Source organism: Mycobacterium shunyiense, from assembly GCF_058270075.1.
Window position 1 is genome coordinate 1 of record NZ_JBZDPU010000008.1, and the last position, 56,406, is coordinate 56,406.

Consider the following 56,406-nt stretch of genomic DNA (forward strand, 5'->3'; position numbering starts at 1 on the left):
ACTCGAATCCCGCATGTCGTGTCTGTGTCGGCGCGAGGACTGCCCGGCCGCACAGCAGCGGGCGGCCGCGGATGCGGCGGTGGTGCATGTGCTGGCCGACCAATCCACCGTGAACGGCACTTGTGATGATCCGGGGTATCTGGTCGGCCACGGCATCGTGCCCGCCGAGTCCGTGCGTGACCTGGCCGCCACCGCCAAGGTCAAACCGGTGCGTATGCCCACCGGGAATGCGGCCGAAGCAGCTGAGTCCGCTGCGGCTGAGCCGCGGTACCGCCCGTCGGTGGCGTTGTCGGAGTTCATCCGGTGGCGCGATCTGACGTGCCGGTTCCCCGGTTGTGATGCCCCGGCCGAACGCTGCGACATTGACCACACCGCGCCCTGGCCCGCCGGGCCGACGCATCCGTCGAACACCAAACTATTTTGCCGGGCACACCATTTGGTGAAAACGTTCTGCCCCGGCTGGTCTGACCGCCAACGACCCGACGGGACCATCGAGTTCACCACCCCCACCGGACACACCCATGTGACCGAACCTCACGGTGCCGGTCTGTTCCCGACTCTGGCTCAACCGACCGGGGACCTCAACCTCGCCGACCCTGAACCGCAAGCCCCGCACCCCGATCGCGGTGCGAAGATGCCCAAACGCTCACGGACCCGCGAACAAGACCAACGTGACCGCATCGCCGAAGAACGACGCCTGCGCGCCGAACTCAACAACGACCTCGCCTACGAACGCGACTACCAAGCCTGGCTCGCCGAAGAAAACGGACCACCACCACCCTTCTGAGCAGGGGCGATCAAGCTTCGGCGCGTTCCTTCAGCCGCTGCAGGGTGAGCTGGATGTGCTCGGCGTTTGCGCCGTCGCGGTCGGGCACCCCGGTGGCCAGCCCAGCGACCTTCTTGAACCAGCCAGCACGGCGGTCCCAGGTGGACTCGGTCACCGTGCAACCGCCCTCGGCGGCAGTGATGTCGTAGCGCCAGTGCGCCACCGGGAACACCAGGGACTTCACGTCGAAGGCGAACGTCTTGCCGGGCTCGGCGTCGGTGACGGTGCACGTCGTGCTCCAGGCCTTCGAGCCATTGCGGTTGTGACCCTTGAAAACTGACCCGGGGGTGGCCGAACTGCCCTTCTGCCACTTCATCGCATGAGCCTCCTCGGCGAGCGAGGCCAGCGTGGGCAGATCGGTGATGAGTGCGTACACGGCTGCGGGATCGGCAGCGATCGACACAGTGGCTTTCACAGGCGCGGTCATGGGCCGATCGTAGACCCGGGCTACCGGTCGATCATCCGCATCTGGGCCTCGGTGTGATGGTCGCCGGCGGGCGCGGCGAGATTGTCGAGCCGGGACAACTGGTCGGGAGTCAGCGTGACCGCATCCGCCGCGATGTTCTCCTCCAGTCGTTCGACCCGCCTGGTTCCCGGAATCGGCACGATGTCGGGGCCACGCGACAGCAGCCAGGCCAGCGCGACCTGCCCTGGCGTCGCTCCCGAGGCCTCGGCGATGGTCCGCACCTCGTCGGCGAGCCGCAGATTCACCGCGAAGTTCTCGCCGGTGAACCGGGGGTTGTCGCGGCGGGTGTCGTCGTCGGCGAGGTCGTCGACGGATCGGATCTGGCCGGTGAGGAAGCCGCGTCCGAGAGGTGAGTAGGCGACGAAGCCAATACCTTTCTCGCGCAAGATATCCAGGATTCCGTCCTCGGGGTCTCGGGTGAACAACGAGTACTCCGATTGCAGTGCGGTGATCGGGTGGACGGCGTGGGCACGCCGGATGGTCTCGACCCCTACCTCGGACAACCCGATATGGAGAACCTTGCCCTCGGCGATGAGGTCGGCCAGCACGCCGATGGTTTCCTCGATCGGCGTGGAACGGTCCAGGCGGTGCTGGTAGTAGAGGTCGATGTGGTCGGTGCCCAGGCGCTGGAGCGACCCCTCCACCGCGGTGCGGATGTTGGCCGGGCTGCTGTCCGCCCCGTCGCGGCCGGTGTGGGAGATCATCCCGAATTTGGTGGCGAGCACGACCTTGTCGCGTCGACCCTTCAGTGCCTGCCCGACCAACACTTCGTTGGCGTAAGGGCCGTACACCTCGGCAGTGTCGATGAGGGTGACGCCGAGGTCGATGGCCCGGTGGATGGTGCGGATCGACTCGGCGTCGTCGCGACCGGCGCTGCCATAGGCGAAGGACATGCCCATCGTGCCCAGACCGATCCGCGCCACTTCGAGGTCACCCAACCGTGCGGTCTGCAAAGTACCCATCGCTCCAGTCTGCCCGGGAATCGGTGGCCGCGCCGTGGTGTTGTGCCGCATATGACCGAGCGCCAGGTGCTGCAGCCGAGCGCAGCCCACCCCATCACCATCACCCCGACCGGACGTCGGGTCACCGTCACCGTCGGCGGCGCGATCATCGCGCAGACCGATGCGGCCCTGACCCTGCAGGAGTCGACTTATCCAGCCGTGCAATATATTCCGCGCGCCGATGTCGTGTGGGAAACGCTGACTCGTAGCGCCGCCACCACCTACTGTCCCTACAAGGGTGAGGCGAACTATTACCACGTCGGCGACGTCGAGGACGCGGTCTGGACCTACGAGCAGCCGTACGCGGCCGTCGCTGAAATAGCCGATCACCTGGCCTTCTACCCGCAGAAGGCCGACATCGCCCTGGCCTAGTCTGGAGCGGTGCCCTCAATCAGCGTCACGTTCGAAGGCCCGGCCAGTCCGGGGCTGACGCTTGCTCCCTGGCGCCGCGGCGGGTACGACCCGACCAACCGGATCAGTGTCGACGGCGCGATCTGGCGCGTAAGCGCGATGAAAACCGGTCCGGTGACCGCACGGATCACCAAGTCAGCCGTCGACACCGTGGACTGCGAGGCGTGGGGCCCGGGTGTCGCGGAGTTCCTGGACGGTTTTCCGGCGCTGGTGGGTGCCGACGACCACGCCGGTGACTTCGATCCCGTCGAGCCGACCATCGCCGAGGCGCATCGGCGCGTGCCGCACCTGCGTCTCGGGCGCAGCGGCCGGGTATTGGAGGCGTTGGTGCCCGCGATCATCGAGCAGCGGGTCTCGGGCATGGATGCGTGGCGAGCCTGGCGGCGGTTGGTGACGAAGTACGGCGCCCCGGCGCCCGGTCCGGCGCCTGACGGGATGCGGGTGCCACCTACCGCCGACGTGTGGCGACGTATCCCGTCGTGGGAATTCCATCGGGCCAACGTGGACCCGGGCCGGGCGCGCACCATCGTCGGCTGTGCACAGCGCGCCGATGCCATCGAGAGGCTCACCGCCGAGCGGGCGGTGACGGCGTTGCGCTCGTTGCCCGGTGTCGGTGAGTGGACGGCGGCAGAAACCGTGCAACGCGCCTTCGGCGACGCCGATGCGCTGTCGGTAGGCGACTATCACCTGGCGACGATGGTGGGACGCACCCTGCTCGGCCGGCCGATCGACGATGCGGAGATGGTCGAACTGCTCGAACCTCTGCGCCCACACCGGCAGCGGGCCGTCCGTTTGTTGGAAGCCAGTGGGCTGGCCCACAATCCGCGTTTCGGAGCGCGTCAGGCCATTCCGAACCTACGCGCGCTGTAGCCGGGGTGATTGCGCGCCGCCGTTGTCGGGTACCCCGGGGCGGAACCGATCGTGAACCGAAAGGAGCCGCAATGACCTCGTTCACCATTCCCGGTCTGACCGACAAGCAGGGCAACGAAGTGGCCCAGCTCTTGCAGAAGCAGCTCAGCACGTACAACGACCTGCATCTGACGCTCAAGCATGTCCACTGGAACGTCGTCGGCCCGAACTTCATCGGCGTCCACGAGATGATCGACCCACAGGTGGCGCTGGTGCGCGCCTACGCCGACGAGGTCGCCGAACGGATTGCTGCGCTGGGCAAATCGCCGAAGGGTACCCCGGGGGCCATCATCTCTGACCGCACCTGGGACGACTACTCCGTCGGACGTGACAACGTGCAAGCGCACCTCGCGGCGCTCGACCTCGTCTACAACGGGGTGATCGAGGACACCCGCAAGGCGATCGACAAGTTGGAGAAACTCGATCTTGTCTCCCAGGACGTTCTCATCGACCATGCCGCCGAACTCGAGAAGTTCCAGTGGTTCGTCCGGGCTCACCTGGAGAGCGCCGGGGGCACGCTGGCCCATGAGGGCGCACCTACCGAGCGCGGTGCCGCCGGCAAGGCGCGGCGTAAGAGTGCATAGGCTGCGCGCTTGACCTCAACAGTTGTTGAGGTGCCAGGCTCGGTGTCATGCCTACCTGGATCTGCACGGGATGCGGTGTGGAACACCCGGATTCCGCCATCGAACCGGCCGACAGCTGTGTGTTGACCTCGGAGGTCGTCTCGATCGAGGAGCGTGGAGACCTACCGCCGCATGGCACCTGGACGACGCTGGAGGAACTGGCGGCGCAACCGCACCACACCGAACACGTCGATCACGGTCGCGGAGTGCACAGCTTGCGGCGGGCGCCCAAGTTCGCCATCGGGCACCGGTCGTTTGTGGTGCAGGCGGCGGACGGGAACCTGCTGTGGGATGCGCCGGGCTACCTGGACGACGAGATCATCGGCCTCGTTCACGGCCTCGGTGGTGTCGACGCCGTCGCTGCCAGCCATCCCCACATGTTCGGGGCGCAACTCAGTTGGAGCAGGGCCTTCGGCGGCGTGCCCGTGTACGTGAATGCCCTTGACGCAGAGTGGCTTCCGGCTCCCGATCCGCTGATAACGCAGTGGACCGAGGAGCTGGAACCGCTGCCCGGAGTGCGATTGATCCACGTCGGCGGTCACATGCGGGGCAGTTCGGTGGCGCTGACGGCTGACGGCACGCTGTTGGTCGGGGACACCATCTCCGGCGGACTGGCCAGCAACTGGGTGTCGTTTCAGCGCAACTTTCCCAAGCACGTCCCGCTGTCGGCCGCGGTGGTGCGCCGGATCGTGGATCGGCTAGACGGGTACGACTATGACCGGCTCTACACCCTTGGCGGCGACGAGATAGACAGCGCCGCCAAGGAGGTAGTGCACCGGTCAGCTGATACTCATATCCGTTGGGTCAGTGGGGAATTCGACCATCTGACCTGATCTAGCGGGTGCGCTCCTGGTCCAGGGTGTCCTCGCGGACCGGGCGCTCGGCCAGCGCCTCCGGGGAACCGAACAGGAACGAGTAGGCCAGACCGGCGATGGCCGCACCGACCAGTGGGGCCAGCCAGAACGCCCACAGCTGCGCGGGCGCGCCGTTGCCGTTGAAGAACGCGACCGCCGTGGAGCGGGCCGGGTTGACCGAGGTGTTGGAGATCGGGATCGAGATCAGGTGGATCAGCGTCAGGGTGAGGCCGATCGACAGACCGGCGAAGCCTTTCGGTGCGCGGTCATCGGTGGAACCGAGGATGACCAGCAGGAACACCGCGGTCAGGATCACCTCGGCCAGGAGCACCGCGGCCAGTGAGTATCCGCCGGGGGAGTGTTCGCCATAACCGTTGGCGGCCATGTTCCCGGTGGCAGACCAACCGTCTTTGCCGCTGGCGATCACATAGATCACCACGCCGGCCACCAGACCGCCCACCACCTGCGAAATCCAGTACGGCAAAACGGCCACCCACTCGACGCGGCGGGCCAGTGCGGCACCCAGCGTGACGGCCGGGTTGAAGTGCCCGCCGGAGATGGTGCCGAAGGCGTAGACGCCGGTCAGCACCGTCAGGCCGAACGCGAGGGCCACCCCGAGGAACCCGATCCCCACGGAGAAGCCGTCGGAGAGAAACTTCGCGGCGAAAACCGCGCTACCGCAACCGCCCAGGACCAGCCAGAACGTCCCGATGAATTCGGCTGCCAATCGATGTGACATGCTCGGCGTACTCATGGCGAACTCCTCCGTAGATGTGGTTCATCCGGAGGGTTTCACGCCAGTAGCTGATGGCAGAGTCGTTGTTGCCGAATTGATCGCACAGTGAAATTTACGTTGCCGTGGAAATCAGCGGTATGCGGTCAACCGGGCCACCAGCGCCACCGCGCCGTCATCGCCGATGGCCTGCGCGTCAACCGCTCCTGAGCTGCGTCCGACCCGCAACGTGCGCGCCTCGTAACGTGATTCGTCACCGCCACGGAACTGGCGCAGGTAATTGACCCGCAGCGAAGCCGTCCGCCAAGGCTCGCCGGCGTCGGCACCGAGGGCCGCGGAGCCGACGAGTTCCAGCGCCGCTGCCGATACTCCACCATGCACGATGCCGATGCTGTTGTTGATGACGGGGTCGGGCAACTGCCGCAGTACCGCGGTGCTCCCACCGGTCTCGGCGACCTGGACCGACATGCGGTCCTCCAGTGCCGCAGGTGGCGCGCCCTCGGTTGAGTCGGTGGGCCATTCGAGGATGTGCCCTGGCGCATGGATGTGGAAGGACCGCACCGTCGCGGTCCCGATCAATTGGTCTCCGTGAGTGAGCTCCGACAGGCTCAGCGAACCTGTGCCCTTCGGGCCGAACGGCCGGGCGGTCGCCACCACGGGCACATCCGGCGTGGCAGTGACCAGGTCTATGGCATTCGGGGTGAGCTCGATGGCCAGCTCGCTGGACACGGTCCACTCGTCTTCGTTGCGGCGAAGGTGGTTGATCAGCCCGCCGATGTGATCGACCAGCATCGCCAGCGGAGCGATGGTCGGCACCCGCGTCAGGGGATTGAGTAGTCCGCCGACGGGGATGGAGGCCACGCAGCGATCCGGGCGCTCTTCAAGGGTTTGTACGCCCATGCGGCCCAACGGGGTATTCAGCGGATAGTGCATCGCCGTCAACAGTTACGCCCACCACGGTAGCCATATACCCCCTAGGGGTATACAGTAGCGACATGACCACGACCGAACACGCGATGCACGAAGACGAACACGCCGGTCATGCGGGACATGCCGGCCACGGCGACCACGTCGCCCAGTTCCGCCGGCTGTTCTGGGTCATGGCGGTTCTGGCAGTGCCGACGGTGGCTCTCTCGCCGATGTTCGCGATGCTCCTCGGCTATTCGATCCCGGATATCCCCGGAGCACGCTGGATCTCCCCGGTGCTCGGCACCGTCATGTACGTCTGGGGTGGTCGGCCCTTCCTGACCGGTGCCGTCAGCGAGATACGTTCGCGCGCACCGGGAATGATGCTGCTGATCGGATTGGCGATCACTGTCGCGTTCATCGCGTCGTGGGGCGCGAGTCTCGGCGTACTGCACCACCAACTGGACTTCTGGTGGGAACTGGCGCTGCTGATCGTGATCATGCTGCTGGGCCACTGGATCGAGATGCGCTCCCTGGCGCAAACCACTTCCGCTCTGGACTCGCTGGCTGCGCTGCTGCCCGACGAGGCCGAGCGGGTCGAGGGTGACGGCGAGGCCGAGCAGGTGGTGACTGTTCCCCCAACGGATCTGCGGGTCGGTGATCTGGTGATCGTCCGGCCGGGTGGCAGCGTCCCCGTCGACGGCCGGATCACCGACGGTGCAGCCGATATGGACGAGTCGATGGTCACCGGTGAGTCGCGGACGGTGCGCCGGAGCGTGGGAGACGACGTCGTCGCGGGCACTGTCGCCACCGACTCCGGATTACGCATCCGGGTGACGGCCGTGGGCGACGACACCGCCCTGGCCGGCATCCAACGGCTGGTCGGCGAGGCGATGAACTCGTCGTCGCGAGCTCAGCGACTGGCCGACCGGGCCGCGGGCTGGCTGTTCTGGTTCGCCCTGGGATCGGCAGTGCTGACGGCGCTGGCCTGGACCCTGTTCGGCGAACCTGATCAGGCCGTGGTCCGCACCATCACGGTGCTGGTGATCGCGTGCCCGCACGCCCTGGGCCTGGCCATCCCGCTGGTGGTGTCCATCGCGACCGAGCGGGCCGCCCGCGGTGGTGTGCTGATCAAGGATCGACTGGCGCTGGAGACCATGCGCACCGTCGGGGCGGTCCTGTTCGACAAGACCGGCACGCTGACCAAGGGTGAGCCGGCCGTCACCGCCATGGCGGCCACCGAGCGTCCGGACAACGAAGTGCTGGCGCTGGCAGCGGCCGCCGAGGCCGACTCCGAACACCCGCTGGCCCGTGCCATCGTCGACGCGGCTCGTCGCCGCAACGTCGACATTCCGCCGGCCAGCGACTTCAGTTCGTCACCCGCGGTCGGTGTCAGTGCCATGGTCGGTGGGCATCGGGTGCAGGTCGGCGGCCCCGCATTGCTCGACCAGGCCGGGCGCTCCGCGCTGCCGGATGCCTCCGGGTGGGACGGCGCCACCGTGCTGCACGTGCTGGTCGACGGGGAAGTGGCCGGCGCGCTGGCGCTGGCCGACGAGGTGCGCCCGGAATCCCGGCAGGCCGTCGACGCGCTGCACGACCTCGGGATCGAAGTGGTGATGATCACCGGTGACGCAGCGCCCGTCGCTTCGGCGGTGGCGACAGAACTGGGTATCGACCGGGTCTTCGCCGGCGTGCGGCCCGAAGACAAGGCGGCCAAAGTCGCCGAACTGCAGGGTGAAGGTCTGACCGTCGCGATGGTCGGTGACGGCGTGAACGACGCGCCGGCGCTGGCCCAGGCCGACGTCGGCATCGCGATCGGCGCGGGAACCGACGTCGCCATCGCATCGGCAGGCGTCATCCTCGCCAGCTCGGATCCCCGGTCGGTGCTCTCGGTAATCGAGCTTTCCCGGCAGTCGTACCGGAAGATGAAGCAAAACCTTTGGTGGGCAGCGGGTTACAACCTGATCTCGGTGCCGTTGGCTGCGGGAGTGGCCGCTCCACTGGGCTTTGTAATGCCGATGTCGGTCGGAGCGATACTGATGTCAGCGTCGACGGTTGTCGTGGCACTCAATGCGCAGTCGCTACGTCGTCTCGACCTACGGCCCGAGGCCGGCGTGCGCAGCGTTGCGCGGGCCTCGGGACGTTGATCATGCAATTCTAAGAATCTGACTAAGCTTTCCTGCAAATATTGATTGTTGATATAACGGCACTATAACGGCACAATGTGATGTGTATGGCAAACTAAATTGACGCAAGGGGCTACTGCCGGGCCCGGCGGGGGCTGAGATGCCCTCGATGGGGTTGGCATGAAATCCTAAGGGCTGCACTGGAATTCGCTGGTTTATCGATCAGTCGGCGAGCGTGTTCCAAAGCCGCCAAGCAAGTATAGTTAGGCTTGGCTAAGTTGGCATCTGCCACGGTAGTTGCCTTATCGTTTTCTCCACTTATGGCGTGTGGGACATAGCCGTCGTCCAGTGCTGCACGGAGGCGCCCACGCCGAGCCGGCTTCTTCGTAGAAGCGTGTTGAAGGGCAAGGTGGGAATGGCGCCCAGCAAGGTCGGGCTGTACAACCCCGCATATGAACACGATGCGTGTGGTGTGGCAATGGTGGCAGACATCCATGGTCGCCGCAGCCGGGACATCGTGGACAAGGCGATCACAGCACTGGTGAATCTGGAGCACCGCGGTGCCCAGGGCGCAGAACCGAACACCGGCGATGGCGCAGGCATCCTGCTGCAGGTCCCCGATGCGTTCCTGCGTGAGGTAGTCGATTTCGAACTCCCCGAGGCCGGAAGCTACGCCACCGGCATCGCCTTCCTGCCGCAGTCGTCGCGTGACGCGTCGACGGCAGCCGAGGCCGTGGAGAAGATCGTCGAGGCCGAGGGCCTGAAGGTGCTCGGCTGGCGCCAGGTGCCGACCGACGACTCATCGCTGGGCGCACTGGCGCGCGACGCCATGCCGACGTTCCGGCAGCTGTTCATCGGCGGCGCCACCGGCATGGACCTGGAGCGCAAGGCCTACGTCGTGCGCAAGCGCGCCGAACACGAGTTGGGCACCAAGGGCCCGGGCCAGGACGGCCCCGGCCGCGAGACGGTGTACTTCCCGAGCCTGTCCGGGCAGACCTTCGTCTACAAGGGCATGCTGACCACGCCGCAGCTCAAGGCGTTCTACCTGGACCTGCAGGACGAGCGGATGACCAGCGCGCTGGGTATCGTGCACTCCCGCTTCTCCACCAACACGTTCCCGTCGTGGCCGCTGGCCCACCCGTTCCGGCGGATCGCCCACAACGGCGAGATCAACACCGTCACCGGCAACGAGAACTGGATGCGCGCCCGTGAGGCGCTGATCCGCACCGACGTGTTCGGCACCGACGGACTCGACAAGATCGTCCCCGTCTGTACCCCCGGCGCATCGGACACCGCCCGTTTCGACGAGGTGCTCGAGCTGCTGCACCTCGGTGGCCGCAGCCTGCCGCACGCCGTGCTGATGATGATCCCCGAGGCGTGGGAACGCCACGAGTCGATGGATCCCGCGCGCCGTGCCTTCTACGAGTTCCACGATTCGCTGATGGAGCCCTGGGACGGACCCGCCTCGGTCTGCTTCACCGACGGCACCGTCATCGGCGCCGTGCTCGACCGCAACGGCCTGCGCCCCTCGCGCATCTGGGTGACCGACGACGGCCTCGTCGTGATGGCGTCGGAGGCCGGCGTCCTTCCGCTCGACCCGTCCACCGTCGTCAAGAAGCTGCGCCTGCAGCCCGGCCGGATGTTCCTGGTGGACACCGCCCAGGGCCGCATCGTCTCCGACGAGGAGATCAAGGCTCAGCTGGCCAGCGAGCAGCCCTACCAGGAGTGGATCGAGGCGGGCCTGTTCCCGCTCGACGAGCTGCCGCCGGGTGACTACGTCCGGATGCCGCACCACCGCGTGGTGCTGCGCCAGCAGATCTTCGGATACACCTACGAGGAGCTGAACCTGCTGGTCGCGCCCATGGCGCGCACCGGTGCCGAAGCCCTCGGTTCGATGGGCACCGATACGCCGGTCGCCATCCTCTCGGCCCGGCCGCGGATGCTGTTCGACTACTTCCAGCAGCTGTTCGCCCAGGTCACCAACCCGCCGCTGGACGCCATCCGCGAAGAGGTGGTCACCAGCCTGCAGGGCGTGATCGGGCCCGAGGGCGACCTGCTCAACCCAGGTCCGGAATCGTGCCGGCAGATCGTGCTCTCGCAGCCGATCCTGCGCAACGCCGATCTGTCCAAGCTGATCTGCGTCGACCCCGACCACGAGGTCCGGGGCCACAAGCACGGCATGCGCGCCGCGGTGATCCGCTGCCTCTACCCGGTCAACCGGGGCGGCCAGGGCCTCAAAGAGGCGCTGGACAACGTCCGCGCCAAGGTGTCGGAGGCCATCCGCGAGGGTGCCCGAATCATCGTGCTGTCCGACCGCGAATCCAACGAGACCATGGCGCCGATCCCGTCGCTGCTGTCCGTCGCGGCGGTGCATCACCACCTGGTTCGCGAGCGCACCCGCACCAAGGTCGGCCTGGTGGTCGAGGCCGGTGACGCCCGCGAGGTGCACCACATGGCCATGCTGTGCGGCTTCGGCGCCGCCGCCGTCAACCCGTACATGGCCTTCGAGTCGATCGAGGACATGGTCGACCGCGGTGTGATCGCCGGAATCACCAGTGATCAAGCCAAGGCCAACTACGTCAAGGCCGCAGGCAAGGGCGTGCTGAAGGTGATGTCCAAGATGGGCATCTCCACCTTGGCCTCCTACACCGGTGCCCAGCTGTTCCAGGCCATCGGCATCTCCCAGGACGTGCTCGACCAGTACTTCGTCGGGCTGAGCTGTCCAGTGGGCGGCATCGACCTCGACGACATCGCCGCCGACGTCGCCACCCGCCACTCACTGGCCTACCTCGACCGTCCCGACGAGCGCGCCCACCGCGAGCTCGAGGTCGGCGGCGAGTACCAGTGGCGCCGCGAGGGCGAGTACCACCTGTTCAACCCGGACACGGTGTTCAAGCTGCAGCACTCGACCCGCACCGGTCAGTACTCGATCTTCAAGGAGTACACCGCCCTGGTCGACGACCAGAGCGAGCGGATGGCCTCGCTGCGCGGTCTGCTGAAGTTCCGTGACGGTGTCCGCCAGCCGATCTCCATCGACGAGGTCGAGCCGGCCTCCGAGATCGTCAAGCGCTTCTCCACCGGTGCCATGAGCTACGGCTCGATCTCGGCCGAGGCACACGAGACGCTGGCCATCGCGATGAACCGCCTTGGCGGACGTTCGAACTCGGGTGAAGGCGGCGAGAGCGTGCACCGCTTCGAGCCGGAGGAGAACGGCGACTGGCGCCGCAGCGCCATCAAGCAGGTGGCCTCCGGCCGGTTCGGTGTCACCAGCCATTACCTGACCAACTGCTCTGACATCCAGATCAAGATGGCCCAGGGCGCGAAGCCTGGTGAGGGCGGCCAGCTTCCGGGGCACAAGGTGTACCCGTGGGTGGCCGAGGTGCGGCACTCGACCCCAGGTGTCGGCCTGATCTCGCCGCCGCCGCACCACGACATCTACTCGATCGAGGATCTGGCACAGCTGATCCACGACCTCAAGAACGCCAACCCGGCCGCGCGTGTGCACGTGAAGCTGGTGTCCGAGAACGGCGTCGGAACGGTCGCCGCGGGTGTCTCCAAGGCACACGCCGACGTGGTGCTGATCTCCGGCCACGACGGCGGTACCGGAGCCACCCCGCTCACCTCGATGAAGCACGCCGGCGCCCCGTGGGAGCTGGGCCTGGCCGAGACGCAGCAGACCCTGCTGCTCAACGGCCTGCGCGACCGCATCGTGGTCCAGGTCGACGGTCAGCTCAAGACCGGCCGTGACGTCGTCGTCGCCGCGCTGCTTGGCGCCGAGGAATTCGGCTTCGCCACCGCGCCACTGGTGGTGTCGGGCTGCATCATGATGCGCGTCTGCCACCTCGACACCTGCCCGGTGGGTGTGGCCACGCAGAACCCGGTGCTGCGTGAGCGGTTCAACGGCAAGCCCGAGTTCGTCGAGAACTTCTTTATGTTCATCGCCGAAGAAGTCCGTGAACTCATGGCGCAGTTGGGCTTCCGGACCGTCAACGAGATGGTCGGCCAGGTCGGTGCACTGGACACCACCAAGGCCGCCGAGCACTGGAAGGCCCACAAGCTGGACCTGACGCCGGTGCTCTACGAACCCGAGTCGGCGTTCATGAACCAGGACCTGTACTGCAGCTCGCGGCAGGACCACGGTCTGGACAAGGCACTCGATCAGCAGCTGATCACCCAGAGCCGCGAGGCCCTGGATTCCGCTTCGCCCGTCCGTTTTTCGACAAAGATCACCAACGTCAACCGCACCGTGGGCACCATGCTCGGCCACGAGGTCACCAAGGCCTATGGCGGGCAAGGGCTTCCGGACGGCACGATCGACATCACGTTCGACGGCTCCGCGGGCAACAGCTTCGGCGCGTTCGTCCCGAAGGGCATGACGCTGAGGGTCTACGGCGACGCCAACGACTATGTCGGCAAGGGTCTGTCGGGTGGCCGGATCGTGGTCCGCCCCGCCGACGAGGCACCGGCCGACTTCGCCGCCGAGGACAACATCATCGCCGGCAACGTGGCACTGTTCGGCGCCACCAGCGGCGAGGCGTTCCTGCGCGGCCAGGTCGGCGAGCGGTTCGCGGTCCGTAACTCCGGCGCCCACGCGGTCGTCGAGGGCGTGGGCGACCACGGTTGCGAGTACATGACCGGCGGCAAGGTCGTCATCCTCGGACCCACCGGCCGCAACTTCGCGGCGGGCATGTCCGGCGGTGTCGCCTACGTCTACGACCCGGCTGGCGTGCTGGGCGAGAACCTGAACACCGAGATGGTGGAGCTGGAGGCCATGGAGGCCTCGGACGCCGAATGGTTGAAGGGCATCCTCACCGCCCACGTCGACGCAACCGATTCGGCTGTGGGACAACGGGTCCTGTCTGATTGGGTTAACGAGTTGAAGCACTTTGTGAAGGTCATGCCGCGCGACTACAAGCGTGTGTTGGCCGCAATCGCCGCCGCCGAACAGGCCGGCGAGAATGTCAACGAGGCGATCATGGCGGCCGCCAATGGCTGATCCGCGCGGTTTCCTCAAGCACACCTCGAAGGAACTCCCGACCCGCAGGCCGGTTCCGCTGCGCCTGAAGGACTGGAAAGAGGTTTACGAGGACTTCTCCCACGACAAGCTGCGGGACCAGGCATCACGATGCATGGACTGCGGTATCCCTTTCTGCCACAACGGCTGCCCGCTGGGGAACCTGATCCCCGAGTGGAACGACCTGGTCTACAAGGACCGGTGGCGCGACGGGATCGAGCGGCTGCACGCCACCAACAACTTCCCGGAGTTCACCGGACGGCTGTGCCCCGCCCCGTGTGAGGCGTCCTGTGTCCTTGGCATCAACCAGGATCCGGTGACCATCAAGCAGGTCGAGGTCGAGCTCATCGACAACGCCTTCGACCAGGGCTGGGTTGTCCCCAAGATGCCCGACGTGCAGACCGGCAAGAAGGTCGCCGTCGTCGGGTCCGGACCCGCCGGACTGGCCGCCGCCCAGCAGCTCACGCGCGCCGGTCACACCGTCACGGTGTTCGAGCGCGCCGACCGCATCGGCGGCCTGCTGCGCTACGGCATCCCCGAGTTCAAGATGGAAAAGCGCCACATCGACCGCCGTCTGGAGCAGATGGCGGCCGAAGGCACCCAGTTCCGGCCCGGCGTCAACGTCGGCGTCGACATCACCGTGGCGCAGCTGCGGCTGAACTACGACGCAGTCGTGTTGGCCGGGGGTGCCACCGCATGGCGTGACCTGCCGATCCCGGGCCGCGAGCTCGACGGCATCCACCAGGCCATGGAATTCCTGCCATGGGCCAACCGATTTGCCTCGGGCGACTTGGATGTTTCAGTCCTCGACGAGAACGGCCAGCCGCCGATCACCGCCAAGGACAAGCACGTCATCATCATCGGCGGTGGCGACACCGGAGCGGACTGCCTGGGCACCTCGCACCGGCAGGGTGCGGCCAGCATCCACCAGTTCGAGATCATGCCGCGCCCGCCGGAGACCCGCGCGGACTCGACCCCGTGGCCGACCTACCCGCTGATGTTCCGGGTTTCCTCGGCTCACGAAGAGGGCGGCGAGCGCGTGTTCTCGGTCAACACCGAGGAATTCACCGGCGCCGACGGTCGTGTCACCGGCCTGCGTGCGCACGAGGTCAAGATGAATGCCGGCAAGTTCGAGAAGGTCGAAGGGACCGACTTCGAGCTCAAGGCCGACCTGGTGCTGCTCGCCATGGGCTTCGTCGGACCGGAGAAGGAAGGCCTGCTGAGCAAGCTCGGTGTCGAGCTGACCGACCGTGGCAACGTCTCCCGCGACGAGAACTTCCAGAGTTCGGTGCCCGGCGTCTTCGTCGCCGGTGACATGGGCCGTGGACAGTCGCTGATCGTGTGGGCGATTGCCGAGGGCCGGGCCGCCGCCGCTGGTGTCGACCGCTACCTCATGGGCAAGACCGCTCTGCCGGTGGTGATCAAGCCGACGGCAGCGCCGCAGCGCTAGGTTTCCGCGTTTCGACTCGCCAACCGGGGGGTGGAGAGGTGAGGCTGCGACGTCGCGTCGTCGTAGGTGCAGTAGTTGTGGCTGTCCTGGCGGTGGTGGTGCACAACCACCTGGTGCCGTTCGGGACCCATTTCTTCGGGTTGACCGAGAACAACTTCGACCTCGACACCTACCGCGCCGGCGTGCACGCTTCCTGGGACGGCAGGAGCCTCTACCAGGAACCGGCGCTGCGTGGCGCCTGGTTCGTCTACCCGCCGTTCGCGACCTTCGTCCTGGCACCGTTCGCCTGGCTCGGTTTCGACGTCGCCAAGTACGTTCTGCTGGCGCTCTCGATCTGCTTGTTGGCGCTCATCGCGTGGCGGATCCTGCGACTGGCCGGAATCCGCGCCGATCTGCGGCTCGGCGTGATGAGCGCAGCGCTCGCGGTGATCGCCGTGGATGTCGAACCGGTGCAGGCCACGCTGTGGTGGGGACAGATCAATGTCCTGCTCATGGCGATAGTGGTGCTCGACCTGCTGCGACCGGATCAGTCCCGATGGCGGGGGATCGGGCTGGGTGTCGCCGCCGGCATCAAGCTCACCCCGTTGGTGTTCCTCCCGTACCTGTTGCTCACCCGGCAGTGGCGGGCCTCGGCCACGGCCGCGATCACCTTTGTCGCGACGGCGGGGCTCACCTGGCCACTGCTGCCGAAAGACAGCGCCTGGTTCTGGACTCACCTCGGCGACACCGCCCACATCAGCTCGATCGATCACCTGGCCAACCAGTCGATCAACGGATTTCTGGCCCGGTACTTCGCGCCGAACCCGCGGCCGGAGTGGCTGTGGATCGTGGTGAGCCTGCTGGTACTCGCGGCGTGCATGGCCATCGCGGCGTGGGCGCACCGACGAGGCGAACAAGCACTGGCCGTCGTGCTGGTGGGCTTGACCGGTTGCGCGGTGTCGCCGTTCAGTTGGGCGGCGCACTGGGTGTGGTTCGCCCCCGCGATCTTCTGGCTCGTCGCGAAGGCGTGTACGACGCAGGGCCGGTGGGCCCGTGGCTGGGCGTACCGGGCTGCCGGGCTGCTCGCCTTGACCTTCATGTGGACGCTGCACCGGCCAGGCCGCAGTCACACCACCATGTACTTCAGCGGGGTGTACTGGAATTTCCTGGACCTGCGGCGCTTCTGGACCGGCCAGCTCGCCAGCGGGTGGTATCCACTGGTGTTCGGATGCTTCGTGATCGCGGCGGTCAGTTGGTTGCGGCTGAGCACGCCGCCGGAGCCGGACGATCCCGACGAGATCGCCATGACCTCAGACGACCTCGACGACTACCCGCCGGAGTTCCTCGACGAGGAGTTGGCGCGGGCCCAGTAAGGCAAATTTGAGAGATTTCTTAATTAACTGTCGTGACCTGCATCACAGCACGTAGATGGCTTGACCAGCGACGAAATGTGATCCACATCTCGAAAAGGAGCCGTTCGGTCGCCTCAATCGCCCCATTAGTCTCATTAGAAACATCTGATGTTTTTGCGGCGTGCCTCGCCCAGTTTGCCGGACGGCGGGTATTTAATGACGTGGTGAGAGTGCTGCGGTAACGTAGAACTACGGGTACAGCAACCAGTAATTCGCAGGAGTGTTCACCGTGTACATCAACCCGATCAGTCGGTCACGGATGGGTCGTATTGCCTGGTCATTGTTCCGTCATCCGATGAAGAGCCGTGAGTTCCCGGCCAAGAACGAGCGCCTGGCCACGGCGGACGAGCTACTTCGCTTCGGTTTCTGACGGGTATCCGTCACAGCGCACGACGCCCTCGAATCGACGCAAAAGCGCCGGTCCGAGGGCGTAGCTGTTTGTGTCAGACGGTGAGCTGACCTGAGTCCCTGGCTGCCTCGGCCAACGGTTCCAGCACGGCCGGATCGTAGGGCGGCGGCAGATAGATGATCGCCAGATCCAGGCCCTCGGCGCCCAGCGCCGCCGCCTCGTCGACGACCTTCGCGACATCGTGGTCCGGACCCAGCCGCACGTGCGCCGACAGGGTGATCTCCTTGGGGTCGCGGCCGAGATCGGCGCAATGCGCGGCCAGCACATCGCGCTTGCGGGCGAACTCCTCGGGTGGACCGCCTACGAAATTCCAGTGATCGGCGTACTTCGCGGTGATGCGCAGCGTGCGCTTCTCGCCACTGCCGCCGATGCAGAACGGCGGATGCGGCTGCTGCGGGCCCTTGGGCTCGTTGCGGGCATCCTTGAGTTGGTAGAACTTGCCGTCGAACGTCGTCGTGTCCTGTGTCAGCAGTCCTTTCAGGACCTCGCAGGCCTCCTCGAACCGGTCGAAGCGTTCCTTGATCGAGCCCAATTCGATTCCGTAGGCACCCGATTCCTCTTCGTTCCAGCCGGCGCCGATGCCGAGCTCGAGGCGGCCGTTGGAGACGATGTCGAGTGCCGAGGCCATATTCGCCAACACGGCGGGATGGCGGTAGTGGATACCGGTGACGAGCACTCCGACGCGCAACCGCTCGGTGGCCTGGGCGAGCGCGGTCAGCGTCGTCCAGCCCTCGAGGCAGGGGCCCGACGAGTCGGAGAAGATCGGATAGAAGTGGTCGAACGTCCAGCCGGATTCGAAGACGTCGATCGTGTCGGCCGCTTTCCAGATGGCAAGCATGTCGGCCCAGGTCGTGTTCTGCGGGGATGTTTTGAAGGCGAAGCGCACGCCTTCAGAAACTAGTCCCGTCGCAGCATTCATTCCGGACGAACCGGTCAATGCTGATTCCGTATCTTCGGTGCCATTTGGACGCCGCAATCGGTAGTCTCAGGCAGGGAAATATGCGGAATCACGCGATCAGACCATCTGGGAGTAGACATGAGCGAGTACGCAGTCACCGATCCGGCGACCGCAAAGGTGGTCGCCACCTACCCGACCTCGACCGACGCCGAGGTCCAGGCCGCCATCGAAGCTGCCGCCAAGACCGGCCGCACCTGGGCACGTACCACCACGGTGGCCGAGCGGGCCGCGCTCATCGGTAAGGTCGCCGCCCTGCACGAGCAGCGTCGCGAGCAACTCGCCGACGTCATCGTCCGAGAGATGGGCAAGCCGCGCGACCAGGCCCTGGGCGAGGTCGACTTCAGCGCCGCCATCTACCAGTACTACGCCGACAACGCCGAGAAGTTCCTCGCCGACGAGGAGATTCCCCTGCTTGAGGGCGAGGGCAACGCGGTGGTCAAGCGAGGTCCCGTCGGTGTGCTGCTCGGGATCATGCCGTGGAACTACCCCTACTACCAGGTCGCCCGCTTCGCCGGCCCAAACCTGATCGTGGGCAACACAATTCTGCTCAAGCACGCTCCGCAGTGCCCCGAATCCGCCGAACTGCTGCAGCTGATCTTCCTGGAGGCCGGGCTCCCGCAAGGCGCCTACGTCGACATCCGTGCCACCAACGACCAGGTTGCCGAGATCATCGCCGACCCCCGGGTGGCCGCGGTGTCACTGACGGGTTCCGAACGGGCCGGTGCGGCAGTGGCCGAGATCGCCGGCCGCAATCTCAAGAAGTGCGTGCTGGAACTCGGCGGGTCCGACCCGTTCATCCTGCTGTCCACCGACGATCTCGACGCGACGGTGGAAGCCGCCGTCGAGGGGCGGATGGAGAACACGGGGCAGGCCTGCAACGCCGCCAAGCGGTTCATCGTCGCCGAGGACATCTACGACGACTTCCTGACCAAGTTCACCGACAAGCTGCTGGCGGCCGCCGACGGGATCGCCCCGCTGTCCTCGGAACTGGCCGCCGAAAGGCTCGAACAGCAGGTCAAGGACGCCGTCGCGCAGGGTGCCGAGCTCAAGTCGGCAGGTGAGCGCCGCGGTGCGTTCTATCCGCCTGCCGTTCTCACCGGAGTGACCGAGGACAACGACGCCTACCGCCAGGAGCTGTTCGGCCCGGTGGCCGTGGTGTACAAGGCCGGTTCGGAAGACGAGGCCGTCGAGATCGCCAACGACACCCCGTTCGGATTGGGTTCCTACGTCTTCACCACCGATGCCGATCAGGCCGCCCGCGTGGCCGACCGGATCGATGCGGGCATGGTGTTCGTCAACGCGGTCGGTGCCGAAGGGGCCGAGTTGCCGTTCGGCGGCATCAAGCGGTCCGGTTTCGGGCGCGAGCTCGGCAGGTTCGGCATGGACGAGTTCGTCAACAAGAAGCTGATCCGTACGGTCACCTGACGCTGACGTGCGTTCGCGCATGCGCGATCGCATCGTCCAGCGAATCGAGCAGGTGGTTCTCGTGCCGTAGTGACTCGAACACGCCGACGTTGGCCAACAACTCGGCGTGTTCGGGTCGAACACCCTTGATGATCACCGTGATCCCGCGTGACTCCAGTTCGGTGGCGATCTCCGCGAGGGTGTGTGCGCCGGTGGCGTCGAGCATGCCGAGTTGCGACATCCGGATGATGACGACGGAAGTGTGTGGATGTTCGGCGTCCACGATCGCGCTCGAAATACGTTCGGCGGCACCGAAGAACATCGCACCGTCGAGCCTCAGTAGCGCGATCTCGTCGTCGCCGGGTAGCTGCGGACCGGGAAGTTCCTCTCGAACCACGCTGCTGCGCCGCGCCACGGAACGCAACGCGAAGAATGCGGCGACGACAATGCCGATCTCGACCGCCTCGATCAGGTCGAAGCACACGGTCACCACCGCGGTCAGAACGAAAGTCAGCGCATCGGAACGGGTGGAGCGCAGGATCTTTCGGACCGTGCCCGCCGAGATCATCCGGAACGACGTCACCATCAGCACTCCGGCCAGCGCGGCGAGTGGAATGGTCGAGACCGGTCCGGTCGCCAGATAGACCACACCGAGCAGCACCAGTGAGTGCACGATCGCCGCGACGCGTGTTCGGGCGCCGGCCCGGACGTTGACCGCGGTGCGCGCGATCGCGCCCGTTGCGGGCATGCCGCCGAAAACACCCGAAGCCACTGACGCCAAACCCTGCCCGACCAACTCGCGGTCGGGGTCGTACGGTCCGGTCGGTGACATCGTGGCCGCAACCCGCGCGGAGAGCAGCGATTCGATGGCCGACAGCGCGGCAATGGCCAGTGCCGCGCCGAGCAGGGTGCGCAAGGCGCCCAGATCGGCGTGGGGGAACACCGGGGCGGGCAGATGCGACGGCAACTCACCGATCGCGGCCACCGGGATGTGGAGGATGCTGACCAGCACGGTGACCACGATGACCGCTGTCAGGGATTCCGGAATGGCGCGGTGCAGGCGGGGGAGCGCGACCATCAGGAGCGCGACAACCCCAACCACCCCAAGGGTTTTCGCTGCGGCTGTCCACTCTGCCTGGGCGATCACCGTGATCGCGGCGGGCAGCGTGCGCTCGCCGGCGGGTGCCTGTTGGGCGAATGCGGCGGGGACCTGCTGCAGGAAGATGATCATCGCGATGCCCAGGGTGAACCCCTCGATCACCGGCCACGGGATGAACGTCACCGCCCGGCCCAGGCCGGTGACGCCTGCGGCCAGCACCACCAGCCCCGCCACCACTGTCACCAGTGCGATGCTGCCGAGTCCGTGTTGCGCGACGATCGGCGCGAGGACCACCGCCATCGCTCCTGTCGGGCCGGACACCTGCACGTGCGAACCGCCGAACACCGCCGCGACCAGGCCCGCCACCACTGCCGTGACCAACCCTGCGGCGGCTCCCACCCCCGAGCTGATCCCGAAAGCCAACGCCAACGGCAGTGCCACCACGCCGACGGTCACCCCGGCGAGGATGTCGCGGCGCCACGAGCGCGGCAGTTCGGTGTAGTCGCCGCGGTTGGGCAGTAGCCGAGACATGGTGGGACCTGACGAATTGATGGATTGAAGAATATCTCAATCCACTGTAGGGCTGCCCGTCATAGGGCGCAAATGCACGTCCCGATGCGGGCACACTGGAGGTATGAACGGCGTCCTGTACTTCGACGGCAACTGTGGCATGTGTACCCGCAGCGTGAACGCTCTGACGAGCCGGCAGCGCACCGGCGATCTGCGGACCGCGCCATTTCAGGCCGCCGGCACCGCTGACCGGCTCGGGGTGCCGGCCGATCAGATGCTCGAAGCGGCATGGTGGCAGGACTCCTCGGGCGAGGTGTACCGCGGCGCCGAAGCGATCAACGCCGCCGTCTCGGCCGGGTTCGGCACCAGGATTCCGTTGCGCGTGTACCGGGTGCCGGGGGTACGTCAACTGCAGAACGCGGTCTACCGCTGGGTCGCGACGCATCGCTACCGGTTCCCGGGCACCACGCCGCACTGCGCGGCGCGGCCGGGGGACTGCTGAGCAGTGCCCATGGACCCGGTGACCGCACTACGTCAGATCGCGTACTACAAGGATCGCGCCCGGGAGGACCCGCGGCGGGTGATGGCCTACCGCAATGCCGCCGACATCGTCGAGGCGCTGTCCGATGCGCAACGGGAACGCCTCGGCGCGACGAACGGTTGGCAGTCGTTGCCAGGGGTGGGGCCCAAGACGGCGAAGGTGATCGCCCAGGCCTGGGCCGGCCGGGAGCCCGACACCCTCGCCGAATTACGTGAGGCGGCTGTCGATCTCGGGGGTGCAGAGGTGCGGGCCGCACTCCGGGGAGACTTGCACGTGCACTCCAACTGGTCGGACGGATCCGCTCCGATCGAGGAGATGATGCTGGCCGCGCGCGACCTCGGACACGAGTACTGCGCGCTGACCGACCACTCGCCACGGCTCAAGATCGCCAACGGGCTGTCCCCGGACCGGCTGCGTGAGCAGCTCGACGTCATCGAGGACCTACGCGAGGCTGTGGCCCCGATGCGGATCCTGACCGGGATCGAAGTCGACATCCTCGAAGACGGATCGCTGGACCAGGAACCCGAACTGCTGGAACGCCTGGACGTGGTGGTGGCAAGCGTGCACTCGAAGCTGGCGATGGACTCGGAAGCCATGACCCGGCGAATGGTCAAGGCCGTCTCGAATCCGCACACAGATGTGCTGGGGCACTGCACCGGACGCCTGGTCACCGGCGGCCGCGGCATGCGGCCCGAGTCGAAATTCGATGCCGAGAAAGTCTTTACGGCCTGCCTCGAACACGGCACGGCCGTCGAGATCAATTCCCGTCCGGAGCGGCGCGACCCGCCGACCCGGCTGCTGACGATGGCGCTGGAGATCGGCTGCGTGTTCAGTATCGACACCGATGCACACGCACCCGGCCAGCTGGATTTTCTCGGCTACGGGGCCCAGCGCGCCCTGGACGCCGAGGTACCGATCGAGCGCATCGTCAACACCTGGCCCGCCGACGAACTGCTGGAGTGGGCCTCAGGCGGCTGAGGTGAACGGATTGTGTTCGGCGATCAGCTTTTCCATCCTGGCCTCATCGAGCCGGACCCGGATGGTGGTGGCTTCCTGTTGATCGCGGATCACCTTGGCCAGGGTGAACGAGCTCGTCACGAGGAATAGGACCGTCATCGCCAGGAACAGGCGCTGCCACAGGTCCAGGGGCAGGAACAGGACCCCGCCGAGCAGACCGAGAAAGCTGGCCCCGAAAGCGATGGCGGCCTGGAGGAAGAATGCGGCGGTGACCCTGGAGGAGTCGTTGAAAGCGTTCATGTCTCGCAGCTTGTCGTAGTCCGGGGTGCGGCGGATGGGGGACATTACTCAGATTTCATGCTCAGTTCCGTTGCCACGGCCGCAGCACATCGGCGGACGATCCTCGGTCCAATACCGCACTGCGGGTGACCGGCCGAATTCGACAGGCTCGTAAACTCACGCGATGCACGCGGAACTCGGCATCGACACCGTCATCACCCTGCTCGCCGCCGGCCTGATCTTCCTGCTGGCCCTGGTGCTCGGGGTGTGGAAGTACCGGCAGATGGCCACCAGCGAGAATCACCTGGCCCACCCGTACGTCGACATCGCCCACCGGGCCGCGCTGCTGTACTCCTTCGCGACGCTGCTGGTCGCGGTCTTCGTCGAACTCAGCGCCTGGCCCACGTGGGTGAACCTCGCCGCAGCCATGGTGCTCGTGCTGTTCTTCGTCGTCGCCATCGCCGCCTACATCGAGCACGGTGCCAAGCGCGACACCACCAACCAGTTCGAGAAGCCCACCACATCACTGCACGCCGGGATGATCGCCCTCATCGTCGGCGAGATCGGTGGGTTCGCCGTGCTGCTCGCGGGATTCATTGCCGGACAGTTCTTTTAGCACGCGCAACTCTTCTAGTAGGGCAGCGTCGGCATCTCCAGGCCCGGATCACGTCCGACCAGCACACCGCGGGTCAGCATCGCGTTACCGAACCGCTGCCGCACCTCATCGATGGCGCCGTCGATCGCGACCGGATCGGGTTCCGAGTCGAAAGGCAGCTCCAACTGCTGGCTGCCCTGGTGGTCGATGTTGGATACCGCGAACCCGATCAGTGTGAGCCCGCGCTCGGCGATCACGGGAGCTGCGGCCGTCACCAGTGCGCGGGCCGCGGCCAGGACCGCGTCAGTTGATGCGGTAGCCCGGGGCAGGGTGTGCGACCGGGTGGCCCGGCCGAAATCATCGAAGCGCAAACGTAATACGACGGTGCGTCCGGTCCGGCCGGCCCCGCGCATCCTGCGGGTGATGCGGTCGACGAGGTTGACCACCACGACATCCACCTCCGCGGCCGACATCGTATTGCCGCGCCGGCCGAGCGCACGTTGGGCGCCGACCGAACTGCGCCGGACCCCTGTCGTCACCCGGCGTCGGTCGATGTTGCGCGACAACGCATACAGCTGTCGCGCCATCGCACCGCCGACCATGGGCCGCAGAGCAGACTCGGGCAGCTCGGCCACATCGGCGACGGTCTCGATCCCGTGGGCATGGAGCTTCTCGGCCGTCTTGGCGCCCACACCCCACAGCCGGCGCACCGGCAACGGATGCAGGAACGCCAGTTCGCGATCGGGCGGGACCAACAGCAGCCCATCCGGTTTGGCCACTTGGCTGGCCACCTTGGCCAGGAATTTGGTGCGTGCGATGCCGACAGTGATGGGCAGGCCCACCTGCTCGCTGATCTGCTCGCGCAGCCGTCGGGCGATCTCCACCGGAGTGCCGGACACCCGCCCCAACCCGGACACGTCGAGAAACGCCTCGTCCACCGACAGTGGCTCGACCACCGGCGTGGTGTCGTGAAAGACCTCGAACACGTGCCCGCTGGCCTCCGAATACGCCGACATCCGCGGCGGCACGACGATGGCTTGCGGGCACAGCGTCCGGGCCTGACCACCGCTCATCGCCGTGCGGACCCCGAACGCCTTGGCCTCGTAACTGGCCGCCAGCACCACGCCGCCGCCGACGATCACCGGGCGGCCCCGCAGCGCCGGATCGTCGCGCTGCTCGACCGATGCGTAGAACGAGTCGAGATCAGCGTGCAGGATCGCCGCCGCCTGCGGAGCAGGCAATCGGGATCGAACGGCATCGGACACGAACATATGTTCGCATAGCCGGCGGACGCGTCAGAGGGCCTCGCCGTAGATGCTGGCCAGCCAGATGTGGGCAAGGGTGTCGACCACCTTGTCGTAGGCGACCGCGGGTTGTTCGGCGCCCAGAGCCGCCATGATGGTGCGCTCGTTCATCAAGTTGAGCGAGGTCGCCAGGTCCATCGCGGGAATGGTCTCCGGGGCGGCGCCGCGCTCACGCTCAGCGGTGATCAGGGCGGCGGTGAGGTTGATCCACTTCTGCATGAGCCCGGACCAGAACACCCGGAACTCCGGGCTGCTGTTGAGTGCCTCGGTACCGGCGCGTGCGGTGGCCGGATGCGACCCGAACGAGCTGACGAAGATCTCGATCCCGTGCCGGATCGCCCGCTTGGGGTCGGTGGGCATGTCCTCAAGTGCGCTGTCGAAACCGGTGTCCGCCCGCTTGATCAGCGGGTCGATCAGCGACAGCAGGACCGCTTCCTTCGATGAGAAGTAGAAGTAGAACGTCGGCCGGGAGATCCCGGCACCTTTGGCCAGGTCATCGACCGATATGTCGGCGAACTTCTTGGTCTCCAGCAGCTGCCGGGCGGTCTCGAGGATGGCCGCCTCACGGTCGTCGCCCGATGGTCGGGCGGCGCGTCGACCGCGGGGGGCGCGCGTCGTACCGGAGGTGGTCACAGCCAGCAGCCTAACACCGCGTTGAATTTATCAACAGACTGTTGACCGACTCAACACCATGTTGATACCGTCGGTCCCATGAACGAACACTTCGATGTTGTGATCGTCGGCGCCGGCATCTCCGGCATCAGCACGGCCTGGCATCTGCAGGACCGTTGCCCCACCAAGAGCTACGTGATGCTCGAGCGCCGGGAGAACATCGGCGGCACCTGGGACCTGTTCAAGTACCCGGGCATCCGCTCCGACTCGGACATGTTCACCCTCGGGTTCCGGTTCAAGCCGTGGGAGTCGGCCAAATCGATCGCCGACGGCCAGTCGATCTGGAACTACATCAACGAGGCTGCCGACGAGAACGGCATCCGGAAGCACATCCGCACCGGCCACAAGGTGGTGTCGGCGGACTGGTCCGACGCCGAGAACAAGTGGACCGTGACCGTCGAGCACGATGGGGAGGAGAAGCAGATCACCTGCTCGTTCCTGTCGGTGTGCAGCGGCTATTACAACTACGACGAGGGTTACTCACCGGAGTTCCCCGGCTCCTCGAACTTCAAGGGCCAGATCATCCACCCCCAACACTGGCCGGAGGATCTGGATTACGCCGGCAAGAAGATGGTCGTGATCGGCTCGGGTGCCACCGCGATCACGTTGATCCCGTCGTTGGTCAACGGCGGCGTCGGGCACGTCACCATGCTGCAGCGCTCGCCCACGTACGTCGGATCGTTGCCTCTGGTCGATCCGTTCGCCGTGAAGGCCAACAAGTACCTGCCGAAGAATCTCGCGCATTTCGCGAACCGCTGGAAGGCCGTCGGGTACAGCACCGGCCAGTACCAGATCGCGCGCCGCTTCCCGTCGATCTTCAAGCAGTTCCTGCGCAAGATGGGCACCCGCCGGCTGCCCCAAAACTTCGATTACGACAAGCACTTCAGCCCGCGTTACAACCCGTGGGATGAGCGAGTCTGCCTGGCGCCCAACGGCGATCTGTTCAAGGCCATCCGGTCGGGCAAGGCCGATGTCGTCACCGACACGATCGACACGTTCACCGACAAGGGCATCAAACTCAGCTCCGGGCAGGAGCTCGAGGCCGACATCATCGTCACCGCGACCGGTCTGAACATGCAGTTGTTCGGCGGTGCCCAGGCCCTGCGCAACGGCGAGCCGATCGACCTGTCGGACACGATGACCTACAAGGGCCTGATGCTCTCCGGTGTTCCCAACATGGCGATCACCTTCGGCTACACCAACGCGTCCTGGACGCTCAAGGCGGATCTGGTCTCGGAGTTCATCTGCCGCGTGCTGAACTACATGGACGCCAACGGTTTCGACCGCGTCGAGGCCCAGCACCCCGGCACCGCTGTCGACGAGATGCCGTTCATGGACTTCACCCCGGGATACTTCCGGCGTGCCATGGACAGCCTGCCCAAGTCGGGCTCGGAGGCGCCCTGGCGGCTCAAGCAGAACTACTTCTTCGACCTGCGGACCATCCGCTACGGCAAGGTCGACGAGGAGTCGCTGATGTTCACCAAACACCGTGCGGCCGTGAAGGTTAGCTAGGCAATAAACGAGAAGAGCCCCCACCTTCATCAAGGTGGGGGCTTTTCTCGCTCCTGGTTTTAGGAAGCGGCGACGACCACGATGCCGTCCTCGTCGGCATAGGCGATCTCGCCGGGGACGAAGGTGACGCCGCCGAAGCTGACCTCGACGTCGCGCTCACCCTCGCCGGTCTTGGTGCCCTTGCGTGGGTTGGTGCCCAGCGCCTTGATCCCGACATCGATGGTGCGCAGCGCGGCGGCATCGCGTACCGCGCCGTGCACGATCACCCCGGACCAGCCGTTGTCGGCGGCCAACCCGGCGATGATGTCACCGACCAGCGCGGTGTGCACCGAGCCGTCACCGTCGACCACGAGCACCCCGCCGTTACCCGGGGTGGACAGGATCGACTTCAGCAGGGCGTTGTCCTGGAAGCAGCGCACCGTGGTGATCGGCCCGGCGAACATGGTCCTGCCGCCGTAGTTCTGCAACTGCAGATCGCAGCTACGGACGTCGGGGTAGATCTCGTCGACCAGATCAGCGGTGGCGCGCGGTTCGATACTCACCCCGCGATTATCGCAGCCCGCTAGCGACCGACACTTTGCACGATGATGTCGTGCACGAACTGGGCCAGCCCAGGCTCTGCCTCGTCGTAGTAGCGGGCGAAGCGCTCGTCGTCGACATACATCTGCGCCAGGCACACATGCATGTCGTCACTGCAGTCGTAGAACCGCGAGATGGTGGCGCGATGCCGTGCCGCCAACTCGTCGGCCTGCGCCGAGCCCGGTTCGACCCCGGTGCGCTTACCCTCGGCCAGGGCGTCGAGCAGCGCGTCGTTCTCGGCCTTGAACTCGATCCAGTCCCGCTTGGTCATCTGCGCGGTCCGTTGCCGGGACTGTTTCCACTCCTCGGTATCGGCCCAGCGCGCTTCGGCCTCCTCGGCGTGCTCGTCGAAAACGGCGCTGCCGAAGATCTCCACCTGCTCCTCGGCGGTCAGCTGAATTCCTCTGTCGTGGGCGCTCATCAATTCCTCCACTGCCTTGATGGTCTGCTGCAGCTGCTCGGCCTGATCGCACAGGACGCTGTGCTGGCGTTGCAGGTGGGCGAGCACGTCGGCATCCGGATCGTCGAGCAGGGACCGGATCTCATCCAGCGCCAGCCCGACCGACCGGTACACCAGCACCAAATGCAACCGCTCGATATCGGCGTCGGTATAGCCGCGATAACCCGTCGCGGTACGCACGCTGGGCACTACGAGACCGATGTGGTCGTAGTGATGCAGAGTCCGCACCGAGATCTCCGTCAGCGCGGCGACCGCGCCGACGGATCTCACCTGCGGATCTGCGTGCACGAGGCCACTATCGACCCTGACGTCGCGTCAGGGTCAAGCCCGGGTCAGCTGTCCTCGGAATGCCGACGGCTGAGCACGACCAGGAGCAGGGCCAGAACGCCTACGGCCACCGCCGCGGCAAGTGGCAGCTTGGACGACGGGCTCTCGCTCAGTGCGGACGGCACCGGGCCCGACACTGGATTGGCGGCCGAGGTGACAGTCGACTTGGCTTGGGCGGCAGTCTCTTTGGCTGCCTTGGCGACATCCGGCAGAGGGATGACGGGCGCGGGGGCTGGTTCGGCGGGGGGCGGGGCGGGAGTAGCCGGAGGAGCGGGCGGCGCTTTCTTGGCCGGGGCCTTCTTCGCCGGAGCTTTTTTGGCGGCCTTGGCCGGGGCCTTCTTCGCCGGGGTTTTCTTGGCGGGGGCCTTCTTCGCGGCGGCCTTCTTGGCCGGCGGAGGGCCGGGTTTGGGGGCCGGAGTGGGCGGAGCAGGATCCGCGCCGGCCGCTGATGCGTCGGCCGCAGCCGACTCGGCCCCGGTCTCGGGCTTCTCGGCGGGTTGATCCTGCTGCTCTGCCATCTGGCTGCTCCTTTGCAGTGTCCGGTGTTCCGCGCGAGCGCGGTGGGTAGGGCCGGCAGTGTTTCCCATCATGCCAGGCGCCGCAGCGGTCAACCCGTGACGGCCAGAACCGCGGCGAGCGTGACCGCCACAGCCATGATGCCCAACTCCACCAACGAACGGTTCTGCGACAGTGCGGCGCTGCTGCGATGGGCCCGCGCCGCAGGCAGCCACTGCGCCCGGTTACGCCAGGCCAACACCAACAAGACCGCGGTCACCACGACCTTGACCGTCAACACCTGGCCGTAGGCGGTCGTCCACAGATCGGCAGGCGAGTTCAACCTGATCGCCGCCCCGGCCACCCCGGCGACCAGCAGCACGCCCACGCACGACAGCGACAACTGCGAGAACCTGGGCAACACCCTCGCCCACTGACCCCGGTGCGTCACGGTGAGCACCAAGGCGGCGAGGACGCCGCACCACACCGCGGCGGCCAATGCGTGCACCGCCACGGCCATTCCGCCGACGGGACTCTCGGATAGATGCCCGGCCAGTGTCCTGGCGGCCATACCGACTGCGGCCAGACCGAGCGTGACGACGGTTGTGGTCGCACCTCGCGGGGCCAGGATCGCCACCGCAGCGACGATCAACGCGGCCACCACACCGACCAGCCCCGAACGGCCTGCGGTCGTGTGGAGGCCGAAGTCGGTCAGGGTGTGGACGCCGATCTGCCAGAATCCGACGCCCGCGGTCTGCGCCGCCTCCACAGTCAGCCGCACGACCTCGGCCAACAGCCAGGCGGCTGCCACCAGCCCGAGCGGTCCCGCGGCTCTGCGACACAATTCGGCGCGGTAACGGTCGGATTCGAGCAGCGGCACCGCAGCCAGGCCGAGGGTCACGATGGCGGCGCCGTCAGCCAGCGCCCGGATCAGCGCGCCGGTCACCGCTGGCGCCGGACCGCCCACCAGGCTCCGCCGCCGATGAGGACGGCGGCGACCAGCACGAACGGCCACACCACGATGCCGCCGTCGGACTGCGCAGGCGCCGACGCGGCCGCGCCCGGCGTGCCCGATCCGGCCACCGTCAGGTCGAACGACCAGGAACCCGAAACCACGTGCCCGTCGGCCGAGGTCACCCGGTAATTGACCGTGTACGTTCCGGCCGGGCCGAGCGGACGGACCCCGACGCTGAGTACCGCGCCGGCCACTGTCGGATCGCCCTCGGACCACAGGTTGTTGTCCGGCCCGACGACCGTCATGTTGGCGAAGGCAGGCTGCAGTGCCTCGTTGAACGTGGCGCTCACCCGCGGCGGTGAGCTGCTCAGCGAGGAATGTTCGGCCGGGTCGGTCGCGATCCGGGCCGCATGTGCGGACGCCGCGGGGGCGCCGAGCAGTGCGGACGCGGCCAGGATCAGTCCGCTCAGAATGGCGGCCGGCAGGCGGCTCATGACCGGCGCCGGTTCAGCAGGGACGCGACCACCGCGGCTGCTGCCACGATCAACGCCCCGCCGGCGAGCCATCGTGCGGAATTGTCGACGGTGCCTGCGGGCTGTGCGACGGCAGGAGCGGTTTGGCTGGGCGCCGGAGCGGCCTCGGTTCCGGCGAGCGCCAGCTGTGGAGCCGGATGTTCGGGCTCGCTGCCGTCGGGCAGGGGCGGCTGATCCCAGCGGACCACCGAGCCGTCGGAGTAGGTCTGGGTGACGGGAAAGCTCGCGGTCGCCGCGTCGGGAAGCTTGACCGACACCCGGAACAGCGCGAACTGCTCGGATGAGATGCCTACCCCGGGCGCCGCCGTCCACGTCACCGTCCGGACTGTGCCCGCAGCGGTGTCACGGTCGAGCTTGGCGGCCCAGCCCGGCATCACCTCGGTGCGGGCCGAGGCCACGTTGGGCAGGTCGACTTTCAATTGTGTTGTCAGCGCGCCGGTATCGGACTCGCCGGGAACCCGAAAGGTGAGTACCGAGGTGGTCCCCGGCGTCGGATTGTCGGCGTCGACGTGGACATGGGCCCAGGCCGGCGCGGCGGTGAGCAGACCGGCGGCGGCTACCGCGGAGGTCGCGAGTAGGGCGCGCGAGGACGCCCCGGTGAAGGGTTGCATTGGTGTCTTTCGTGGGTCGGGTCGGATGGTCAGGCAATGACGCCGACCGGCGGACCCCGGTGCGACACCGAAGCGGCGAGGAGACGGGCGGAGTGCAACGGCTGATCGGCGCTGCGTGCCGTGCCGCCGGCGGCCGATTCGGGTGCGACGCGGCCATTCCGCACAATCACGCGGACCACCCGCGAAACCGCCGCGGAAAGGCGCGCACCACAAGCGATCAGACCCGCGCCGAGCGATACCGCGGCCACATGCGTGCCGAACATGGCCAGACCCGGCTGAGCGTCGTGCACGTGACCGGCCGTGGCCAACAACGCGTGCGCCAGCAGTTGGCCGGTGCCCAGCATGCCCCACAGCACCACGGTGCGGTTCGCGGCGGCCAGGTTCGCGGCCAGCGCACCCAATGTCACCGAGAGTACGAGGAGTTGGGCGGCCACGGCCCCGTCCGGTAGGCCGCCCCCGGCGACGCCATGGGCGGCGATGGCCAGCGCAGCGGTGAGTGCGCCGACGGCCGTACCGCGCAGCGGGGCTGCGGAGTCGATACGGGCGGCGCCGGCCATGGAGCTGAGCTAGACCAACCCGAGCCGCGCCATCAGATCGGCGTCGATGCCGTCGAGCTGTGCGGTGATCGCCGCGTGGGCACCCCGGCGGCGCGCGGTCGGCATGTTCTCGGCGGCCGTCACGGCTGCGGCCAGATCGGTGAGGCGCTCGTTGATCGCCGAAACGAACTGCTTGGTCTCGGCGTCCTTGGGTTTCTTGTCGGCGACCTGGCGCAGGGTCTGCTCGGCCCCGGAAATGCGCGCGGACAACTCGGCGCCGTGCCCGGAGAACTGACCGAGCTGAGCCAACGGGACGCCGAGACGATCAGCGCGACGTTCGTCCAGGGCGCCACGGGCGGCCGTGGCGGCCCGGTAGATCAAGGGCACGAGCACCGGTGCCAGCAAACGCGTGACGGTGAGCACGCGGCGAATCCGGGTGGGGGAGAGCAGGCGCCCTTCGCGGGCCGCCTTCAACTCGGTCTCGGCGACTTTGAGGGCATTGCGGTCACTGTCCCGCTGCGCTTTGACCTGAGCTTTGAGAGCCCGCTGCGCAGATTTTTGATCGGACTTGATGCGACGAGCCTCATTCTTTGCGGTGAGCCTGGCCTCCAGCTTGGCCTTCGCCTTGATGGCGCGGGCTTCGGCGCGGCGGGTGGCGCGGCTTTTTCGTCGCGTGAACAGGCCCATTCCGGTTGCCTCCCGGTCAATTCGTCGTGTGTTCGTGGTCACCGCAGAACTGCTGCAGACCCACAGTATCGTCCGGTGGATTTGCTCTGCTGCGGCTCCCCGCTACGGGCCCGGGTAATCGCCTCAGCTAGCAAATTTGGACTGCCCGATTGTGCAAGAATCAGATTCATCAATCGAAGCTGTTGGGCGGTGCGCGAAAGGGTGGTGACAACGTGCGTTCGCGGTTGCGCGTCGCCGCCTCGACCGGTCTGGTGCTTGCGGGCCTGATCACCGCCGGTGTCGGAGGGGCATTGGCATTTGCCGATCCCGATCGGGGTCGGCCCGACAGCGGCCAGGGATCCTCGAACGGTGCCGGCAATGGCCATGATGGGCACAGCGGCCCGCCCGGCACGCGTCCGTCCCACAGCGGCACCCGGCCCACGGGCAAGCCGACCAAGCCGACGGGCCGACCGACCAAGCCAACTGGCAAACCGACGGACACGGGTGAACCGTCGGGAACGGGCCAGCCCTCCGGGACCGGCACGCCCCCGCAAACGGGGACAGGCACGGGGACGGCCACCGCGACGGCCTCCGGTACCGAGACGCCACCCACCTCAAACCCGTCGGAGACTTCTGCCGAGCCGACCACTTCCGAGGCCACAACGACACCGGGGACGACATCGGGGACCACTGCGCCCACTACGCCTTCGACGACTCAAATGACGTCGACCACGGAGTCGACCGCGGTGACCACCACGGAGTCGACCGCGGTGACCACCACGAAGTCCACGGAGCCGACGACCACGAAGACGACCGAGTCGACGACCGAGACAACCTCGGCTACGACGTCTCCGACAAGTGCGACGACCACGACGCTGATCGGCGGTCCTACTCGCGGTGGCGGGGAGTGGGGTCCCGGTGTCCCGACTCCCTTCGACTTCCCGCGCCCACCGGTCCTCCAGATACCCGTCGCGCAGACACAGGCTCCCGACGCGGCCGTGCCACCCCCGCCCGGACTGGCCGCAGCGGCCGGGGTACCGCCGATCGCCGTCCCGGTGATCGCACTGCCGGTCATCGTGCCGCCGCTCGCGGTGCCGTTGGGCGCTCCGGGCTCTGACCACGGGCCGCAGTCCGGGCCGTGGTCGGGACCCGTGCAACCCAGCATCAAGATGCGCTCCGGGTCGCCGCCGCCCGCCGCTGTCGGGTTGGACGCCGCGATGCCCGTGGCGTTCCGGGCGGGGTACGCGGACTACCTGCGCACCGCGAACACAATGGAACTCGCGGCAGTGGCGCTGCCCGGGGTTACCGGGATGATGGCTCTGACCGGCCTCGGTGGATTCGTGGGCTACCGGCAGGCGAAAGCCGGCCGTACGGTCCGAATCGATGCCAGTCGGTTCATGAGTTAGCACGACTTGGAAGAATCCAGGGTGGAAAGGGGGGATCATGTCCGCCAGTCGAAGCGTCACCCGCGCTGTCAACGAGGTTCTCGACCTCGCCCCGCGACAGGGTGAAGTCACGTTGACCCGTCTGGTCGACGCGGTGAGTGAAGATCGCGGCAGACCCATCGAGCTGACCATGGCCGAACTTCCACCCGGGGTGTGCGGGCAGTGGCGGCAGTACGCCGACCGCGACGTCTTCCTCATCCAGCAGGGTCTGCCGGCCTGGGACCGCACCCTGGCTCACGAACTCGGACACCTGGTCCTGGGCCACGAAGGCATCTCGATCGTCGACGCAGCGGCCGCCACCGCCGAGGTGGCCACCTCGGATCTGATCAGCTACATGCTGAACCAGCGGACCGGCTGTATGGGGCCCAACGGCGAGGACATCGAGCAGGAAGCCGAGGATTTCGCCGCGCTCCTGCTCTACCGCCTCGGCCGGTTGCCGTCCGACCGGTCGTCGATCGTGCAGGTCCGCCTCGGAGAGGCGTTTGGTTGATCGTCTGGGTGATCGCCGGCCTACTCGGTCTGGCTACCGGCCTGCGCATCGGTTGGGCTCTGGTCAACAAGCAATCCCTGGTGAGCTCCGCGATGATCCTCTCGTTGGGCAGCCTCGGTGTCGTAGCCGCGCTGAACTGGGAGCCGCTCGCCCTGCTGATCGACACGGTGGTGCACTGGCCCAACATCGCGGCCGGCCTGAGCCAGGTCGCGCTGATCGCCTGTGCGGCAGGCAGTTGCGTCATGATCACGACTGCCTCCTCGGGCCGTTCGGCCACGCTCACCCGTCGTATCGCGCTGATCCAGTACGGCATCGCCGGCGTCGTCGCGGTGATCAGCCTGGTGATCTTCTTCGCCGCAGGCAGGCAACCGGAGATGTCCCCGGCCGAATACCTGCGCCGGGACCTTGGGTCCCACGGTGCTTCGTGGCTGCTGCCACTGCTCTACGTGTTCCTGGCGCTCACCCTGGTGGTCTGGGCCGGCCTGCGCTACTCGAATCGCAGCCGGCGTGGACGGGCGCTGTTCCTGTTCACCGTTGGCATGGTGCTGATCGTGGCTGCCAGCGGCTTCGTCCTACTCAGAGCCGTGGGCCGGACCGAACCCGTCGGAGTCGGCGCCGCGGCCACCCTTCTCGGTTGTGCGATGGTCATCGTGGCCGCCGGATCGCTGCTGCCGAGCGTCGAGGACTGGTTCGGTGCGCACCACGAATTACGGACCATCAAGCCGCTTCTGAACGAATTGGCCCGGCGCCAGCCCGATGTCGGCATCGGCGTACGTCCGCGCGGACCGTTGGTGTTCCGCGTCGCCGAACGGATGTCGCTGATCTCCGATGCGCTCTATCTGGAGGCGACCGCCGCCGATGCGCGGCAGCATCAGACGGCTGCACCGCGTGGCTCAAGCGGATCGGGAGAGCCAAGCGACACAACACAATTGGACGAGGTGGAGCGACCCGACGTGCCACCGCGGGAGCAGGCCAAGGCTATCGCCCAGTGGATCTACGACACCCGCGAGGGTGACAAGGATTCCGAGTTTCCGGGGCTCGCCTGGTTGAGCCAGCCCGAATCGTATTCCGACCGGGAATGGATTCTCGCGATCTCCGAGCGGTACCGGGAAATGAGCGGCGCGGCGACGCGCAGCTGAAACCCGCGCGAGTGGGAACCGAATGGGCCCCACTGACGTGGGTTTCAGCGCGCGAAGGTGCCGGCCGAGACCGACGAATCAGTCGTCGAGGTGTTCCCGGCGGCGCAGTTCATCGACCTTCTGGACCAGATCCTGCTGAGCTTCGTTGGACAGCCCGACAGTACGGGCAGCGATCCGGCGGATCCCCTCGTCACGCATGCTGGCCAGCCAGGTCAGTTCCTTGTCGAGCTTCTCGTAGTACTCGTCGTCGGTGAAGTAGGCAGGCTTGATCCGGAAGAAGTTGGCAAGTGCGGCCATGGTTGCCTGCGACGGGTTTGTCCGGTTGCCCGAACGGAGCTGGGACAGGTACGGAGCCGACATGGTGACGCCCTCAGACTTCAGTGCGGCGATCACCTCGGCAGACGTGTGGGGTCCGCGCCCAGGTGGATAAACCGTATCGAACAGGCGGTTTAGGCGGGCGGCGAACGTCTTGCTCATCGATTTGACCTCCACATGCTTCATGAGCGGTACGAATTAGGCGGCGTATTTGCTGACCATCGTAGCGAGTGTTGTGACGACAACCAAGTGCAAACGCCACAAAAGTTAAACTGGCTTTGCGTTTTGACCCCCTCGGCTGCGGATACCCGGACCTTCGCCGTGGGGGGTAGGCGGGATTGCACCGTCTGGCAATGCAAAAGGTGACGGTTGCGTTGTATTGGGCGCGGTGAGCTGCGAGCACAGGGGCGCCCGATCATGATCAACATCTTGGCCGGCAACCGATGCAGGGCCGTGACTAGCGGAAACAGATATTTGCTAGAGTGCCGACCTCCGGTCGCGTCGGATTCCGCGCGAGGCCGTTGTCGGACGACGTGGAACACGTTACAGGTTGGGCGGCGGAATGCCCGTCAACCCCCTCGCGCGCGATAGCCAGACGGGGCCGGCTGGATTCTGGGACCGATTCCGGAAGGTAGTTGCCGGGCGGAAACAGGCGGAGGTTTCCGTCGTCGCCAGACAATCATTGGCACAAATGGGGGTACGGGGATGGTTGCGGCGGGACGCCACGGCTATCTGGAGCCCGTGCCGGGTCGCCGACATCGGCGATCCTGCTCTGACGCTGACACCTGCGCCTGCGGACATGGCGACCTTTCGACACACCGCCGATACCTGCCGCTTGCGCGGCTCACCCATATACGGTCGAAGGTGTCGCCCACCGCATCGCAGGTTGTCGGCCGGGCTCAAGGCCAGCATGTCGACACGACGATTGCGGGGCTTCCGCCCTTCGCTGATCTAGAGGACCATAGCCGCTGTCTGGCCGACCCGCCAGGTTTCTTATCCATTTTCGGAAGCTGGACTCTCCTTGTTGGAGAAGATGTCCCGCTCCTGGTGTACCTACGCCGCCAAAAGCATCGCCAGAATCGCCGTATCGGGGTGACTGATCGGATCAACACCCACCCTGCTGACCATCGACGTCACCGTGCCGTCGGATTCGGCTTCCACCCAGGCCGCGCGGTGTTCCAGTCCGAGATGTGGAAGGCCGGGCAGTAACACGCAGCCGGAAGCGGCGCCGGTGCACTCGGGAAGCGACGGTGTCGTCTCCGAGGGCGGATGCAACATCAGCAGTGCCGGCGGTTGGTGCTCGGCGAAATACCCGGGCGGGACGGCGGATTCGCCGACTACCGGACCCTCTGCGATGACGATGCCGACGGTGCCGGGGCGGGGTGTCTCGGGCAATTCCTCCCGAACCCCGAAAATCGTTGTGGTGGAAAGCAACCCAGGTAGCGAGGCGACCCGCACGGTGACCATGAGAAGCTGCGCCCACTCCTTGGTGGAATCGGGCCATCGGCCCAGCACCACAAACCCTTTGAGTGCACCGCCGGAATGGAAGGGGGCGATCTCAATCGCCCGGCCGGACCCCGTCGTATCCATATCGCCTCCGGGACATCGGTGTTGGCTCGCCGGTTGGCCGGTGCTCCGACACGTCTGTGGGTCGATGAGATCAGAATGCGGCAGCAACCCGGGCGGTGCAAGGCGACACGGGATCCGGACCGGTAACGAGTCGGCCAAGAACGACCGTCCCCAGAAACGAGGGCGGGGCGTCACGCAATCTGCGCGACGCCCCTTGGTGAGAGATCAGAAAACCGATCCAGCCCTCAGTCGACGGGAGCTAGCCGAAGATCAGGCCGTTGGTCTTGGAGGTGGCCGCCGCGTAGCGGTTCTGCACGTCCTCCCAGTTCACAACGTTCCAGAACGCCTTGACGTAGTCGGCCTTGACGTTCTTGTACTGCAGGTAGAAGGCGTGCTCCCACATGTCGACCTGCAGCAGCGGGATGATGCCGAGCGGCACGTTGGCCTGCTGGTCGTAGAGCTGGAAGGTCAGCAGCCGGTCGCCGAGGCTGTCGTAGCCGAGCACGGCCCAACCCGAACCCTGCAGGCCGTTGGCGGCGGCGGTGAACTGTGCCTGGAACTTGTCGAACGAGCCGAACTGATCGTCGATCGCCGCGGCAAGGTCACCCGTCGGCTTGTCGCCACCGTTGGGGGACAGGTTCTTCCACCAGATCGAGTGGTTCACGTGGCCGCCGAGGTGGAAGGCCAGGTTCTTCTCGTTGAGGAAGATCGCCGCGTGGTCTCCGTTGGCCCGCGCCTCGTCGAGCTTGGCGACGGCGTCGTTGACGCCCTTGACGTACGCCGCGTGGTGCTTGCTGTGGTGGAGTTCGTTGATCTGCCCGGAGATGTGGGGCTCCAGCGCTCCATAGTCGTAATCCAGGTCCGGCAAGGTGTATTCAGCCACGAGATTCCTTCCTCATTATCGATCGATGGAGCCAGGCGTTCGTCAGAGATCGTCGTGTTCGAGCCTCACGGTTCGACACTCAAGATCACCGCCAACATTGCTCCATCGCAGGGCGCACCGCAAGGACGCGTGCGCCGACCACACGTATACCCGATCGGGCGTCGGTCACAACAAGACGATGACGGCCAGCACGCCGAGCAGCAGCACGGCGATCACGCTGGCCCGAAGGAACGACATCAACTGGTTACGGGTGTGCAGATGCCCGGATGAGTGCCATTCAGGCTGCGGAAGGGCCGATCCCGATCCGATCGGATGTGACGCCATCAAAAACTCCTGACCTGCACGATCAATCCTTGCCCCCCAGTGAGTTCTGTCACAACAGCTGGTGTGACGCCGATCATAGCCCGTGTAATGGCCAAGGGAAAATCGGCCTCCGCGTCGATTACGGGGCCTGGAATCAGGCTGATCCCAAACCGGACCGGTCGTGCCGGCGGCCGAGGTTTAGCCGAGTGCTTAATTTCGCTCCGCGGCGGTGGTGCTTGTTGATCGCTGCCGTGAACACCCCAGGTTTATCCACAGTGATGGACAGCTACCGCACAGTAACTCCCATTTCGGGGGCTTTTCTCCAGGTGCCCGCCCTGTGGATGAACCTGTGGAAACTGTGGATAGCTTTCCGTTGCTAACGCCGCGACGAGCCATCAGGGGCGGCTGCGCTCACCGGCACCGGCATGCGAGCATGGACGGCATGGACGATGTGGAAGTCGGGCAGGCAGATATCGCTGCGGTACCCACCACGTTCGAAGGGGCTGTCGTGCTGCTCGACGTCCGCGAGGACGACGAATGGCAACGCGGTCACGCCGAAGGAGCCCAGCACATCCCGATGGGTGATGTGCCGGCGCGAATCGCCGAGATCGACCCGGACGCCGAGCTGTACGTGATCTGCCACGCGGGTGGACGTTCCCTGCGGGTGGCGAACTATCTGGCTCGCAACGGGTACACCCCGGTCAATGTCGAGGGCGGAATGCTGGCGTGGGCCGGGGCCGGACGTCCCGTCATCACCGACGCCGGTGGCACCGGAACCGTCTGACCGCCAAGGACCTGTTCAGAGATCGTGGCTAGGCTGGTCGGATGATCCAGGTGTGTTCGCAGTGCGGGACGCGCTGGAACGTGCGTGACCGGCAGCGGTCGTGGTGTCCCCGGTGCGGCGGTTCGTTGATGGCGCCCTCGGCGCCGTCGTCGCCCCAGTCACAGTGGGGACCTTCCGCCCAGCCTCCGTCGCCGGCACAGACGGCGCCGACGGCGCAGCGCACTCCGCCCCACCTCGCCCCCGGCTATCGCTGGATCGCCCTGCGTCCCGGCCCTCCGCCGCACCAGCGCAGGCAGCGGCGGCCGCTCGGCCCGACGCCGCACTACCGCTCGATTCCGAGTTGGGGACTGCACCAGCAGTTCGATCTCGAGGAACAGCCTCAGAAAACCGACGGCGAGACAGACGCCGGCACCGTACGACTCATGCTCGTCGCAGCCATGGTGGTGCTGGGAATCGCCGCGTTCGCTCACGTGATTCGTTATGTGCTGCTGCTGATCAACCGCAGCGTGCTGCTGCATCCGCTGATCGCGATCGGCGGAGTGGCCATCGGGCTGCTGGCCAGCGTGGTGGCGATGGGCGTCGTGGTCGTCGCGGTGGTGTCGTTGGTGCGTTGGCTCATCACGCGGCGGGCCGCCGGATACGCCGCCCACGGTGAGGTCGATCCGCGCAGCACCAGGACGCTGTGGCTGTGCTGTCTGCTGCCCGGGGTGAACCTCGTGATGGCACCGGTGTTCGTGTGGGAGCTGGCCGCCCTTGAAGGGCGCCTCTCGCATCTGCGTCGCCAGATCGTGGTGTGGTGGATCGTCTGGGTGTTCAGCGCGGTCGTCGCGTTCGCGTCGATGGTCAGCACCGTGTACGTGACGTTCTTCAACAACACCCCGCAGAACATCGCCAACAACACCGTGACGGCGATCGTCGGGTATCTGCTGGCGCTGGCGGCGTTCCTGCTGACCGCCAAGGTGTTCGTCGGGTTCGAGGGCAGCGGTGCGACGGCCGAGCGCAGCGTCCGGCGCTGGGTGGTGCTTGAGCCCGAATCTTCTGATCCGACACCCACTCCCGACCCTTCCCCGGTCGACACCGAGGCGGCGGACAGTTCGCAGAATCGTGAGGATTCCGCTGAATCCGCCGTTCCGGTTGAGACCCAGGGGCAGAACCCGGCAGCATAGGCCGTATGGAAACGGGCGACGGCGAAGCCGCTGCGCAGGCGACCCCGGGGCCTGGGCATCCGTTCGTGGTGGCCCACCGGGGAGCGTCCGCCGAGAAGCCCGAACACACACTCGCCGCATATGACCTGGCGCTGCGTGAGGGTGCCGACGGCGTGGAATGCGATGTGCGCCTGACCCGTGACGGGCACCTGGTGTGCGTGCACGATCGCCGGGTGGACCGCACCTCCACGGGCACCGGGCTGGTCAGCGAGATGACGCTGGCCGAGTTGCGCAAGCTGGACTACGGGTCGTGGCATGCCGGCGGGCGCTCCGACGACGATGAGGAAGACGACGCGCCAGCAGGCACCGTCGGAGACACCGGGCTGCTGACACTCGACGACCTCGTATCGCTGGTGCTCGACTGGAACCGGCCGGTCAAGTTGTTCATCGAGACCAAACATCCCGTGCGCTACGGCGCGTTGGTGGAGAACAAGGTGCTGGCGCTGCTGCACCGCTACGGAATCGCGGCGCCCGCCTCGGCCGATCTGTCCCGAGCGGTGGTGATGTCCTTCTCGGCGGCAGCCGTATGGCGGATTCGCCGGGCCGCCCCGATGCTCCCGACGGTGCTGCTCGGTGAGACGTCGCGGTATCTGGGCGGCGGTGCCGCCACCACGGTCGGGGCCACCGCCGTCGGCCCGTCCATCGCAACTTTGCGCGAGCACCCAGAATTGGTCGACCGGGCCGCCGCCCAGGGGCGTGCCCTGTACTGCTGGACCGTCGACCACTACGAGGATGTGCAGTTCTGCCGCGACATCGGCGTGGGGTGGGTGGCCACGAATCATCCCGGCCGCACCAAGAGTTGGCTGCAGAACGGCCTGACCGGCGCGGGCCGGGACTGAGAAGACCCGAGGGCTAGAGGTTGCCGCCCGCGGCCTTCGGTGCCGCTGCGTCCGCACCCGCTCCGCCGGCGATTTCGCGAGCGACGAAATCCTCGATGTGAAACAGGTTGGAACCGGCGCGGTCGGCGATACGCACCAGCGTCGCCATCGACGCGACCTCTTCGATCTGCTCCTTGAGGAACCACTGCATGAACTGCTCGCCGAGATAGTCACCTTCTTCGCGGGCAACACTGGCCAGCCGGCTGATCTGTTCGGTGACGGTGCGCTCCTGGCTGAGCGCCAGCGCGAGCGCGTCCCGGGGAGCGTCGAAGCGGTTGCACACCGCATCGACACCGGGGATCTCGGCGTCGATATCCCGGTCGAGCAGGTACTGGACCAGCATCATGGCGTGGTTGCGCTCTTCGACCGCCTGTGCGTAGAAGTGCTTGGCGAGCTGCGGAAGATCCGCGCCGTCGAAATAAACCGCAATTGCGATGTATTGCTGTGACGCGGTGAACTCGCTGCGGATCTGGTCCTGAACAAGTGCGTGGAATTTCGTGTCGTGTTCACCGGTCATCGTCATGATCGCGAGGATATAGCAGGTCAGAACGCGTTGTCATCGAAGGTAGACCTCATTGAGGTCAGCTTTACCTTAGTTGGACCGCGGTCGTGTGGTGCGCATTACATTTGCTGTACAGAATTTGCTACTGCTTTATTTAGCTTTGCCTAAGCTCAAGGTTGCGACTTTTCGATCACGTCGTCCGGAACGGCGGTGTCGTTGGCCAGTGCGGTGAACAGCCGACCTGCCGCGTCGCTGTCCCACACCACCACCGCGCCCGAATCGCTGCCGGTGAATTCGCCGATCGGCACCGTCGTCGTCACCATGTCGGCGTGCATCGCCCAGCCCAGCCGGCCCAGATCCCAGACGTGCGCGTCCTGGTCGACGGCCACCGAGTTGGTGGCCGCGCGGGCCATGGGCTGCCACCGCAGGGGGTTCAGCAGCACCTCCGGGCTGGTGGCCCGGTGCAGCAGCGCCGACATGAACGCCCGCTGGTGGATCATCCGGTCCAGATCGGCGCGTGGCGTGGCTCGGCTGCGGACGTAGCCGAGCGCGTTACGGCCGTCGAACTCCTGGCAACCCGCCGGAAGGTCGATCCCGGCCAGCGGGTCGCTGATCGGTTCGGCCGGGCACATCGTCACCCCGCCGACGGCATCGACGAGGCCGGCGAAACCGTCGAAACCGATCTCTGCGTAATGGTCGAGGCGCAGACCGGTGGCCTGCTCGACCGTCTGCGCCAGCAGCGGTGCCCCGCCCAGCGAGAACGCAGCGTTGACCTTGTCCTCGCCGTAGCCCGGAATCGGCAGGTAGGAATCCCGGGGGATCGAGACCATGGTGGCCGGTGTGCCCGAGCCGATCCCGGGAATGTGTACCAAGAGGATCGTGTCGGTGCGGCCGTTGCCGATGTCCCCGCCGGTGGCCAGATCGGCCTGCTGCTCGGGGCTGAGGTTCTGGCGACTGTCCGATCCGACGAGCAGCCAGGTGGTGCCGTGTGCCGCCCCGGGCCGCTCGGGATAGTCGGCCAGTGCCGGAATCCGGTGCAGTGACGAGTCAATCCACACACCGCCGCCGATCAGCGCCAGCACGCCGACGAGCAGCACCACCAACACCAGACGGCCCCAGTGGCGTCGCCGGCGGGGCTTGCGCACCGGTGCGGGTGCGGCCGGGGGTCGGGGCGGCGGCGCCGACCTGGGCGGAGTCGGCTGCGAACCCCGGGGTGGGCGCGGTGGTGGTGGCGGCGCGGACCTGGGCGGGGGCTGCCGCGGCGGGGATTGCCTGGGTGGGGGTTGTCTGGGTGGCGGCGGTGTTCGTGGCGGCGTCGGCGGATTCGGCGGCCAGGCCGGGCGGTAGTTCGGGTCGCGCCGGATCACCTGGGACGGCTCGTTGTCGCGGCGGCGCGGTCCCGGACGCCGCGAGCGCGGGTCGCGAGGTCCGCCCGAGGCGGTGAAGTCGTCCACAGCAGAAATGTACGTGCCGCAGGCGTCAATGCAGCCAACTGAGATGATCCGCCACCAGCGCGTAGCCGACGAATGCCACCGCGTCGATCAGGGTGTGGGCGATGATCAGCGGCCACAGCCGTCCGGTGCGCTGCCAGGCGTAGCCGAAAACCAGGCCCATCACCACATTGCCCAGCCCCGCGCTGTAACCCTGATACAGGTGATACGCGCCGCGCAGCAGACTGGAGATGATCAGGGCCCGGCCCGGGCTGACGTCGAGTTGACGCAGCCGGGTGAGCAGGAACCCCACCACGATGATCTCTTCGGCCCAGCCGTTGGCGAACGCCACACCGAGCAGCATCGGGATGCGCCACCACGTGTCATACAACTCGGCCGGTTCCACGTCGGCGCTCAGGCCCAGCACTCGGGCCAGCACATTGAACCCCAACCCGGGCAGGCCGATGAGCAGGGCCAGACCGAGTCCGCCCAATCCGTCGGCGCGCCACTGCGGACGGGACAGGCCGATCTTGGACGGCCCGAAACCGCTGCGCCACAGCAGGTACAGGGCCAATGCTCCCCAGGCCAGCAGCTGCAGGATCACGGCCAGGTGCAGGCCGAGGTCGATCAGGTCGAACGGGGACCGCTTGGGGTTGAGCGCGACGGTCTGCCCCGACAGTCCGAGCAGCACCGCTTCGATGAGCCGGAGGAACGCGGTGTACGCGCTGAGCCCGAAGGTCACCGCGAGCACGACGGCGATCTCGATCTTGAGCGTGCGGCGTTGCGGCTCGAGTTGATCGTTGGGCCCGGTCACCGAAGCTACGGTAGCGGCGGTGCGGCGGTGCGGCGGATCGTGCGGGTCAGATCCGGCGCGCGCGCAGGCCGTTGAGGAATGGGCAGCCCATCAAGATCCGGATGGCCTGGCTCAGGCCGGTGACGTCGTCGACCGGCTTGGGGAACGGCAACCGGACGTCGTGATCGCCGTGTTCGTTTTCCACCCGCAGTTGCACCCCGTAACGGTCCAGGCCCAGCGGTCGGACCCGCCCCGTGCGCAGTGTCATCGGCAACCGGGTGGCCAGGCGTTCCACCACATCGCGGTGGGCGGACTCCATGTGCTGCAGCCATCCGGATTCCATCGCGCAGAACGGGTCGGGCCGCGCCTGCAGCAGTGCTCCGAGGCCGACCGACTCGGCGCCGGTGGCGTCGGCCACGACCACGGACTCGATCTCCAGGCGCATCAGGGCGTGGTTGTCGTTGTCCTGGTCGTCGTTCGGCTGGGCCTTGGAGTTCACCTGCAGCAGAGCTGGATTCGGGTTCTCGGCGGCGACCAGGTCGAGCAGCGCCGGAACCGCGTCGGTCGGCACGTGCTGTAGGCGGCCGCGAATCCAGACCAGGGAGCGCACGGGTTCGCGCAACGGGAGCGGCGCGTAGTCGGTCATCTCCAGCACGGCCTGCACCCCTGCCGAGCCGGCCGCCATCGCCATGCCGGCCAAGGGGCCGTTCTCGGGGACGGTGATCGCGAACGAGCCGTCGTCGAGCAGGTGATGGACGGGTGAGGCGACGGGTTCGATGCCCTCGACCGCGACCATGGCGCCGCCGCCCCGTGCACATGCGCTGCGGATCCGCTCGGCTGTCGTCGGTGTCGCTATGGCCATCTCGCCGCCTTCGAAACTAGGTGAGGAACTTAGGTGAGGTAAGCCTAACTTAACTGGACGTTGCCCGGCGGGCAAGGCTTCCGTGAAACGCCCGCCGGGCGTCATCAACCGATGACGCAGACGCTGACCCGATAGGGTTGGGAGGTGCCGCGCATCGCCTACCTCGGGCCCGAGGGAACCTTTACCGAAGTGGCGTTACTGCAGATGGTGGCCCATGAATTGGTGCCCGGACTGTCGCCGGCGACTGGCGACGGCAGCGCCCGCTTCACCCCGGTTCTGACCGAGAGCACGCCGGGCGCGCTGGCTGCGGTGCGGGACGGCTCGGCGGATTACGCGTGCGTACCGATCGAGAATTCGATCGAAGGGTCGGTGCTGCCGACCCTGGACAGCCTCGCGGTCGGGAAGCCGCTACAGGTCTATGCCGAGCTGACTCTCGACGTCGCGTTCACCATCGTGACGCGGCCAGGACACAGTGGGCCCGTGCAGACCGTCGCGGCCTTCCCGGTGGCGCTGGCGCAGGTGCGTCGGTGGCTGGCCGCCAACCTGCCCGATGCCGACATCGTCCCGGCCACGTCCAACGCCGCCGCCGCACACGAGGTGGCCGAGGGCCGGGCTGACGCCGGGGTGAGCACACGGTTGGCCGCCGAGCGCTGCGGCCTGGACATCTTCGCCGCCGACGTGGTCGACGAGGCCAACGCCCGCACCCGCTTCGTCCTGGCCGGCCCGCCCGGTGCGCCGCCCGCAGCCACCGGCGCCGATCGGACCTCGGTGGTCCTTCGGCTGGACAACACCCCAGGCGCCCTGGTCACGGCCATGACCGAATTCTCGATCCGCGACATCGACCTGACCCGGATCGAATCCCGGCCCACCCGAACCGAGCTGGGCACCTACATGTTCTTCCTGGACTGCGTCGGACACATCGACGACGATCCGGTGGCCGAGGCACTCAAAGCGCTCTATCGACGTTGTACCGATGTGCGATATCTAGGTTCCTGGCCGACCGGAGCGAGCGCGGGTGCACCCCCGCCGCGCCTGGATGAGGCCTCACGGTGGTTGGCGGGCTTGCGCGACGGAACGGACGACTCATGAGCGGACGACTGATCCTCGTCCGTCACGGACAGTCCCACGGCAATGTCGCCCGGCGTCTGGACACCGTGCCACCCGGTGCCGACCTGACCGATCTCGGCCACGAGCAGGCCCGGAGATTCGCCGGAACGCTGAACCAGCGCCCGTCGATCCTGGCCCATTCGGTGGCCCGGCGCGCGGCACAGACCGCCGCCGGTATCGGTGTCGAAACCGGGCTTGTCCCATTCGAATTCGACGGCGTCCACGAAGTTCAGGTAGGTGAGCTGGAGGACCGCAGCGACGACGACGCCGTCGCCGAGTTCAACCGGATCTACGAGCGCTGGCACCGGGGCGAACTGGACGTGCCGATGCCCGGCGGCGAGAGCGCCGAGGCGGTGCTGGCCCGGTACGTGCCCGTGCTCACCGAGCTGCGGCTTCGCTACCTGGACGACCACGCCTTCGAGAGCGACATCGTGCTGGTGAGCCATGGCGCGGCCATCCGCCTGGTGGCCGCCGTGCTGGCCGGCGTCGACGGCAGCTTCGCCCTCGATCACCATCTGGCCAACACCGAATCGGTGGTGCTGGCACCGATCACCGACGGACGCTGGAGCTGCGTTCAGTGGGCGGCCGTGACACCGCCCTTCTACCCGGAGCCCCAAGCCACGCCGGTCATCGACGCGGTGAAGTCCGAAACCGACCCGATGGGTTAACCGGCCCGCTGGATCGACTGGGCACTGTCATTTGCACACGGGCAGCCCACCGACTCACAGTCGAGGCTGAACGTATGCGCTGCTTCCGGAGTGGTGCAGGTGTCGTCGGTGCATTCCGCGCGGTACCGGACGTGGTGGATCACGGTGCCGTGGCAATGCTCCAGACCGGCTGCGCACTCCCGGCACTGGATCGTCATAGCCCGTTGATAGCACTGCGGACCGACAAAACCCGGTTGCCGCGCGGGGTAACCCGCGACCTAGCCCAGCCCTTCGTCTTCGCGCAAGCGGCTCATCCCGGCCATTTGTCTTCGCGCAAGCGGCTCATCCCCAACCCAGTTCGTGGAGCCGCTCGTCATCGATCCCGAAGTGGTGTGCGATCTCGTGGATCACCGTGATCGCCACCTCGTCGACCACATCGGCCTCGCTGTCACAGAAATCCAGCAGGGCCCCGCGGTAGATCGTGATGGTGTCCGGCAGTGAGCCGGCGTACCAGGAATCCCGCTCGGTCAGCGCGACGCCCTGGTACAGGCCAAGGATCTCGGGCTCGTCGGGATCGCGGTCCTCCACCAGGATCACGACGTTGTCGATCGCGGCCGCCAACTGCTCAGGGATCAGGTCGAGCGCATCGGACACCAACTCGTCGAACCGCCGCGAGCTCATCCGCACCGGCACGGCTACGGCGCCGGCGGTACGGGGGCCGGCTCACCCGGAGGCGGGCCCGCAGGCGGCGCCGCGCCGTCGGGAGCCGGCGCGGGGCCCTGCTCAGGTGCCGGGGCCGGTGCCTGCTCGGGCGGCGGCGGGTTGAAGGTGTTGGCCTGTGTCGGAGCCGGCGCGGCGGTGGTCGAGGCCTGCGGCATGTGCTGGCCGCTCGAAGAGGATCCCGACGAACCCGACGATCCGGAACCCGACGAGCCCGAGGAGCCGGAGCCGGACGAGCCCGAGGAGCCGGAGCCGGATGAACCGGATCCCGACGAGGAGGACGAACCCGACGACGAGGACGAGGTCTCGTCCACATCGGGCATCGGGATCGGCGGCATGTTGAGCCGCTCCTCCGGGATGTCAGGCGGCGCCACCGGGGGCTGTCCGTTGATCATCAGCGGTCCCTTGGCGCTGTTGACCAGCGTCGACCAGCCGCCGTTGCCCAACGTGGCGCCGATGCTGCACGACACCTGGTGGCTGCCGGCCGACCAGCTGGGCAGTGAGATCGTGCTGTAGCTCAGCGCCAGCGTGGTGGTGCGCAACTGGACCGGGGCCAGGTAGGTATCGGTCTGCGCGGTGCAGGCGTCCTTGATGAAGTTGTCCTGATCGCCCTCCGCAGGCAACCCGCCCGGGAACTTCTCGGCGAGGTTGACCGCGCCGGTGACCTCCATGGCGTGCGGTGCCGCGCAATCGACCGGGACGTCGGTGGGCTGGTTGGTGGCGGCGTCGATTCCGAGGCAGGTACCCGCGGCCCAGACCTTCGACTGGTCGACGTCGGACACCTTGCCTGCCGACTCCAACTGGCCGTCGCCGGGGCCGAGCAGTTGCAGCCCGCACAGCATGCGCCGCTCACCGGACTGCTTCCAGGCCTTCTCGCCCGACCACAGTAGGCCGATCGTGTACTTGCCGTTCGGGTCGTACTTCGGGCCCAGGTAGCCACGGACCGACGGGGTGCACTGCTCCTGGCTGATCTGCTTGATCCGGTCCACCGACGGCGGCGGCGCACCTGGTCCGTACTCGCTGCCGGGGAAAGTGCGCATGTCGACGGCCTGGGCGACCTCGAAGCGATGGTTGTCCTTGCAGTCCACGATGTGCGCGGCGTCGGGATTGCGGCCGGGCCAGTTCAGGCAGTCGCCGCGCTTGACGTGATTGAAGGTGTCGTTGCCTCGCGGCCCGAGGGCGATCGCGCCCGGCGCGGAGCTCGATCCCTCACCCATGGGCAACGCGGTGATCAGGCCCGCGATGAGTAGTGCGCCGAGCGCGGTCAACAGCAGCGCACGTCGCGTCGACGCGGCCGCAAGACTCTGCCACCACCGTTCCCTCGCGGGTCGTTCGACCGGAAGAGGTTCGGCGAGCAGGGCCCCGTTCTCGGGGTACTCGGGGTGCTCGGGTGCGTCCAACATTGCCCTCCATTGTGACAGGCGTGTCAGCCCCTGTGACAAGTGATGCGGTTGTAATGTTGCGAGGTTGTGCCCGGAGGCCGTCACTCTTGACCGGCGCCACCTTTTCGACCACCTCAGATGTACGTCTTCGCACTTCAAAAAGTAGGGTTGCGCCCGTGATCGACCTCAAGCTGCTGCGCGACAATCCCGACATCGTCCGTGCGTCGCAACGAGCCCGCGGGGAAGACCCGGCGCGCGTCGACGCCCTGCTGCAGGCCGATGCGGCGCGGCGGGCCGCGATCTCGACGGCCGACAATCTGCGGGCCGACCAGAAGGCCGCCAGCAAGCTGGTGGGCAAGGCGACACCCGAGGAACGTCCGGCCCTGCTGCAGCAGGCCAAGGACCTGGCCGAGCAGGTCAAGGCTGCCGAGGCGGCGCAGGCCGAGGCCGAGAGCGCCTTCACCGCTGCGCACATGGCGATCGGCAACGTGATCATCGACGGTGTGCCGGCCGGCGGCGAGGACGACTTCGCGCTACTGGACACCGTCGGCGAGCCGCGGGCGATCGAGAACGCCAAGGACCATCTCGAGCTGGGCGAGGCACTCGGGCTCATCGACATGGAACGCGGCGCGAAGGTGTCGGGCTCGCGGTTCTACTTCCTCACGGGTGCCGGGGCGCTGCTCCAGCTGGGCCTGCTGCAGTTGGCCACCCAGGTGGCCGTGGCGAATGGGTTCACACTGATGATCCCGCCGGTGCTGGTGCGCCCGGAAGTCATGGCGGGCACCGGATTCCTCGGCGCCCACGCCGACGAGATCTACCGGCTCGAAGCCGACGACCTGTACCTGGTCGGCACCTCGGAGGTGCCGCTGGCGGGCTATCACTCGGGCGAGATCCTGGACCTGTCCGACGGTCCGAAGCGGTATGCCGGCTGGTCGTCGTGCTTCCGGCGCGAGGCCGGCAGCTACGGCAAGGACACCCGCGGCATCATCCGTGTGCACCAGTTCGACAAGGTCGAGGGCTTCATCTACTGCAAGCCCGAGGACGCCGAGTCCGAGCATCAGAAACTGCTCGGCTGGCAGCGCCAGATGCTGGCGGCCATCGACGTGCCCTACCGGGTGATCGACGTCGCCGCAGGCGATCTCGGCTCATCGGCGGCACGCAAGTACGACTGCGAGGCATGGGTGCCCACCCAGCAGACCTACCGGGAGCTCACGTCCACCTCGAACTGCACGACGTTCCAGGCGCGGCGATTGGCCACGCGCTACCGCGACGAGAACGGCAAGCCGCAGATCGCCGCCACGCTCAACGGCACGCTCGCCACCACGCGCTGGCTGGTGGCGATCCTGGAGAACCATCAGCAACCCGACGGCAGCGTGCGGGTACCCGAGGCGCTGGTGCCGTTCGTCGGCACCCCGGTGCTGGAACCCCGGTAACCGTCCACACCGCGGCCCAGTAGAACTGCGGACATGTCGGGGGACAGCGTGGTACGGGTGAGGGTGCTCGGGCCGGTACAGGCCTGGGTGGGCGACGAGCCGGTGGATCTCGGTGCCCGGCTGCAACGGGCGCTGTTGGCGAGATTGGTTGCCGCACACGGACATACCGTGTCCGTCGACCGTCTCATCGATGACCTGTGGGAGGGTGAACCGCCCCCTAAGGCGTTGGCGGCTCTCCAGGTCTATGTGTCGCATCTGCGGCGGGCACTCGAGCCGGGGCGGCAGCGACGGGCCCCGGCCCGCATCCTGGTCAGCGCCGCGCCGGGATACTGTCTGCGACTACCGGCCGATGCCGTCGACTCCTGGCAGTTCGAAGCGAAAGTCACTGCTGCATATGGGGAATCGGATCCACAGCAACGCGTGTGCCTGCTCGAAGAGGCCTTGTCCGACTGGTCGGGAGACCCGTTCGCGGGGGCGGGCGATGCGCTGTGGGCGGCGCCGGAGATCGCCCGCCTGACCGAGCTGCGGCTGGCCGCGGTGGAGGCCCAGGCCGCTGCGCAGGTCGAGCTGGGCCGGTACAGCACCGCGATCGCCGCGCTGGAACGGCATGTCGGCGAGCGTCCCGGCCGCGAGGGTGCCGCTGCCGTGCTGGCGACGGCCCTGTATCAGACCGGACGTCAGACCGACGCGCTGGAAGTGCTGCGGCGTACCAGGGACCACCTCGTCGATGAGCTCGGACTGGAACCGGGCCGCGCTCTGCGCGATCTCGAGCGTGACATCCTGCGCCAGGCCGATCATTTGGAGCCCTCCCGGCCGGCTCAGCCTGCGATCCCGGAGGTCGCCGCGCCCGGCGGTTCAGAATTGACGGCCTACGGCCGGGCCGAGGAGCTCGCCGAAATCGACACTGCCGCAAGCGCTGTGGCCGCCGGCAACAGCGCAGTGCTGTGGATCGGGGGAGAGGCGGGATCCGGCAAGACCACCCTGGCGGCCGCGGCGACGGCCCAGTTGCGGGCTGCGGGCTGGCGCACCGTGCTCGGCCGTTGCCCGGAGGTCCACGGCGCACCGGCAGGGTGGGCGTGGACCGAGGTGTTGCGCGAGTTGCTGGAGGCGGGAGCCCCGGCGGACAACGGAAGGCAGGCGTTGGCACCGTTGCTGCACGACGTCGCCGCGGCCGAGGCGGGCACGTTCTGGCTCGGGCATGCGGTGGCCGACGTGTTGAGCGCGGTCGCGGGCAGCCAACCGTTGGCGGTGGTCCTGGACGACCTGCACCGCACCGACGGTCTGACGCTGGAGCTGCTGCGGCTGGTGGCCGACCGGATCAAGGATCTTCCGGTGTTGGTCATCGGCACCTATCGCCCGTCGGAGGACCGCGGCGAACTCGAGGTGGCGCGGGCGGCGCTGACGGTGCACACCGCGGCACATCTGATTCTCGACGGTCTCGACGCGGCGGCCACGGCGGCACTGGCAGCGGACTACGGACTGACCGCCGCCAGCGGGGAGGCGCTGCGGCTGCTGCGTGAACGCACCGGCGGCAACCCGTTGTTCGTCCGCGAACTGGCCCGGCTGATGGCCGCGGAGGGGCCGGACGCGGTCTGGGCATCGGTGCCCGTCGGCGTCCGAGATGTGTTGCGCCGCAGGTTGGCCCGGTTACCGGGCCCCACCGTCACCGCGTTGCGTCAAGCAGCCGTGCTGGGCCGCGACATCGACGTCGACCTCCTCGCCGAACTGGGGCGCAACGACCCTGACGACCTGCTCGACGCGCTGGAACCGGCCGTTCTGCTCGGCCTGCTCGACGAGCCGGCGCCAGGCAGATTGAGGTTTGCCCATTCGCTGGTTCGCGACACGCTCTATGAGGACACCTCCAAACTGCGGCGGTCGAGGTTGCACGGTGCGGCGTTGGAGCTGTTGTCCGCCCCCGGCCGATCCGTCGACCCGGCCGCCCTGGCGCATCACGCGGTCGCGTCGGCGACGGCGGAAACCGCTTTGGCCGCCACGGCTTTCGCGACCGCGGCAGCCCGTGAGGCGGATTCGGTCGGTGCTCACGTCGAAGCCGCCCGGCAGTGGCGGGCCGCCGTGCAGATGTTGGAATTGGCGGCCAGTCGCCGGTTGCGGCCCAGCGCAGAGGGCCTCGAGCCCGAGATCGAAGCCCGGTGCGGGCTGATCTCCGCCCTGGCCCAGTCCGGCGACGCCGTCGCCGCGCGCATCGAGTTGAAGGCTGCGCTGCAGTTGCTGACCGGGAAGTCGCGCGACGACCTCATGGTGCGGGTCCTGACCGCGTGGGACACCCCGCTGGTGTGGCGGGACCGCGAGTACGACGAATCCGATGCGCAGATGATCGGCCTGCTGCGCCAGGTGCTGGCCGGTGGTCCGACGGAAGTCACTGCGGCTGACCGGATCCGGTTGCTCAAGGCGCTCTATGTGGAGCTGGAGGGCACCGATCCGGAGGGCGCACTGGCCGCCAGCACGGAACTGCTCGAGCTGGCGCGACGCGCCTACGCCGAGGACCCGGGATCGTCGGGCCGCTTGTTGTGCACTGCCCTCAATGTCCGGGCGTACTGCGCGCTGGGCCCCGACATCGATGCCGAGCGTGAATCGACCGCCGCCGAACTGCTGCGGACCGCCGAGGCCACCGAGCAGGCCGACTATCAAGCGGTGGCGCACTGGCTGCTGTCGCTGGCGGCCGGTCATCGGTCCGATCTGGTGACCGCGAAACGCCACGTGGACATCGCGGTGGCCCGGGCCGGCACCGGCCAGCTCGTCCATCTCCTCGGCGTGCTGGGACTGTTCCGTGCCCGGATGTATCTGCTCGCCGCGCGATTGGACGAGGCGGTGGGTGCCTACACCGATCTGGCGGCACGAATGGTCGAGAACGGTGCCGCCAACGGAGCCAAGCTGGCGATGGTCGGCCGGGTGACGGGTGAGTTCTGCCTCGGAGACCTCGGTGTGCTCGCCGACGAGTTGGTGTTCTTCTACCGCGAGGTGTCGGTTGCGGCACTGGACGCCGCAGTGCTGGCGCTGATCGCGCGGGGGCGCGAGGCGGAGGCCCGCGAACTGTGGCGCGACCGGCAACCGATCGAGCGGGCGTATTTCTGGCTTCCGTTCACCGTGCTACGCGTCAATGCCGCCGTGGCGCTCGGCGATGTCGAGGAGGCAGAGGCCCGGGCGGCCGACCTCGAGCCCTACTCCGGGCGCATCGCCGGACTCGGTGTCGACGGCCTCATGATGGGGCCCGTCGACGAGGCGCTGGCCGTCGCTGCCGACGCGCTGGGCCGGCCGGAGCAGGCGGGCGGCTACCGGGAGGCCGCTGCGAAGCTGAGGGACCGGCTGGCGGGCGAGGCGCGGCGCTTCATCGACTGACCGGTGGGCCGGCTCATCGACTGACGCCGAAGACGGCTCGCTCCAGGCGCCGGTACCGCAACCCCACGACGGCGAGGATCATCCGCAGCTCGATCCCCACCTGCTGGGCCAGGTGTGTGCGCTCGTCGTCGCTCATCACGGCGAGCGACCGCGGACCCTCGAACCACAACCACCCCGCTCTGCGGGCGGCCTTCTCGACCGTCTCCCAGTCCGCGACCGAGACGTGTTCGGTGATCAGCGGGAACACCTCCATCTCCTCGTCGTTGATGTGTTCGGTCAGCAGGGCCGCCAGTTCGGCCAGCTCGATGGCCATGAAGCCGGCGATATGGCGATCACCCATCGACAGGCGGAACGCCGCGGCGCGGGCCCGCAGCTGCTCCAACCGCGGGCCCAGCGCGGCGTGGTCGTCGATCAGCTCGCTCAGGTCCACATGGTCGCCCACACTGGCCTGGACCACCGGCCACAGCACCGTGTCCTCGGTGGTGTGGTGATGGTGGATGGAATCGCACAGCAGCTCGACATACCGGGAGATGACCCGGGCCCGGCCGGGTGTGCAGATCACATCGCGATCGCGCACCGCCGCGGCCAGGTCGCCCAGCCGGAGCAGGTCGGCCAGCATCGCGCGGTGTGCCAACGTGATACCCAGCAGGTCCGGCGCGGGGTCACCCGCGCGACGAGGTGAGACGGTGGTGCTTGTGGTGCTTGTGGTGGTTGTCGGCACGGGATACTCCTCGGATTCGGCCGGTCCGGCGCGGATCGGCACTCGCGGAGCACAGCCTGGCCCTGGCGACTTAAGAGCGACTTGTTACCGGCTTGTCGCGGCCACAGTAGGGTTGCAGCCATGATCGACATCGACCTTGCCGAATTGCGCAACTGGTTCGGCTTCGGCGTGGCCGGTAACTTCGCGGGGCACCTCGAACAGGCCGGGGAGGCCGGGGATTTCGTCAAGGTTGTTACCGAAGGGTACGCACCCAAAGGTATCTTTCCGTGGTACGCGCCGGGCCGGGACGACTTTCTGGGCGAGTTCCCGCTGTCCAGCGATGCCATCGTGATTCCTGAGGTCGGCGAGGACCCCGAATTCCAGGGCCCACTGAACCTTCAGATCGAGCCCGAGGTCGGGGTGGCCTGCCGGGTGGTGTGGAACGGCGACACCGTGGTGCGGCTGGAGCCGTTCGCGCTCGGCGCCTTCAACGACTGCTCGATCCGCAGGCCGGGCGCACCCAAGATCAGCTACAAAAAGAACTGGGGCCCGGCCTCCAAAGGCGTTGCGCCGCAATTCTTCGAGATCAGTGATCTCACCCCGGACGGTCCGACGGCCACCATGCGGCTGGTCTGCTATCTGAGCGAGGGCAGTGGCGACGGGGCCGGCCAGCAGCATGCCTACGGGGTGGATTCACCCCTGGTGGGCTACTCGTACTACGGCGAGGTGCTGCTGGACTGGATCGTCGAGCGGCTGGCCAACCAGAAGGGCTCGGCCGACACGCCGTTGGAGGATGTCGGTGCGTTGATGGTGGCCAGCGGCCATCCCGAGAACGTGCTGATCGGCATCGGCGCCACCCGCTACACCCCGTTGGGTGAGTCCACCTTCCTCAAGCCGGGCGACGAGGCCATCGTGCGGGTGTACGACAGTGCCTCCAGCGCGGCATCCGAACTGCGGCAGGTGGTGCGCTCCGCGCGCTGACGCCTAGCGCCCCAGCAGTTCGTCGAGTACCGCGATGAACTCTGCGGGCCGCTGCGGGGTGAACGCGGGGTCGGGGCGAGTCCCTTTGACCTTCAAGGTGATCAACGTCGACTTGAGGGGCCGCCACACGTCCAGCGGCAGCCAGCGGCGCAGGTCTGAACTGCCCCAGATGCGGAATCGGTTGAGGACCAGACCGAGTGATTCGGCCCGGTATCCGCTGATGGACCGCAGCGGGATCACCTTCGAGGTTCCCGACGGGAAGTGGTAGCGCCGCAACGTGATCGCCTCACGGTCCAACTGGATCAGACCGTCGTCGTAGTACTGGCGCGGGGCGGTCATGACTTGCTGCACCGCAACTCGTGGCCCTTGGTGGTCAGGCATTTGCCGTTGTCCAGGTTCCACTGCCAGCCGTGCAGGTTGCAGGTGAGGGTGTTGCCTTCCACCACACCGAATTTGGACAGGTCGGCCTTCAGGTGCGGGCAACGACGCTGGATTTCCCAGCCGTCGAGGGTGATCGACGAGGAGTCGTCGTGCGCCTCGGCGAACCAGCCGTCGGCGTAGGCGATGCGCTCATCGGTGAGGCATTTGAAGAAGGTGTACAGGTACTCGTTGTAACCGCCCACGCGCCAGGCTTTGAACCGGGTGGACAGGAAGATGGTGTTGACCCAGTCCGGTTCGTCATCCCGCAGCACGGTGCGTACCAGCTCGGGCGGGATCGCGAAGCCGTAGCGGAACTTCTCGTCGGCGATGGGTTCACGGACAAGGCGTTTCGGGAAGTCCAGCACCACGGTCTCGCTGTGGTCGGGGCCGGACAGCCGCAACTCCACCGGGTAGCCGATGCCGTCGCAGATCTGGTCGGTCTGGCTCATGATGGGTTCGAACAGAGCCCGCAGCCCGGGCAGCAGAGGTTCGCCCGCCGCCGATGCCCACGAGGCCTTCTCGGCGGCCAGGACCGGGGCCATGCGCTGGGCGAAATCCTCGATGTAGGCAGCCTTGCCGGTGGTGAAGATCGCCTCCGGGTCCTCGACGGGGTGGGTCAACGAATTGAGTTGCGAGCCGGCGAAATCGGCGGCGCTGCCCGGGATCATCAGCAGCCCACGGTCATGCCCGTGGCGCCGCATCTGGTCCAGGAACACCACCTGGTCGGGGAAGATGTTGGCCGGATCGCCGTGGTCGTCGTTCAGATCGCGCAACTCGGGATCCAGGAAACACGGCGGACCGGCCGAGGGAATCACCCACGTCGCGCCGACCTGCGCGATGTACTGGCGGCATCGGTCCATCTGGCGCTGCCGCTTCTGGATGCCGAAGGCCTCCTTGGCGCGGGCAGGCATGTCGTAGACCATCGGATACCAGATGGCCCCCGAGTACT

At 67.1% G+C, this 56,406-nt stretch carries 56 protein-coding genes (1 of these 56 only partly in view); 25 read left to right on the forward strand and 31 right to left on the reverse strand.

The annotated features are described in order from the left end of the window. A partial coding sequence (locus AC4ELH_RS06770; protein ID WP_498883582.1) for an HNH endonuclease signature motif containing protein occupies positions 1-787 on the forward strand: 787 nt, incomplete at its 5' end. 10 nt (positions 788-797) lie between these two features. Here the strand turns inward: AC4ELH_RS06770 and AC4ELH_RS06775 are convergent. Further along, entirely contained in the window at positions 798-1,253 is a 456-nt protein-coding gene (locus tag AC4ELH_RS06775) for an SRPBCC family protein (protein ID WP_498883584.1), read from the reverse strand. A gap of 20 nt (positions 1,254-1,273) precedes the next feature. Continuing rightward, the gene (locus AC4ELH_RS06780) at positions 1,274-2,245 is read right to left on the reverse strand and encodes an aldo/keto reductase (protein ID WP_498884090.1); all 972 of its coding nucleotides are present in this window, start codon (positions 2,243-2,245) and stop codon (positions 1,274-1,276) included. Positions 2,246-2,305: 60 nt separating this feature from the next. Here AC4ELH_RS06780 and AC4ELH_RS06785 point away from each other — a divergent pair, with 60 nt between their 5' ends. The 4 genes from AC4ELH_RS06785 (at position 2,306) to AC4ELH_RS06800 (ending at position 5,069) form a co-directional block, all read left to right on the forward strand. Then, a complete protein-coding gene (locus AC4ELH_RS06785; RefSeq protein ID WP_064883023.1) occupies positions 2,306-2,665 on the forward strand; it encodes a DUF427 domain-containing protein in 360 nt (119 codons plus the stop codon). A gap of 9 nt (positions 2,666-2,674) precedes the next feature. After that, positions 2,675-3,574, forward strand: a complete 900-nt coding sequence (locus tag AC4ELH_RS06790; RefSeq protein ID WP_498883586.1) for a DNA-3-methyladenine glycosylase family protein — start codon at positions 2,675-2,677, stop codon at positions 3,572-3,574. A 71-nt stretch (positions 3,575-3,645) separates the two neighbouring features. Further along, positions 3,646-4,197 (forward strand): Dps family protein, encoded by a 552-nt coding sequence (locus AC4ELH_RS06795; RefSeq protein WP_055118784.1) that lies wholly within the window; start codon positions 3,646-3,648, stop codon positions 4,195-4,197. Between the two features lie 47 nt (positions 4,198-4,244). Further along, entirely contained in the window at positions 4,245-5,069 is an 825-nt protein-coding gene (locus tag AC4ELH_RS06800) for an MBL fold metallo-hydrolase (protein ID WP_498883588.1), read from the forward strand. A 1-nt stretch (position 5,070) separates the two neighbouring features. On the opposite strand, the gene aqpZ is transcribed toward AC4ELH_RS06800, so the two are convergent. Together aqpZ and AC4ELH_RS06810 are read right to left on the reverse strand one after the other, a co-directional pair. Next, positions 5,071-5,844, reverse strand: coding sequence for an aquaporin Z (gene aqpZ, locus AC4ELH_RS06805; RefSeq protein ID WP_064883020.1), 774 nt, complete (start codon positions 5,842-5,844; stop codon positions 5,071-5,073). Positions 5,845-5,955: 111 nt separating this feature from the next. After that, positions 5,956-6,756 carry a PaaI family thioesterase gene (locus tag AC4ELH_RS06810; RefSeq protein WP_448446071.1) on the reverse strand — a complete coding sequence of 267 codons (801 nt, stop codon included), beginning with the start codon at positions 6,754-6,756 and terminating at the stop codon, positions 5,956-5,958. A 62-nt stretch (positions 6,757-6,818) separates the two neighbouring features. Here AC4ELH_RS06810 and AC4ELH_RS06815 point away from each other — a divergent pair, with 62 nt between their 5' ends. The 4 genes from AC4ELH_RS06815 (at position 6,819) to AC4ELH_RS06830 (ending at position 16,671) form a co-directional block, all read left to right on the forward strand. Beyond that, on the forward strand, positions 6,819-8,876 hold the full coding sequence (locus tag AC4ELH_RS06815) for a heavy metal translocating P-type ATPase (protein ID WP_448446073.1): 2,058 nt from the start codon (positions 6,819-6,821) through the stop codon (positions 8,874-8,876). Between the two features lie 394 nt (positions 8,877-9,270). Then, a complete protein-coding gene (gene gltB, locus AC4ELH_RS06820; protein ID WP_064958509.1) occupies positions 9,271-13,851 on the forward strand; it encodes a glutamate synthase large subunit in 4,581 nt (1,526 codons plus the stop codon). Continuing rightward, positions 13,844-15,319: a glutamate synthase subunit beta gene (locus AC4ELH_RS06825; protein ID WP_055118773.1), complete on the forward strand. Its 1,476-nt coding sequence runs from the start codon at positions 13,844-13,846 to the stop codon at positions 15,317-15,319. The genes gltB and AC4ELH_RS06825 overlap by 8 nt, the downstream gene beginning before the upstream one ends. A gap of 38 nt (positions 15,320-15,357) precedes the next feature. Next, positions 15,358-16,671, forward strand: a complete 1,314-nt coding sequence (locus AC4ELH_RS06830; RefSeq protein WP_448446076.1) for a glycosyltransferase family 87 protein — start codon at positions 15,358-15,360, stop codon at positions 16,669-16,671. 482 nt (positions 16,672-17,153) lie between these two features. Here the strand turns inward: AC4ELH_RS06830 and AC4ELH_RS06835 are convergent, their stop codons facing one another. Further along, entirely contained in the window at positions 17,154-18,005 is an 852-nt protein-coding gene (locus tag AC4ELH_RS06835; RefSeq protein WP_448446078.1) for an LLM class F420-dependent oxidoreductase, read from the reverse strand. A gap of 150 nt (positions 18,006-18,155) precedes the next feature. Here AC4ELH_RS06835 and AC4ELH_RS06840 point away from each other — a divergent pair, with 150 nt between their 5' ends. After that, positions 18,156-19,502, forward strand: coding sequence for an NAD-dependent succinate-semialdehyde dehydrogenase (locus tag AC4ELH_RS06840; RefSeq protein ID WP_448446080.1), 1,347 nt, complete (start codon positions 18,156-18,158; stop codon positions 19,500-19,502). Here AC4ELH_RS06840 and AC4ELH_RS06845 read toward each other — a convergent pair. Further along, on the reverse strand, positions 19,495-21,111 hold the full coding sequence (locus AC4ELH_RS06845; RefSeq protein WP_448446082.1) for a SulP family inorganic anion transporter: 1,617 nt from the start codon (positions 21,109-21,111) through the stop codon (positions 19,495-19,497). The genes AC4ELH_RS06840 and AC4ELH_RS06845 overlap by 8 nt on opposite strands. Before the next feature lie 103 nt (positions 21,112-21,214). Between AC4ELH_RS06845 and AC4ELH_RS06850 the strand changes: the two genes are divergently transcribed. Then, the gene (locus tag AC4ELH_RS06850) at positions 21,215-21,592 is read left to right on the forward strand and encodes a thiol-disulfide oxidoreductase DCC family protein (protein ID WP_135361336.1); all 378 of its coding nucleotides are present in this window, start codon (positions 21,215-21,217) and stop codon (positions 21,590-21,592) included. Positions 21,593-21,601: 9 nt separating this feature from the next. After that, positions 21,602-22,609, forward strand: a complete 1,008-nt coding sequence (locus AC4ELH_RS06855) for a PHP domain-containing protein (RefSeq protein WP_064882999.1) — start codon at positions 21,602-21,604, stop codon at positions 22,607-22,609. Here the strand turns inward: AC4ELH_RS06855 and AC4ELH_RS06860 are convergent. Beyond that, positions 22,598-22,888, reverse strand: a complete 291-nt coding sequence (locus tag AC4ELH_RS06860) for a YiaA/YiaB family inner membrane protein (RefSeq protein WP_064883028.1) — start codon at positions 22,886-22,888, stop codon at positions 22,598-22,600. The genes AC4ELH_RS06855 and AC4ELH_RS06860 overlap by 12 nt on opposite strands. A 163-nt stretch (positions 22,889-23,051) precedes the next feature. Between AC4ELH_RS06860 and AC4ELH_RS06865 the strand changes: the two genes are divergently transcribed. Next, on the forward strand, positions 23,052-23,483 hold the full coding sequence (locus tag AC4ELH_RS06865; RefSeq protein ID WP_463806114.1) for a hypothetical protein: 432 nt from the start codon (positions 23,052-23,054) through the stop codon (positions 23,481-23,483). Between the two features lie 14 nt (positions 23,484-23,497). Here the strand turns inward: AC4ELH_RS06865 and dinB are convergent, their stop codons facing one another. Beyond that, a complete protein-coding gene (gene dinB, locus AC4ELH_RS06870; RefSeq protein WP_498883594.1) occupies positions 23,498-24,733 on the reverse strand; it encodes a DNA polymerase IV in 1,236 nt (411 codons plus the stop codon). 24 nt (positions 24,734-24,757) lie between these two features. Further along, positions 24,758-25,399 carry a TetR/AcrR family transcriptional regulator gene (locus AC4ELH_RS06875; protein ID WP_498883596.1) on the reverse strand — a complete coding sequence of 214 codons (642 nt, stop codon included), beginning with the start codon at positions 25,397-25,399 and terminating at the stop codon, positions 24,758-24,760. A 78-nt stretch (positions 25,400-25,477) separates the two neighbouring features. Here AC4ELH_RS06875 and AC4ELH_RS06880 point away from each other — a divergent pair, with 78 nt between their 5' ends. Then, positions 25,478-26,950 carry a flavin-containing monooxygenase gene (locus tag AC4ELH_RS06880; RefSeq protein ID WP_498883598.1) on the forward strand — a complete coding sequence of 491 codons (1,473 nt, stop codon included), beginning with the start codon at positions 25,478-25,480 and terminating at the stop codon, positions 26,948-26,950. A 59-nt stretch (positions 26,951-27,009) separates the two neighbouring features. On the opposite strand, the gene rraA is transcribed toward AC4ELH_RS06880, so the two are convergent. The 8 genes from rraA to AC4ELH_RS06920 all read right to left on the reverse strand — a co-directional run bounded on the left by rraA (position 27,010) and on the right by AC4ELH_RS06920 (position 32,133). Continuing rightward, positions 27,010-27,492 carry a ribonuclease E activity regulator RraA gene (gene rraA / locus AC4ELH_RS06885; RefSeq protein WP_064882989.1) on the reverse strand — a complete coding sequence of 161 codons (483 nt, stop codon included), beginning with the start codon at positions 27,490-27,492 and terminating at the stop codon, positions 27,010-27,012. A gap of 20 nt (positions 27,493-27,512) precedes the next feature. Further along, the gene (locus tag AC4ELH_RS06890) at positions 27,513-28,277 is read right to left on the reverse strand and encodes a MerR family transcriptional regulator (RefSeq protein ID WP_498883600.1); all 765 of its coding nucleotides are present in this window, start codon (positions 28,275-28,277) and stop codon (positions 27,513-27,515) included. A 44-nt stretch (positions 28,278-28,321) separates the two neighbouring features. Continuing rightward, complete coding sequence (locus AC4ELH_RS06895; RefSeq protein WP_498883602.1) at positions 28,322-28,834, reverse strand: hypothetical protein; 513 nt, start codon at positions 28,832-28,834, stop codon at positions 28,322-28,324. Positions 28,835-28,923: 89 nt separating this feature from the next. After that, positions 28,924-29,778 carry a CopD family protein gene (locus tag AC4ELH_RS06900; RefSeq protein WP_498883603.1) on the reverse strand — a complete coding sequence of 285 codons (855 nt, stop codon included), beginning with the start codon at positions 29,776-29,778 and terminating at the stop codon, positions 28,924-28,926. Further along, a complete protein-coding gene (locus AC4ELH_RS06905) occupies positions 29,754-30,260 on the reverse strand; it encodes a copper resistance CopC family protein (RefSeq protein ID WP_448446099.1) in 507 nt (168 codons plus the stop codon). The genes AC4ELH_RS06900 and AC4ELH_RS06905 overlap by 25 nt, the downstream gene beginning before the upstream one ends. Beyond that, positions 30,257-30,910 (reverse strand): YcnI family copper-binding membrane protein, encoded by a 654-nt coding sequence (locus AC4ELH_RS06910; protein ID WP_498883605.1) that lies wholly within the window; start codon positions 30,908-30,910, stop codon positions 30,257-30,259. Before AC4ELH_RS06910 ends, AC4ELH_RS06905 begins: the two co-directional genes overlap by 4 nt. 29 nt (positions 30,911-30,939) lie before the next feature. Beyond that, entirely contained in the window at positions 30,940-31,467 is a 528-nt protein-coding gene (locus tag AC4ELH_RS06915) for a hypothetical protein (protein ID WP_498883607.1), read from the reverse strand. A gap of 9 nt (positions 31,468-31,476) precedes the next feature. After that, on the reverse strand, positions 31,477-32,133 hold the full coding sequence (locus AC4ELH_RS06920; protein ID WP_064884529.1) for a DUF6474 family protein: 657 nt from the start codon (positions 32,131-32,133) through the stop codon (positions 31,477-31,479). Positions 32,134-32,345: 212 nt separating this feature from the next. Here AC4ELH_RS06920 and AC4ELH_RS06925 point away from each other — a divergent pair, with 212 nt between their 5' ends. Genes AC4ELH_RS06925 through AC4ELH_RS06935 form a run of 3 tightly spaced genes read left to right on the forward strand, consistent with a single transcriptional unit; the run spans position 32,346 to position 35,186 of the window. Beyond that, positions 32,346-33,518 (forward strand): hypothetical protein, encoded by a 1,173-nt coding sequence (locus tag AC4ELH_RS06925; RefSeq protein WP_498883609.1) that lies wholly within the window; start codon positions 32,346-32,348, stop codon positions 33,516-33,518. 37 nt (positions 33,519-33,555) lie between these two features. Beyond that, entirely contained in the window at positions 33,556-34,047 is a 492-nt protein-coding gene (locus AC4ELH_RS06930; protein WP_055118736.1) for an ImmA/IrrE family metallo-endopeptidase, read from the forward strand. Next, the gene (locus AC4ELH_RS06935; protein ID WP_498883611.1) at positions 34,044-35,186 is read left to right on the forward strand and encodes a hypothetical protein; all 1,143 of its coding nucleotides are present in this window, start codon (positions 34,044-34,046) and stop codon (positions 35,184-35,186) included. The genes AC4ELH_RS06930 and AC4ELH_RS06935 overlap by 4 nt, the downstream gene beginning before the upstream one ends. A 78-nt stretch (positions 35,187-35,264) precedes the next feature. Here AC4ELH_RS06935 and AC4ELH_RS06940 read toward each other — a convergent pair whose 3' ends face one another. The 4 genes from AC4ELH_RS06940 to AC4ELH_RS06955 form a co-directional block, all read right to left on the reverse strand. Further along, entirely contained in the window at positions 35,265-35,663 is a 399-nt protein-coding gene (locus AC4ELH_RS06940) for a secretion protein EspR (protein WP_055120869.1), read from the reverse strand. Positions 35,664-36,554: 891 nt separating this feature from the next. Further along, positions 36,555-37,091, reverse strand: coding sequence for a hypothetical protein (locus tag AC4ELH_RS06945; protein ID WP_064884533.1), 537 nt, complete (start codon positions 37,089-37,091; stop codon positions 36,555-36,557). Positions 37,092-37,329: 238 nt separating this feature from the next. Next, positions 37,330-37,953: a superoxide dismutase gene (locus AC4ELH_RS06950; protein WP_003883955.1), complete on the reverse strand. Its 624-nt coding sequence runs from the start codon at positions 37,951-37,953 to the stop codon at positions 37,330-37,332. Positions 37,954-38,118: 165 nt separating this feature from the next. Next, on the reverse strand, positions 38,119-38,277 hold the full coding sequence (locus AC4ELH_RS06955; protein WP_165609202.1) for a hypothetical protein: 159 nt from the start codon (positions 38,275-38,277) through the stop codon (positions 38,119-38,121). 421 nt (positions 38,278-38,698) lie between these two features. Between AC4ELH_RS06955 and AC4ELH_RS06960 the strand changes: the two genes are divergently transcribed. Genes AC4ELH_RS06960 through AC4ELH_RS06970 form a run of 3 tightly spaced genes read left to right on the forward strand, consistent with a single transcriptional unit; the run spans position 38,699 to position 41,084 of the window. Beyond that, the gene (locus AC4ELH_RS06960; protein WP_064960113.1) at positions 38,699-39,040 is read left to right on the forward strand and encodes a rhodanese-like domain-containing protein; all 342 of its coding nucleotides are present in this window, start codon (positions 38,699-38,701) and stop codon (positions 39,038-39,040) included. 41 nt (positions 39,041-39,081) lie between these two features. Further along, a complete protein-coding gene (locus AC4ELH_RS06965) occupies positions 39,082-40,206 on the forward strand; it encodes a DUF4328 domain-containing protein (RefSeq protein ID WP_498883617.1) in 1,125 nt (374 codons plus the stop codon). 5 nt (positions 40,207-40,211) lie between these two features. Beyond that, a complete protein-coding gene (locus AC4ELH_RS06970) occupies positions 40,212-41,084 on the forward strand; it encodes a glycerophosphodiester phosphodiesterase (protein ID WP_498883619.1) in 873 nt (290 codons plus the stop codon). A gap of 13 nt (positions 41,085-41,097) precedes the next feature. Here the strand turns inward: AC4ELH_RS06970 and AC4ELH_RS06975 are convergent, their stop codons facing one another. The 4 genes from AC4ELH_RS06975 to AC4ELH_RS06990 form a co-directional block, all read right to left on the reverse strand. Beyond that, complete coding sequence (locus AC4ELH_RS06975; protein ID WP_498883621.1) at positions 41,098-41,646, reverse strand: ferritin; 549 nt, start codon at positions 41,644-41,646, stop codon at positions 41,098-41,100. A 149-nt stretch (positions 41,647-41,795) separates the two neighbouring features. Beyond that, a complete protein-coding gene (locus AC4ELH_RS06980) occupies positions 41,796-43,079 on the reverse strand; it encodes an LCP family protein (protein ID WP_498883623.1) in 1,284 nt (427 codons plus the stop codon). Positions 43,080-43,104: 25 nt separating this feature from the next. After that, entirely contained in the window at positions 43,105-43,869 is a 765-nt protein-coding gene (locus AC4ELH_RS06985; protein WP_498883625.1) for a CPBP family intramembrane glutamic endopeptidase, read from the reverse strand. Between the two features lie 46 nt (positions 43,870-43,915). Further along, positions 43,916-44,710, reverse strand: coding sequence for a DUF2470 domain-containing protein (locus tag AC4ELH_RS06990; RefSeq protein WP_064957372.1), 795 nt, complete (start codon positions 44,708-44,710; stop codon positions 43,916-43,918). 144 nt (positions 44,711-44,854) lie between these two features. Between AC4ELH_RS06990 and pheA the strand changes: the two genes are divergently transcribed. Further along, the gene (gene pheA / locus AC4ELH_RS06995) at positions 44,855-45,799 is read left to right on the forward strand and encodes a prephenate dehydratase (protein ID WP_064882817.1); all 945 of its coding nucleotides are present in this window, start codon (positions 44,855-44,857) and stop codon (positions 45,797-45,799) included. Continuing rightward, entirely contained in the window at positions 45,796-46,485 is a 690-nt protein-coding gene (locus tag AC4ELH_RS07000; RefSeq protein ID WP_463792059.1) for a histidine phosphatase family protein, read from the forward strand. Before pheA ends, AC4ELH_RS07000 begins: the two co-directional genes overlap by 4 nt. On the opposite strand, the gene AC4ELH_RS07005 is transcribed toward AC4ELH_RS07000, so the two are convergent. From AC4ELH_RS07005 to AC4ELH_RS07015, 3 genes are all read right to left on the reverse strand, one after another. Then, positions 46,482-46,682, reverse strand: a complete 201-nt coding sequence (locus tag AC4ELH_RS07005) for a hypothetical protein (RefSeq protein WP_064882813.1) — start codon at positions 46,680-46,682, stop codon at positions 46,482-46,484. The genes AC4ELH_RS07000 and AC4ELH_RS07005 overlap by 4 nt on opposite strands. A gap of 124 nt (positions 46,683-46,806) precedes the next feature. Beyond that, positions 46,807-47,157, reverse strand: a complete 351-nt coding sequence (locus AC4ELH_RS07010) for a metallopeptidase family protein (RefSeq protein ID WP_055118712.1) — start codon at positions 47,155-47,157, stop codon at positions 46,807-46,809. A 2-nt stretch (positions 47,158-47,159) separates the two neighbouring features. Continuing rightward, positions 47,160-48,587, reverse strand: a complete 1,428-nt coding sequence (locus tag AC4ELH_RS07015) for a septum formation family protein (RefSeq protein WP_498883629.1) — start codon at positions 48,585-48,587, stop codon at positions 47,160-47,162. Between the two features lie 155 nt (positions 48,588-48,742). Between AC4ELH_RS07015 and serS the strand changes: the two genes are divergently transcribed. Beyond that, the gene (gene serS, locus AC4ELH_RS07020; RefSeq protein ID WP_448446124.1) at positions 48,743-49,999 is read left to right on the forward strand and encodes a serine--tRNA ligase; all 1,257 of its coding nucleotides are present in this window, start codon (positions 48,743-48,745) and stop codon (positions 49,997-49,999) included. Between the two features lie 33 nt (positions 50,000-50,032). Next, a complete protein-coding gene (locus AC4ELH_RS07025; RefSeq protein ID WP_498883631.1) occupies positions 50,033-53,356 on the forward strand; it encodes an ATP-binding protein in 3,324 nt (1,107 codons plus the stop codon). Positions 53,357-53,369: 13 nt separating this feature from the next. Here AC4ELH_RS07025 and AC4ELH_RS07030 read toward each other — a convergent pair whose 3' ends face one another. After that, complete coding sequence (locus AC4ELH_RS07030) at positions 53,370-54,077, reverse strand: hemerythrin domain-containing protein (RefSeq protein ID WP_498883632.1); 708 nt, start codon at positions 54,075-54,077, stop codon at positions 53,370-53,372. Between the two features lie 120 nt (positions 54,078-54,197). On the opposite strand from AC4ELH_RS07030, the gene AC4ELH_RS07035 reads away from it, so the two are divergent. Further along, on the forward strand, positions 54,198-55,037 hold the full coding sequence (locus AC4ELH_RS07035) for a DUF5718 family protein (RefSeq protein ID WP_448446131.1): 840 nt from the start codon (positions 54,198-54,200) through the stop codon (positions 55,035-55,037). 3 nt (positions 55,038-55,040) lie between these two features. Here AC4ELH_RS07035 and AC4ELH_RS07040 read toward each other — a convergent pair whose 3' ends face one another. Together AC4ELH_RS07040 and AC4ELH_RS07045 are read right to left on the reverse strand one after the other, a co-directional pair. After that, a complete protein-coding gene (locus AC4ELH_RS07040; RefSeq protein ID WP_448446133.1) occupies positions 55,041-55,376 on the reverse strand; it encodes a hypothetical protein in 336 nt (111 codons plus the stop codon). After that, positions 55,373-56,406 carry the 3' portion of a Rieske 2Fe-2S domain-containing protein gene (locus AC4ELH_RS07045; RefSeq protein ID WP_448446135.1) on the reverse strand. 523 nt of this gene lie beyond the right edge of the window, so only the last 1,034 of its 1,557 coding nucleotides appear in the window; its start codon lies beyond the right edge, outside the window — the gene reads right to left on this strand; the stop codon is at positions 55,373-55,375. Before AC4ELH_RS07045 ends, AC4ELH_RS07040 begins: the two co-directional genes overlap by 4 nt.

What these genes read in the sequence shown, in the direction of transcription:
- AC4ELH_RS06775 (WP_498883584.1), bottom strand. Translation starts at nt 1,253, where the DNA reads ATGACCGCGCCTGTGAAAGCCACTGTGTCGATCGCTGCCGATCCCGCA.
- AC4ELH_RS06785 (WP_064883023.1), top strand. Translation starts at nt 2,306, where the DNA reads ATGACCGAGCGCCAGGTGCTGCAGCCGAGCGCAGCCCACCCCATCACC.
- AC4ELH_RS06795 (WP_055118784.1), top strand. Translation starts at nt 3,646, where the DNA reads ATGACCTCGTTCACCATTCCCGGTCTGACCGACAAGCAGGGCAACGAA.
- AC4ELH_RS06800 (WP_498883588.1), top strand. Translation starts at nt 4,245, where the DNA reads ATGCCTACCTGGATCTGCACGGGATGCGGTGTGGAACACCCGGATTCC.
- aqpZ (WP_064883020.1), bottom strand. Translation starts at nt 5,844, where the DNA reads ATGAGTACGCCGAGCATGTCACATCGATTGGCAGCCGAATTCATCGGG.
- AC4ELH_RS06810 (WP_448446071.1), bottom strand. Translation starts at nt 6,756, where the DNA reads ATGCACTATCCGCTGAATACCCCGTTGGGCCGCATGGGCGTACAAACC.
- AC4ELH_RS06815 (WP_448446073.1), top strand. Translation starts at nt 6,819, where the DNA reads ATGACCACGACCGAACACGCGATGCACGAAGACGAACACGCCGGTCAT.
- gltB (WP_064958509.1), top strand. Translation starts at nt 9,271, where the DNA reads ATGGCGCCCAGCAAGGTCGGGCTGTACAACCCCGCATATGAACACGAT.
- AC4ELH_RS06825 (WP_055118773.1), top strand. Translation starts at nt 13,844, where the DNA reads ATGGCTGATCCGCGCGGTTTCCTCAAGCACACCTCGAAGGAACTCCCG.
- AC4ELH_RS06840 (WP_448446080.1), top strand. Translation starts at nt 18,156, where the DNA reads ATGAGCGAGTACGCAGTCACCGATCCGGCGACCGCAAAGGTGGTCGCC.
- AC4ELH_RS06845 (WP_448446082.1), bottom strand. Translation starts at nt 21,111, where the DNA reads ATGTCTCGGCTACTGCCCAACCGCGGCGACTACACCGAACTGCCGCGC.
- AC4ELH_RS06850 (WP_135361336.1), top strand. Translation starts at nt 21,215, where the DNA reads ATGAACGGCGTCCTGTACTTCGACGGCAACTGTGGCATGTGTACCCGC.
- AC4ELH_RS06855 (WP_064882999.1), top strand. Translation starts at nt 21,602, where the DNA reads ATGGACCCGGTGACCGCACTACGTCAGATCGCGTACTACAAGGATCGC.
- AC4ELH_RS06860 (WP_064883028.1), bottom strand. Translation starts at nt 22,888, where the DNA reads ATGAACGCTTTCAACGACTCCTCCAGGGTCACCGCCGCATTCTTCCTC.
- AC4ELH_RS06865 (WP_463806114.1), top strand. Translation starts at nt 23,052, where the DNA reads ATGCACGCGGAACTCGGCATCGACACCGTCATCACCCTGCTCGCCGCC.
- dinB (WP_498883594.1), bottom strand. Translation starts at nt 24,733, where the DNA reads ATGTTCGTGTCCGATGCCGTTCGATCCCGATTGCCTGCTCCGCAGGCG.
- AC4ELH_RS06880 (WP_498883598.1), top strand. Translation starts at nt 25,478, where the DNA reads ATGAACGAACACTTCGATGTTGTGATCGTCGGCGCCGGCATCTCCGGC.
- AC4ELH_RS06895 (WP_498883602.1), bottom strand. Translation starts at nt 28,834, where the DNA reads ATGGCAGAGCAGCAGGATCAACCCGCCGAGAAGCCCGAGACCGGGGCC.
- AC4ELH_RS06905 (WP_448446099.1), bottom strand. Translation starts at nt 30,260, where the DNA reads ATGAGCCGCCTGCCGGCCGCCATTCTGAGCGGACTGATCCTGGCCGCG.
- AC4ELH_RS06910 (WP_498883605.1), bottom strand. Translation starts at nt 30,910, where the DNA reads ATGCAACCCTTCACCGGGGCGTCCTCGCGCGCCCTACTCGCGACCTCC.
- AC4ELH_RS06915 (WP_498883607.1), bottom strand. Translation starts at nt 31,467, where the DNA reads ATGGCCGGCGCCGCCCGTATCGACTCCGCAGCCCCGCTGCGCGGTACG.
- AC4ELH_RS06920 (WP_064884529.1), bottom strand. Translation starts at nt 32,133, where the DNA reads ATGGGCCTGTTCACGCGACGAAAAAGCCGCGCCACCCGCCGCGCCGAA.
- AC4ELH_RS06930 (WP_055118736.1), top strand. Translation starts at nt 33,556, where the DNA reads ATGTCCGCCAGTCGAAGCGTCACCCGCGCTGTCAACGAGGTTCTCGAC.
- AC4ELH_RS06940 (WP_055120869.1), bottom strand. Translation starts at nt 35,663, where the DNA reads ATGAGCAAGACGTTCGCCGCCCGCCTAAACCGCCTGTTCGATACGGTT.
- AC4ELH_RS06945 (WP_064884533.1), bottom strand. Translation starts at nt 37,091, where the DNA reads ATGGATACGACGGGGTCCGGCCGGGCGATTGAGATCGCCCCCTTCCAT.
- AC4ELH_RS06955 (WP_165609202.1), bottom strand. Translation starts at nt 38,277, where the DNA reads ATGGCGTCACATCCGATCGGATCGGGATCGGCCCTTCCGCAGCCTGAA.
- AC4ELH_RS06960 (WP_064960113.1), top strand. Translation starts at nt 38,699, where the DNA reads ATGGACGATGTGGAAGTCGGGCAGGCAGATATCGCTGCGGTACCCACC.
- AC4ELH_RS06965 (WP_498883617.1), top strand. Translation starts at nt 39,082, where the DNA reads ATGATCCAGGTGTGTTCGCAGTGCGGGACGCGCTGGAACGTGCGTGAC.
- AC4ELH_RS06970 (WP_498883619.1), top strand. Translation starts at nt 40,212, where the DNA reads ATGGAAACGGGCGACGGCGAAGCCGCTGCGCAGGCGACCCCGGGGCCT.
- AC4ELH_RS06975 (WP_498883621.1), bottom strand. Translation starts at nt 41,646, where the DNA reads ATGACGATGACCGGTGAACACGACACGAAATTCCACGCACTTGTTCAG.
- AC4ELH_RS06990 (WP_064957372.1), bottom strand. Translation starts at nt 44,710, where the DNA reads ATGGCCATAGCGACACCGACGACAGCCGAGCGGATCCGCAGCGCATGT.
- AC4ELH_RS07000 (WP_463792059.1), top strand. Translation starts at nt 45,796, where the DNA reads ATGAGCGGACGACTGATCCTCGTCCGTCACGGACAGTCCCACGGCAAT.
- AC4ELH_RS07005 (WP_064882813.1), bottom strand. Translation starts at nt 46,682, where the DNA reads ATGACGATCCAGTGCCGGGAGTGCGCAGCCGGTCTGGAGCATTGCCAC.
- AC4ELH_RS07015 (WP_498883629.1), bottom strand. Translation starts at nt 48,587, where the DNA reads ATGTTGGACGCACCCGAGCACCCCGAGTACCCCGAGAACGGGGCCCTG.
- AC4ELH_RS07025 (WP_498883631.1), top strand. Translation starts at nt 50,033, where the DNA reads ATGTCGGGGGACAGCGTGGTACGGGTGAGGGTGCTCGGGCCGGTACAG.
- AC4ELH_RS07035 (WP_448446131.1), top strand. Translation starts at nt 54,198, where the DNA reads ATGATCGACATCGACCTTGCCGAATTGCGCAACTGGTTCGGCTTCGGC.
- AC4ELH_RS07040 (WP_448446133.1), bottom strand. Translation starts at nt 55,376, where the DNA reads ATGACCGCCCCGCGCCAGTACTACGACGACGGTCTGATCCAGTTGGAC.